47 protein-coding genes and 1 other annotated feature are annotated in these 49494 nt (G+C 38.4%); of the genes, 43 read left to right on the top strand and 4 right to left on the bottom strand.

Going from position 1 to position 49494, the window contains the following annotated elements; genetic code table 11:
- Window positions 1–199 precede the first annotated feature (199 nt).
- The 4 genes from spxA to pepF all read left to right on the top strand — a co-directional run bounded on the left by spxA (window position 200) and on the right by pepF (window position 4504).
- Entirely contained in the window at window positions 200–598 is a 399-nt protein-coding gene (spxA, locus tag IV84_RS02395; protein WP_056986056.1) for a transcriptional regulator SpxA, read from the top strand.
- Window positions 599–723: 125 nt separating this feature from the next.
- Window positions 724–1440, top strand: coding sequence for an adaptor protein MecA (locus IV84_RS02390; protein WP_056986055.1), 717 nt, complete (start codon window positions 724–726; stop codon window positions 1438–1440).
- 104 nt (window positions 1441–1544) lie between these two features.
- Window positions 1545–2657 (top strand): competence protein CoiA, encoded by a 1113-nt coding sequence (locus IV84_RS02385; protein ID WP_056986054.1) that lies wholly within the window; start codon window positions 1545–1547, stop codon window positions 2655–2657.
- A gap of 44 nt (window positions 2658–2701) precedes the next feature.
- The gene (gene pepF, locus IV84_RS02380; RefSeq protein WP_056986053.1) at window positions 2702–4504 is read left to right on the top strand and encodes an oligoendopeptidase F; all 1803 of its coding nucleotides are present in this window, start codon (window positions 2702–2704) and stop codon (window positions 4502–4504) included.
- A 77-nt stretch (window positions 4505–4581) separates the two neighbouring features.
- Here the strand turns inward: pepF and IV84_RS02375 are convergent, their stop codons facing one another.
- Complete coding sequence (locus IV84_RS02375) at window positions 4582–5196, bottom strand: DsbA family protein (protein WP_046871796.1); 615 nt, start codon at window positions 5194–5196, stop codon at window positions 4582–4584.
- A gap of 274 nt (window positions 5197–5470) precedes the next feature.
- Between IV84_RS02375 and yjbM the strand changes: the two genes are divergently transcribed.
- From yjbM to mgtE, 4 genes are read left to right on the top strand one after another with little or no spacing between them, the layout of a single operon-like run.
- On the top strand, window positions 5471–6121 hold the full coding sequence (gene yjbM, locus IV84_RS02370; RefSeq protein WP_046871797.1) for a GTP diphosphokinase: 651 nt from the start codon (window positions 5471–5473) through the stop codon (window positions 6119–6121).
- Between the two features lie 6 nt (window positions 6122–6127).
- Window positions 6128–6934 (top strand): NAD kinase, encoded by an 807-nt coding sequence (locus tag IV84_RS02365; RefSeq protein WP_046871798.1) that lies wholly within the window; start codon window positions 6128–6130, stop codon window positions 6932–6934.
- A complete protein-coding gene (locus tag IV84_RS02360; protein WP_046871799.1) occupies window positions 6924–7829 on the top strand; it encodes an RluA family pseudouridine synthase in 906 nt (301 codons plus the stop codon). Before IV84_RS02365 ends, IV84_RS02360 begins: the two co-directional genes overlap by 11 nt.
- An 18-nt stretch (window positions 7830–7847) precedes the next feature.
- Window positions 7848–9200 (top strand): magnesium transporter, encoded by a 1353-nt coding sequence (mgtE, locus tag IV84_RS02355; RefSeq protein WP_046871800.1) that lies wholly within the window; start codon window positions 7848–7850, stop codon window positions 9198–9200.
- 60 nt (window positions 9201–9260) lie between these two features.
- Here mgtE and IV84_RS02350 read toward each other — a convergent pair whose 3' ends face one another.
- Together IV84_RS02350 and IV84_RS02345 are read right to left on the bottom strand one after the other, a co-directional pair.
- The gene (locus tag IV84_RS02350) at window positions 9261–9899 is read right to left on the bottom strand and encodes a copper homeostasis protein CutC (protein WP_046871837.1); all 639 of its coding nucleotides are present in this window, start codon (window positions 9897–9899) and stop codon (window positions 9261–9263) included.
- A 33-nt stretch (window positions 9900–9932) separates the two neighbouring features.
- Window positions 9933–10958 (bottom strand): lactonase family protein, encoded by a 1026-nt coding sequence (locus tag IV84_RS02345; protein WP_056986052.1) that lies wholly within the window; start codon window positions 10956–10958, stop codon window positions 9933–9935.
- A gap of 140 nt (window positions 10959–11098) precedes the next feature.
- On the opposite strand from IV84_RS02345, the gene IV84_RS02340 reads away from it, so the two are divergent.
- From IV84_RS02340 to IV84_RS02320, 5 genes are all read left to right on the top strand, one after another.
- Window positions 11099–11458, top strand: a complete 360-nt coding sequence (locus IV84_RS02340; protein WP_046871802.1) for a PTS glucitol/sorbitol transporter subunit IIA — start codon at window positions 11099–11101, stop codon at window positions 11456–11458.
- Window positions 11459–11551: 93 nt separating this feature from the next.
- Window positions 11552–12622: an AI-2E family transporter gene (locus IV84_RS02335; protein ID WP_080945552.1), complete on the top strand. Its 1071-nt coding sequence runs from the start codon at window positions 11552–11554 to the stop codon at window positions 12620–12622.
- 149 nt (window positions 12623–12771) lie between these two features.
- Window positions 12772–13617, top strand: a complete 846-nt coding sequence (locus IV84_RS02330) for a methyltransferase domain-containing protein (RefSeq protein WP_046871804.1) — start codon at window positions 12772–12774, stop codon at window positions 13615–13617.
- Window positions 13618–13848: 231 nt separating this feature from the next.
- Window positions 13849–14361, top strand: coding sequence for a tRNA (cytidine(34)-2'-O)-methyltransferase (locus IV84_RS02325; RefSeq protein ID WP_046871805.1), 513 nt, complete (start codon window positions 13849–13851; stop codon window positions 14359–14361).
- A 38-nt stretch (window positions 14362–14399) separates the two neighbouring features.
- On the top strand, window positions 14400–16724 hold the full coding sequence (locus IV84_RS02320; RefSeq protein ID WP_414477503.1) for an FtsK/SpoIIIE family DNA translocase: 2325 nt from the start codon (window positions 14400–14402) through the stop codon (window positions 16722–16724).
- A gap of 181 nt (window positions 16725–16905) precedes the next feature.
- Here IV84_RS02320 and IV84_RS10655 read toward each other — a convergent pair whose 3' ends face one another.
- On the bottom strand, window positions 16906–17025 hold the full coding sequence (locus IV84_RS10655; RefSeq protein ID WP_081036066.1) for a DUF4044 domain-containing protein: 120 nt from the start codon (window positions 17023–17025) through the stop codon (window positions 16906–16908).
- A 338-nt stretch (window positions 17026–17363) separates the two neighbouring features.
- On the opposite strand from IV84_RS10655, the gene mraZ reads away from it, so the two are divergent.
- The 30 genes from mraZ to IV84_RS02165 all read left to right on the top strand — a co-directional run bounded on the left by mraZ (window position 17364) and on the right by IV84_RS02165 (window position 49429).
- Window positions 17364–17795: a division/cell wall cluster transcriptional repressor MraZ gene (mraZ, locus tag IV84_RS02310; protein WP_056986050.1), complete on the top strand. Its 432-nt coding sequence runs from the start codon at window positions 17364–17366 to the stop codon at window positions 17793–17795.
- 10 nt (window positions 17796–17805) lie between these two features.
- A complete protein-coding gene (gene rsmH, locus IV84_RS02305) occupies window positions 17806–18753 on the top strand; it encodes a 16S rRNA (cytosine(1402)-N(4))-methyltransferase RsmH (RefSeq protein WP_046871809.1) in 948 nt (315 codons plus the stop codon).
- A gap of 13 nt (window positions 18754–18766) precedes the next feature.
- Window positions 18767–19156 (top strand): cell division protein FtsL, encoded by a 390-nt coding sequence (gene ftsL, locus IV84_RS02300; RefSeq protein WP_046871810.1) that lies wholly within the window; start codon window positions 18767–18769, stop codon window positions 19154–19156.
- A complete protein-coding gene (locus IV84_RS02295) occupies window positions 19153–21330 on the top strand; it encodes a penicillin-binding transpeptidase domain-containing protein (RefSeq protein WP_046871811.1) in 2178 nt (725 codons plus the stop codon). The genes ftsL and IV84_RS02295 overlap by 4 nt, the downstream gene beginning before the upstream one ends.
- Before the next feature lie 18 nt (window positions 21331–21348).
- Window positions 21349–22317 carry a phospho-N-acetylmuramoyl-pentapeptide-transferase gene (gene mraY, locus IV84_RS02290; RefSeq protein WP_226996038.1) on the top strand — a complete coding sequence of 323 codons (969 nt, stop codon included), beginning with the start codon at window positions 21349–21351 and terminating at the stop codon, window positions 22315–22317.
- Window positions 22318–22343: 26 nt separating this feature from the next.
- A complete protein-coding gene (gene murD / locus IV84_RS02285; RefSeq protein ID WP_056986048.1) occupies window positions 22344–23720 on the top strand; it encodes a UDP-N-acetylmuramoyl-L-alanine--D-glutamate ligase in 1377 nt (458 codons plus the stop codon).
- A 2-nt stretch (window positions 23721–23722) separates the two neighbouring features.
- Complete coding sequence (murG, locus tag IV84_RS02280) at window positions 23723–24817, top strand: undecaprenyldiphospho-muramoylpentapeptide beta-N-acetylglucosaminyltransferase (RefSeq protein ID WP_046871814.1); 1095 nt, start codon at window positions 23723–23725, stop codon at window positions 24815–24817.
- Window positions 24818–24834: 17 nt separating this feature from the next.
- Window positions 24835–25848 carry a cell division protein FtsQ/DivIB gene (locus IV84_RS02275; RefSeq protein WP_052694531.1) on the top strand — a complete coding sequence of 338 codons (1014 nt, stop codon included), beginning with the start codon at window positions 24835–24837 and terminating at the stop codon, window positions 25846–25848.
- Window positions 25849–26000: 152 nt separating this feature from the next.
- The gene (ftsA, locus tag IV84_RS02270; RefSeq protein ID WP_046871815.1) at window positions 26001–27350 is read left to right on the top strand and encodes a cell division protein FtsA; all 1350 of its coding nucleotides are present in this window, start codon (window positions 26001–26003) and stop codon (window positions 27348–27350) included.
- Between the two features lie 27 nt (window positions 27351–27377).
- Complete coding sequence (gene ftsZ, locus IV84_RS02265) at window positions 27378–28670, top strand: cell division protein FtsZ (RefSeq protein WP_046871816.1); 1293 nt, start codon at window positions 27378–27380, stop codon at window positions 28668–28670.
- A gap of 82 nt (window positions 28671–28752) precedes the next feature.
- Window positions 28753–29184, top strand: a complete 432-nt coding sequence (locus tag IV84_RS02260) for a cell division protein SepF (protein ID WP_046871817.1) — start codon at window positions 28753–28755, stop codon at window positions 29182–29184.
- 5 nt (window positions 29185–29189) lie between these two features.
- Window positions 29190–29453, top strand: coding sequence for a YggT family protein (locus IV84_RS02255; protein WP_371861586.1), 264 nt, complete (start codon window positions 29190–29192; stop codon window positions 29451–29453).
- A 71-nt stretch (window positions 29454–29524) separates the two neighbouring features.
- Complete coding sequence (locus IV84_RS02250; RefSeq protein WP_046871818.1) at window positions 29525–30316, top strand: YlmH family RNA-binding protein; 792 nt, start codon at window positions 29525–29527, stop codon at window positions 30314–30316.
- Window positions 30317–30329: 13 nt separating this feature from the next.
- Window positions 30330–31154 (top strand): DivIVA domain-containing protein, encoded by an 825-nt coding sequence (locus tag IV84_RS02245; protein ID WP_046871819.1) that lies wholly within the window; start codon window positions 30330–30332, stop codon window positions 31152–31154.
- Window positions 31153–31365, top strand: a binding site (T-box leader). (Overlaps the previous gene by 2 nt.)
- A 44-nt stretch (window positions 31366–31409) precedes the next feature.
- Entirely contained in the window at window positions 31410–34205 is a 2796-nt protein-coding gene (ileS, locus tag IV84_RS02240; protein WP_046871820.1) for an isoleucine--tRNA ligase, read from the top strand.
- A gap of 172 nt (window positions 34206–34377) precedes the next feature.
- Window positions 34378–34602 carry a cold-shock protein gene (locus IV84_RS02235; RefSeq protein WP_046871821.1) on the top strand — a complete coding sequence of 75 codons (225 nt, stop codon included), beginning with the start codon at window positions 34378–34380 and terminating at the stop codon, window positions 34600–34602.
- Between the two features lie 23 nt (window positions 34603–34625).
- Window positions 34626–35165 carry an NUDIX hydrolase gene (locus IV84_RS02230; protein ID WP_046871822.1) on the top strand — a complete coding sequence of 180 codons (540 nt, stop codon included), beginning with the start codon at window positions 34626–34628 and terminating at the stop codon, window positions 35163–35165.
- Between the two features lie 9 nt (window positions 35166–35174).
- Window positions 35175–35462, top strand: a complete 288-nt coding sequence (locus IV84_RS02225; RefSeq protein ID WP_052694532.1) for a hypothetical protein — start codon at window positions 35175–35177, stop codon at window positions 35460–35462.
- Between the two features lie 9 nt (window positions 35463–35471).
- Window positions 35472–36158: a 5'-methylthioadenosine/adenosylhomocysteine nucleosidase gene (locus IV84_RS02220; protein WP_046871824.1), complete on the top strand. Its 687-nt coding sequence runs from the start codon at window positions 35472–35474 to the stop codon at window positions 36156–36158.
- 54 nt (window positions 36159–36212) lie between these two features.
- Complete coding sequence (locus tag IV84_RS02215; protein ID WP_046871825.1) at window positions 36213–37376, top strand: cysteine desulfurase family protein; 1164 nt, start codon at window positions 36213–36215, stop codon at window positions 37374–37376.
- Window positions 37376–37717 (top strand): DUF1831 domain-containing protein, encoded by a 342-nt coding sequence (locus IV84_RS02210; protein ID WP_046871826.1) that lies wholly within the window; start codon window positions 37376–37378, stop codon window positions 37715–37717. Before IV84_RS02215 ends, IV84_RS02210 begins: the two co-directional genes overlap by 1 nt.
- Before the next feature lie 189 nt (window positions 37718–37906).
- The gene (mnmA, locus tag IV84_RS02205) at window positions 37907–39034 is read left to right on the top strand and encodes a tRNA 2-thiouridine(34) synthase MnmA (RefSeq protein WP_056986047.1); all 1128 of its coding nucleotides are present in this window, start codon (window positions 37907–37909) and stop codon (window positions 39032–39034) included.
- 540 nt (window positions 39035–39574) lie between these two features.
- The gene (locus tag IV84_RS02200; RefSeq protein ID WP_046871828.1) at window positions 39575–40249 is read left to right on the top strand and encodes a histidine phosphatase family protein; all 675 of its coding nucleotides are present in this window, start codon (window positions 39575–39577) and stop codon (window positions 40247–40249) included.
- 8 nt (window positions 40250–40257) lie between these two features.
- Entirely contained in the window at window positions 40258–40947 is a 690-nt protein-coding gene (locus tag IV84_RS02195; RefSeq protein WP_056986046.1) for a tetratricopeptide repeat protein, read from the top strand.
- The gene (recD2, locus tag IV84_RS02190) at window positions 40947–43439 is read left to right on the top strand and encodes an SF1B family DNA helicase RecD2 (RefSeq protein WP_056986045.1); all 2493 of its coding nucleotides are present in this window, start codon (window positions 40947–40949) and stop codon (window positions 43437–43439) included. Before IV84_RS02195 ends, recD2 begins: the two co-directional genes overlap by 1 nt.
- 73 nt (window positions 43440–43512) lie before the next feature.
- Window positions 43513–44493, top strand: a complete 981-nt coding sequence (locus IV84_RS02185; RefSeq protein WP_056986044.1) for a ribose-phosphate diphosphokinase — start codon at window positions 43513–43515, stop codon at window positions 44491–44493.
- 187 nt (window positions 44494–44680) lie between these two features.
- Complete coding sequence (locus tag IV84_RS02180; RefSeq protein WP_046871832.1) at window positions 44681–45736, top strand: AI-2E family transporter; 1056 nt, start codon at window positions 44681–44683, stop codon at window positions 45734–45736.
- A 67-nt stretch (window positions 45737–45803) separates the two neighbouring features.
- Complete coding sequence (locus IV84_RS02175; protein WP_056986043.1) at window positions 45804–46565, top strand: DeoR/GlpR family DNA-binding transcription regulator; 762 nt, start codon at window positions 45804–45806, stop codon at window positions 46563–46565.
- Window positions 46562–47473: a 1-phosphofructokinase gene (pfkB, locus tag IV84_RS02170; RefSeq protein ID WP_046871834.1), complete on the top strand. Its 912-nt coding sequence runs from the start codon at window positions 46562–46564 to the stop codon at window positions 47471–47473. Before IV84_RS02175 ends, pfkB begins: the two co-directional genes overlap by 4 nt.
- A 15-nt stretch (window positions 47474–47488) precedes the next feature.
- The gene (locus IV84_RS02165) at window positions 47489–49429 is read left to right on the top strand and encodes a PTS fructose transporter subunit IIABC (RefSeq protein WP_056986042.1); all 1941 of its coding nucleotides are present in this window, start codon (window positions 47489–47491) and stop codon (window positions 49427–49429) included.
- Window positions 49430–49494: the final 65 nt, after the last annotated feature.

Below are 49494 nucleotides of genomic sequence, written 5' to 3'. Positions count from 1 at the left end.
GCATTTACACAAGATATTTTACGCTCTCTATATTAGACACAAAATAAAATAGTGTATTATAAATATTTACAAAAAGTAAGAAAAAAATTTGCAAAAACTATGGCTTTAACAAGCGTTACGGGTTATAATAGTCATTGTAAAGAGATCGAACTTGCTTATTAAAAGCTTAATTTGGTTTGATTTGTTAAGGAGGAAAAATATGGTTACTTTATATACTTCACCGAGTTGTACATCTTGTAGAAAAGCGCGTGCATGGCTCAAAGAAAATAATATTCCTTTTAAGGAACGTAACATTTTTTCCGAACCATTAACAATGGATGAAATTAAATCCATTCTAAGAATGACAGAAAATGGAACGGAAGAAATTATTTCAAAACGTTCTAAAGTATATCAAAAACTAAACGTAAATCTTGATGAATTACCATTACAAAAACTTTTCGAATTAATTCAAAAGAATCCTGGCTTGCTTAGAAGACCGATTATTCTGGATGAAAAGCGTCTCCAGGTTGGGTACAATGAAGATGAAATTCGTCGATTCTTACCACGCGATGTTCGTGCTTATGAACTTCGGGAGGCACAACGTTTGGCTGATCTTTAGAATAAAAGGCAGGTTAATTGCAAAAAGCTAGATTTGTGGGATAATATCCATGAATCTATTTTTTTAGTTAGAATCTGTTGTGACTCACAGCAGATAAAAGTAACGAGAGGTTGGGGGTGCGACCCATGGAAATGGAACGAATAAATGATGATACAATTCGAGTTGTGATCGGTAATGATGATTTAAGTGAACGTGGCATTACTGTCCTTGATTTGTTAGGAAGTCATAAACAAATAGAAGATTTTTTCTATAGTATTTTACAAGAGGTTGATACGGATCATCAATTTCAGGAAAATGATGCCGTTACTTTCCAGGTATTACCTAACCAAAATGGATTAGAACTTTTTATTAGTAAAAATTCTGATATGAAGGGTAATTCAAAAGTGAATGCGGATAATAATACTTTTAACATGAATAATGAAGATGATGTTTCTGAATTTATCAAACACCAGTTGGTCCAGCATGATGATGATGGTAAAAAGAAGAAGCAGGAGCCAAAGAAAGATGCTAGTCCAGCTGATTTAGATCCTTATCTTAATGATCCGGACACAAATACTCAAGAGTTTGTCCTGAAATTACCAAATTTTGAGAGTATGCCGGAGATTGCTCGGGTTTTACATCTTGAAAGTGCAGCGTCTAACCTATTCAAATATCGAGACAATTACTATTTAGATTTAATCTTCTTCGTTGATGAGTCTAGTCCGGAGACAGTCAAAAATGAACTTGCAGTTGCTTATGAATATGCGGATGCATCGGATGTAACTGCTGATGTTTTGCATGAACATGGAAAAGAGATTATGAGCCAAAGCGCTCTTGAATTAACGAGACACTATTTTAAATAGAACATTTACAAAATGGTTTTGGCTTTTTAGCTAAGATCATTTTTTATTCTTTGGAAAAACAACTATCTTTCTGCGTATTTTTAATTATGGAGGGAGATGGTACGATGTTTGTTGCAAACAAAGATGATCATAGTGTTTTGGCAATAGACGCTACCCGTGAGAGCAAATATACTTGTCCTGGATGTGGTCAGTTTGTCATTTTGAGACACGGTCAAACGCGGTTATCTCATTTTGCACATCATGCGGGTGCCGATTGTGAAGTTTTTAGTGAAGGCGAAACACAAGCTCATTTGACTGGAAAAACGAGGATTTTCAATTGGTGCCGGAAAAATCATTTAGCCGTAAAACTAGAGGCGTATTTGCCAGAGTTACATCAGCGACCGGATATCTTAGTGAATTGGCATCATCATTGGACTGCAATTGAGTTTCAATGTAGTCCCATATCGTTAGAAAAGCTTTCTGAAAGGACACGTGGGTATTATGAACACGGATATAAGGTTTGGTGGATTCTGGGGCCAACTTATTTGGCTAGAAAATTAACGCTAGAAAAGCTCTCTAAATTCTCGTATTTTCAAAAATCACTTAATCTATTTATTTCTTTTTATAATCCCACAAATGATCAATTTTTAGTAAAACATCACCTTACACAAGATTTATTTGGAAAAATAAGGTGGGTAGATTATAATTTTGTCCCCGATAAAAAAGCGTTTAATGAGCTATTTCGCCAAGATAATCAATATGATGTCTTGAAAAGTTATCATGCATATCGAGAGGCTCTTGAGTTGCAAAGGCGGTTGTTGGGCAGGTATACGGATCCACGTTTGCGTAAAGTACAAAATTTTTTTTACTTACATCATTTAAATTTGGCTGGTTGCCCGTGGTTGATACATGGACGGTTGTTTGAGTTCCCGACAGGAGTGACGACACCTTTGGAAATCAAAGTTCGTTTTTTAGTTAAACTCACACAAGTTAGTTCAAAACGGTCATTTTCGTATCAAGAATTCTTTGCCTGGTTTGAATATATAAGTGGCAGTTCAATGCTAAAGTTCCCAAATGTTGCTCGTCAGAAAATTAATGTGGAAATGAATTTCCAGCAATTTTTAGCAGAGTTACTTTCAAATGAGGTTGTTCAACTTGATCATGAGTGTTACCGAATAAACAAGTTACCTTGTTGGTACAGAGATCTAACTCAAAAACTTAATTTTTTTCCGGCCTAGTTATGTTACAGTAAAACTAATTTAACAGCATGGAGGAAAAATAAATGGCAGAGATCAAGCAATTACCTAAACGTAGCGAAGTTCCAGTTGCATTGACATGGGATCTTTCAACAATTTTCAAAGATGAATCAGCGCTAAAAAAAGCGATCGCACAATTGTCTCCACAAGTCGATGCTTTACTGGAATCGTCTGGAAATTTAGCAAACAACGGAGCGACTTTGTTAACAGCAATACAAAGTGAGCTTAAAATTGAAAATCAATTGGAACGTATTTATGTTTATGCGGAGTTAAAGAATGATCAAGACACGTCAAATAATCAGAATCAGGCGCTTAAAGATCAAGTAAATGATTTAGTGGCCAAGGTATCTGCAAAGCTAGCGTGGTTAGAACCTGAAATTTTAGCGATTCCTAAGGCTACATTGGCAAATTTTCAAAATAATAATGCTGATTTTAAGCCCTATAAGCATTATTTCGACGTTCTTAATTTAAAAAGAAAGCACGTTCTTTCTACCAAAGAGGAAGCAATTTTGGCTGGTGCGAGTTCCATTTTCGAGACATCTGAGAATGCATTTGGAATTTTGGACAATTCAGATCTTAAATTTCCATTTGTGAAAAATACAGCTGGAGAAACCGTTCAGCTGTCTCAGGGAATGTATTCCACACTTTTACAATCTACTCATCAATCTGTGCGTAAACAAGCTTTCGAACAGCTCTATGCGGTGTATGAACAATTTAAAAATACTTTCGCAACGACATTAGCTGGAGAGGTTAAGGTTCATAATTTTAATGCGCAAATCAGAGGTTATGAGAGTGCACGTCAGGCGGCAATGAGCGAAAGCGCGATTCCTGAAACAGTTTATACGAATTTGGTAACTGAGGTAAATCAGCATTTAGATTTGCTGCATCGCTATGTTGGATTGAGAAAGAAAATTCTTAATTTAAAAGAATTACATATGTATGATTTATATACACCAATTACTGGAAAATCGCCCCTCAATTACACATATTTGGAAGCTCAAGAAGAAGCAAAGGCTGCCCTTCAAATCATGGGTGATGATTATGTAAGTCATGTTGATGAAGCTTTCAAGAATCGCTGGATCGACGTTGTTGAAAACCAAGGGAAACGAAGTGGGGCGTATTCTTCTGGTGTCTATGGAACAAATCCATTTATGTTGTTGAATTGGCAAGATGATTTGGACAATTTATTCACATTGGTTCATGAAATGGGGCATAGTATGCACAGCTATTACACGACGCATAATCAACCCTATCAATATGGTGATTATCCAATTTTTGTTGCTGAAATTGCATCGACAACTAATGAAAATATTTTAACTCAATATTTATTGGATAAATATGATGATCCTCAAATTAAACTGTTTGTTTTGAATCATTATTTGGATGATTTCAAGGGGACCGTTTATCGACAAACACAATTCGCTGAATTTGAACAATTTATTCATGAAGCAGACGCCCGTGGGGAAGCCTTGACTGCAGAAATGATGTCCGACTACTACGGAAAATTAAACCATCGATATTACGGTGACGATGTTGTTAATGATTCCCAAATAAAGTCAGAATGGACTAGGATTCCTCATTTTTATTACAATTTTTATGTGTATCAATACGCAACAGGTTTTGCAGCGGCTTCGGCCTTGGCTAAGGGCATTACAACTCATCAACCACATGCAAAAGATAACTATTTGACGTATTTGAAATCAGGAAGCTCAGATTTTCCCTTAGATGTGATGAAGAGGGCAGGAGTCGATATGTCACAGAAGCAATATTTAGAGGATGCTTTTGATGTATTTGAACAGCGTTTAAACGAATTTGAAAATTTATTGTAAAAAATAAAGAGTTTCTTAGCAAGAACGATAAGTATCGCGATTGTTAAGAAGCTCTTTATTTAGTATTGCGAATAAAATTATAACACATGTGGAAATGAAACTGATGGGTGTGAAAAACTAATAGCAGAAGAGAGCGGACATGCATCATCTTGGCAAATTTGCTGTAATGTTTTGTCATCAAAATCCTCTACAAGAATACCACAATCGTCACCATCATCGTTAAAGATGACTGCTGCTGGGGAAATGGCAACGTTCATTTCAGAAGCGGTTCTTTGATCAGCTTTGAATGCGTCTCTTGCTAATTTTGAACGTCGATCATTTTCAAACATTTCTAGGTCTAGTTTTGCTCTTTCGGCAATTTCAGAGCCGAGTTGTTTAGAATACGGTAAGTGATTACTGTTAATTTCTTGTTGAATTAATTTTAAGAAATTGCGGCCGTGACGTTTACATTGAAAAAGGGCCGCCTTGTAATCTAAAATCATATTGTACATATCTTCTGATAGACGATTATAAGAGTCATAAGACTTGTTTTTAGTGTTATGCAAATAGCTCTGAATGATTTGCATGTTTAGCATGGGAATGATTTGAAAACTCACTTTTTGATCCACATTCTGGACAAAATCTATCATGACTTTTTCAGATTGGATGCATTGCTCATCCCATGGTGTCACGAATAAATAGACATCAAGCATTAAACTCTCCTCCATTAAAATTGCAAAAATTAATTTTATTTTTAAGTTACCCTTAATAAGACAACAGTATAAACTTTACCAAATTTTCAAAAAATATCAAATAAATTGTTTTATTAATTTCAAGTTCAGCTGTATCTTAGCTCATTTGATTGTTTAAGGTAAAGAAAAGCGAATCAAAAATGGGATCGAATAACCAGAATAGCATTTGAGAAGATTAAACGCCGGTTTTATGCTAAAATTGACGGTAGTGTTTTAAAAAAGTGAGGCAAATTACGTGATTGACAATTGGGAACAATTTTTATTACCATACAAACAAACCGTTGATGAATTAAAAATAAAATTACGAGGGATTCGAAAACAATTTCAAAATGATGATCAACAAAGTCCAATTGAATTTGTAACAGGCCGGGTTAAGCCTGTCTCTAGTATTAAAGAAAAAATGGTTCGCCGCCAAGTTCGTGAAGATCGACTTGAGCAAGATATGCAAGATATTGCTGGTGTGCGTGTTATGTGCCAGTTTGTCGAAGATATTTATCAAGTTGTTGACCTTCTTCGAAAGCGAACCGACTTAACAATTATTGAAGAACGCGATTACATTAATAATGAAAAGCCAAGTGGCTATCGTTCTTATCACATTGTGGTGGAGTATCCAGTTCAGTTAATTTCTGGAGAAAAAAAGATCTTGGCAGAAATTCAAATTCGGACCTTGGCGATGAATTTTTGGGCTACAATTGAGCATTCTTTGAATTACAAGTACCAAGGTGAATTTCCAAAAGAATTAAGTGATCGGCTTCAAAGAGCGGCAGAAGCGGCTTTTTCACTGGATGAAGAGATGTCAGAAATTCGAGAAGAAATTCAAGAAGCCCAAAAATTATTTTCCAGAGATCGTTCGGATCATAATATTTATGGCTCACATAAGGACTGATAGTAAATGAAAGTAGCGGTTTATAGCACGCAAGCAAATAATGCCGAAAATGTTGGCAAGCAATTAGTTAGTAAATTAAAAGAAGCGCAAATTACTGTCGACAATGAGCAACCAGACATTGTGGTCACAGTTGGCGGCGATGGTACGCTCTTGTCTGCTTTTCAACATTATAGAACCCAATTGGCTCATGTGCGTTTTATTGGAGTTCATACGGGTCACCTGGGGTTTTATACTGATTGGCAGGATTATGAGCTAGATGATCTCGTTAAGGCGATCCAAGCAGACACTGGTGAATCGGTGGGATATCCAATTTTAGATATCGATGTCACGCTAGTTGGAGAAAAAAAGCCGATTCGTTATCAAGCTGTCAATGAATCTACAATTAAAAAAATTTCCTCAACGTTGGTTGCCGATGTTTATATTAAGGATCAATTATTTGAACGTTTTCGTGGGGATGGACTTTGTATCTCAACGCCAACAGGATCAACGGCTTACAATCGGTCCATTGGTGGGGCTGTTATTCATCCGCATCTTGAAGTTCTTCAAATGGCTGAAATTGCTTCTATTAACAATCGGGTATTTCGAACTTTGGGAGCATCCGTTATTATGGCCCCAGATGAGTGGGTGACCATTCGACCGGCTCATGGAGGCAATTTTAATTTTACCGCTGATCAAGTCGATGTCGTGAATTCGCCCATTGAACAAATCGAGTATCGAATTGGTAAACAAAAAATCAATTTTGCTAAATATCGTCATATTGGATTCTGGAATCGTGTTCATAATGCATTTATCGGTGACGGAAATGAAGATTAGTTGGCGAGTTGAAGTCGAAAGTCCGGAGAAGATCCGAACTTTTTTGTATCAAAAAGGGGTTTCAAGAACTTTATTGAAAGATATTAAATTTCACGGTGGTAACATTGATCTTAATCGCAATTCGGTTCGGGCATCAGAAGAGGTTGTGACTGGTGATGAATTAACGATTACGCTGCCACCTGAGATTGCGAACGATAATGTTGCTGTTTCAAATGAACCAATCGAAATTTGTTATGAAGATGAACATTTTTTAGTCGTTAATAAACCGGCATACATGGCAACCGTGCCATCACGCGTGTATTCGAATGATACCCTTGTAAATCGCGTGAAGGGGTATTATCAGCGGCAAGGCTATGAGAGTCAGGTTACGCATGTTGTAACAAGACTCGATCGCGATACTTCTGGTTTAGTTATCTTTGCCAAACATCATTTTGCTCATTCGGTGTTAGACAGAGAATTGAAAGAACATAAAATTAAAAAACTTTACACGGCAGTTGTGATGGGACATCTTCAACAAAAGCATGGCCTAATTGATTTACCAATTGTGCGTGAACCAGGATCCTTTATTCGACGCGAGGTTCCGGCTGATTCAAAGGGGCGGCGGTCAATTACAGAGTATTGGGTAATTAAGTCCTTACGTGATGCCACTTTACTACGAGTGCAATTACATACTGGCAGAACTCACCAGATTCGGGTTCATTTTTCAACCCTTGATCATCCATTAGTTGGTGATGTGTTATATGGAGGAAGTTGCAGTGGCTATATGCAACGCCAAGCTTTGCACTGTTCTTCAATTTCTTTTTTTAATCCATTTAAAGATCAACAAATTGAAGTAATGGCACCTTTGCCAAAAGATATGGCGGCATATTTGGAACAAGAATCCCGAAAGCTATGATGCTGAGGAGAGCTAGTTATGGCAGAAGAATTAGAAGAACTAAAAAAGCAGTTATCTGGAACGTTAAATAAAAAAAATCGAAAAGGTTTTCGCAAAATTTTTCTAGGCCTTCATGGGTATGAACAAAGCCAATTGTTTTCTGCGTTTGATTTTGAACAAAGGAAATTGGTTTACACGTTTATATCTCCTGAAGAGCTTGCCAATGTTTTTGATGATACTGAAGAGGATCCCGGAGAAATGGGCAAGTATCTGGATGAAATGTCTGATTCATATGTGTCGCGGTTATTAACTGAGATGTATACGGATAATGTGGTAGACATTTTCACAAATATTCGTCCAATTAAGCGCAAAAAGTATTTGGGCTTGTTGCATACTGATGAAGCTAATCAGGTTCGGAAATTGATTCATTATGAAGATGAAACGGCCGGTTCCTTAATGACTACCGAGTTTATCGCGGTTAATGAAGATCAAACCATAGGAACGGCTATGCAACACGTGAAGCGAGAGGCTCAGTATGCGGAGATTATTGCCTACATTTACGTCACAGATGACGTAAACAAATTAGTAGGCGTATTGTCTGTTCGAGATTTGATTACGCATCCGGATGATGTGAAAGTAACTGATATTATGGCTACCCGTGTGTTAGCTGTAGATGTTAATGAGGATCAAGAGGCCATTGCTGAACAGGTCCGTGATTATAATTTTGTTGCGATCCCAGTTGTGGATGAAACTGAAAAAATTGTTGGGATTATCACAGTTGATGATATTATTGATGTTATTGATGAAGAGTCTGCTGAAGATTACTCTCATTTAGCTGGTGTGGATACTGAAACCATTTCGCACAACCCCTTTCAAACTGCTTTAAAACGGTTGCCGTGGTTAATTACCTTGTTATTTCTAGGGATGCTAACTGCAACGCTGATTAACCATTTTGAGGGATTACTTTCCCAAGTAAGTGTGCTTGCCATTTTTATTTCCTTAATTACAGGAACTGCCGGGAATGCAGGGACTCAGAGCTTAGCCGTCGCGGTTCGTCGTTTGGCTACCAACAGTCATTTAAAAATTGCCCGTTTGATTTTAAACGAGGTGGCTACAGGAATTATTATTGGTATTGTAACCGGACTGTGTGTGTTTGTTATGGTTGGTGTATGGAAACAAAACTTTCTTCTTGGGGCAGTTGTTGGGACTGCGATGGCTGGCGCAATTTTTGTGGCCAACTTAGCCGGAAGTTTAATTCCAATTGGAATGGAAAAAATAGGGGTTGATCCAGCGGTAGCAAGTGGACCGTTTATTTCGACCCTCAGTGATCTAACTAGTGTTCTGATCTATTTCAATATTGCTCAATATTTTTTACAATTATTTATGAAATAAATTAAATAGCGGAATAGCTCAACCAATTGGTTGCAAGCTATTCCGCTATTTTGGTGTTTTTTAAAGTTGTCCAACAATGCGAGTACCATGAGCTTCGGAAACTCCTAACTCATCAGTAACTTCGGCTAAATTACGCGAAGTGATGCCACCACCTGGTAATATGATTAATCGTTGGTGAGCATCCTTAATTATTTGTTTGAGATCGGCATAATGAGTTGTAATTGGAGTATCTAAATCACCGCCATGTGTCAAAATACGGTCAATTCCAGCTTCAGCAAGCCAATCGATTGATTCAGACTGTTTTGCTTTTGGAATCGCGTCAAATGCCATATGGAAAGTGATTTGCATTCCGCCTGCAGCCGCAATTAACATTTCAAGAGCATCCGTATCCAAAGTACCGTTTTTGTGTAAAGCACCAAAAACAACCCCGTCTATGCCAAGTTCTTGTGCTTGAAAAACATCAGCTTCCATAATTTTTAATTCAGTATCTGTATAAACAAAGTTGCCACCGCGTGGTCGGATCATGGCCATGACGGGGATATGGTGGTCATTGGCATACTTTTGAGTTTCTGCCATAACCCCTTTGCTGACAGTTGTTCCGCCAACGGCAAGATTGTCACAGAGCTCAATTCGGTTGGCACCAGCACGAATGGCTTTCGGCACATTTGTAAAATTTTCTAAAGCTACTTCTTTAATTATCATTTGTGGCTCCTGTCCGTTATTAAATTCTAGTTATTCAAACAAAACACAAACGCCTTCAGGTAATGGAATGTCCTTTTCTAATAAAGTAAGTTTTCCGTTTTCCTTTGAACGAGAGAATAACGTTAAGTTATCTGTATTTTGATTGGCACACACAATGAAACTTTCCGTGGGGTCTAAGGCAAAATCACGAGGGAAATCTCCTTCTACAGAAATATTTTGAATTAGTTTTAAGGAACCATCGGAACTGGTTGCAAAAACAGCTAAAGAATTATATCCACGATTAGAAACGTAAAGGAATTTATCATCCTGACTCAGTTTAATCGCAGCTGCTCCGTTATGTGCATGCCAAGTTGAAGGAATTGTACTAATTGTCTGCAAATGGGTAAACTCACCATTTTGTTCATCATAATTTAAAACTTCTACTGCACTACCAAGTTCACCAGCTAAGTAAGCTGTTGAACCATTTTTTGTAAATACAATGTGACGGGGCCCGAAACCGGCCTTGGTTTTATAACGGGTCACTTCTGTGAGCTTTCCGTCATCTGAAACATCATAGGTATAAACTTCATCGGTTCCTAAATCACAAACGACCAAACGATTGTCTGGTGTCAAATCGCTAAAATGGACATGAGCACCATCTGCTTGTTCAGGTTTAGGACCTTTTCCAGAATGTGCAACAACATCTGTTTGACTAAGACGGCCATCTTCGCCAATTTTGTAAACAGTTACGGTTGCTAAATGATAATTAGAACTATAAAGAAGTTGACGTTGTTCATCAACTGCAACATAAGCAGGTGAATTACCAGGAGTTACAGCATGTTGGATAATTTTAGCAGGGGTCGTATTGAGATCAACGACTGCCACGCCACCATCAGCACCCTTTTGATCAACGGTGTAAAGAAAATTACGCTTGGATTTGGCGACATAAGTAGGATTACCAATTTTTGCCACTAATTCGGCCTTGCTCAGTGTGTTTGTTTCAGTGTCTAAGGTTAGTTTATAAACGCCTTGGCTAGTTTTTTTTGTATACGTACCAACAAAAAATGATTCTTTCAAAATAAAAACCTCCTTGTATTCTCTAATACAAAAGTATAGCACAAAATTAAGAATTGCTGGGCACGCTTCCATTTTCTTTATTTGATGAAGATGACTATGCTACAATAAAAATAAGAATTTATTTGAGAAGAGGGTATTTTATGACGATTACGTCCAAAATTATAGAAATAGGTCCTAATGCCATTGTAGAAAGTGATCCAATTGCGATTTTATTTGGCCCAGAAGCGACTAGTAACCTTAAAAGTGTGGCAGTTATTCAAGACTTTGAAGACGATCATCCTAAATTTAATTTAAAACGGGGATCGCAAATTAAGATTCATGACACAACTTACACAATTACTTTTTGTGGTGAATTAGTGAATGCAAACTTGCAAGGAGTAGGTCACGTAACGCTGTGCTTTACACCAATTCCAGAAACACCTCTGGAAAGTGCAATTTATCTTTCTCCGGAAAAGTTCCCTAAGTTTTCGGTTGATGATAAAATAACCTATATATTTTAATGATTGTGTGGTGATTCTTTGAAAACGGAAAAAGATACTTGGCGTTCATGGTTTACAAAGCTCGTTTTAAATAATCGAATTATCGTCAATTTAATGATTGTTTTATTATGTTTACTAATAATCTTTGTATTTTCAAAAGTCACCTGGTTTTTTAAACCAATTAATGACTTTGTTGATATTGTGGGATTTCCTGTTATCCTTGCTGGCGTATTATTTTACTTATTTAATCCAGTTGTTGATTGGTTAGAGAACAAGTTTCATGTTAAGAGAGTATGGACAATTATTGGACTATTTGTAGTTGTGATTGCACTTTTAGTTTTGGGCGTCGTGTCTTTAATTCCGGTCATCCGAAGTCAGGCGACCGACTTTTTGAAGAATTGGCCTGATTATTGGAATCATTTGACTAATCAGTTGGATACCTGGTTGAATGATCCGCGGTTTGGTCAGTTCCAAAAGGAATTTCAAAAGGTTAGTGATTCTGCTACGAGCTCACTTTCTAGTTGGGTAAGCAATGCAGCTAATCATACCTTTACATCAGTAGGAGGCGTAATTAGTTCAGTTACAAAAATTGTGGTGGGCTTGATTACAATGCCGTTTATCCTTTTTTATTTATTAAAAGATGGTCATCAATTACCTAAATATTTGGCGCATTTCTTACCAACTAAGAAACGTGCAGGGTTTGTGTCAATTCTTGATGAAGTTAACGGAAAGGTGAGTGGCTATATTCGAGGTCAATTAATTGTTGCCTTTTGTGTAGCAATTATGTTCTTTGTTGGGTATTTAATCATTGGGCTGAAATTTGCTTTAACCTTGGGAATTGCAGCTGGTATTCTAAATTTGATTCCCTATCTGGGGTCCTTCTTGGCGATGGTTCCTTCGCTTGTATTAGCGGCTTTCATATCGCCATGGATGGTAGTTAAGGTTTTGATTGTATTCGCAATTGAACAGACTATTGAAGGCCGAATCCTTTCACCATTAATTCTTGGAACGAATTTAGCCATTCATCCAGTTACAATTCTGATTGTCTTGTTGGCGTCAGGACGGATGTTTGGAGTATTGGGCGTTATCTTTGGGATCCCGGTCTATGCTGTTTCTAAAGTGCTTTTAACGCATCTATTTCATTGGTATAAAAAACAAAATGGTGGTTATGAGACACCTGATTGATAATAAAATATTCTATCCTAAATTTACTAACGTTTTTCTTTAGTAAATTTAGGATTTTTTGTTTTTCAAATACTTCAGTAAACGTGTCCATGTTATGCTTAAAAGGTTAGTTATTTGATAATTTTAATTAAAATGAGGATGAACAGAAAATGAAAAAAAGAGAAAAGGGTATTCAATTTATTCAAAACAATTTATCGCTGTTTCGTTGCCCCGTGTGTCACGATACTTATGATCGTGTTGAATCTGGTAGCATTATCTGCCCAAATCAGCACGCCATCGATATTTCAAAAAAGGGAACTCTCTACTTTTTAAATCACGCCGTTACTAGTGAATATGATGATGCGATGCTGGCCTCCAGACGAAGGATATTAACAGCCGGTTTGTTTGATCCGATTTGCCAGGAGTTTGCGAAAAACATAGATAAAGATGAAGTTATTTTGGATGTAGGCTCTGGTGAAGGCACACCCCTAAAGAAAACTCTTTCAATGACTGAGGGAGCAACAGCAGTTGGTTTTGATATCTCAACGGCGGGAATTAACTTGGCGACTCAATTAAATTCGAGTGCATTTTTCTGTATTGCAGATTTAGCTAATTTGCCTTTCACCAATGATAAATTTACAACTATTCTGGATTTATTCTCACCTTCAGCATATGCAGAATTTCAACGAGTCCTAAAGCCAGGTGGGCAAGTTTTGAAAATTGTGCCTAATTCAAATTATTTAGGTGAATTGCGTCAGTTGTTGTATGAAAAGGATAGTCAACATGCTGATTACCAAAATGATCAGGTTGTGAGCCTTTTTGAAAAACATTTTCCGCATGCCCAAACCAAGCAGCTTACTTATACGTTTAAATTTGAGGATGACTTATTGTCCGACTTGATTCAAATGACCCCCTTACATTGGGGAGCAACCCCCGAAATGATTCAAAATGCGCAAGCTTCGCAATTGAATCATATTACTGTGGATGTGACTTTATTAAAGGGAACGATCGCTTAAACACTGGGTCTGAGAAGGTTGCACATCTTGAATTATGGTGTTAGGATTTAGTTAAGAAATCGGTTGTTAATTGACATCGGGAAATCGTTGGCGATTAGCAAGTTGTACTTCATTTAACGTAGAAGCTCGCCGTGCCTACACCGAGTGTCTACGCTTTTTTTGTTGTTGGAAGAAATTTATAGCAGTATGATAGCCTTTAGATAACTATTAATTATGAGAGAGAGAATAAAAATGACAAACCATATTGTGCTTTTTGAACCCTTGATGCCAGCCAACACGGGGAACATTGCCCGAACATGTGCTGGAACTGACACGGTCCTTCATTTAATTAAACCACTTGGATTTTCTGTTGATGATAAACATCTTAAACGGGCCGGATTAGATTACTGGAAAGATGTTGATCTTGTTTACCATGAAAATCTACCCGAGTTTATTGATTCTGTACCAGATCTAAATTATTTATACTTAGTTTCTAAATTTGCGGACCATGATTATACTGATGTGGACTATACTGCTGATGATAAAGATCATTACTTCTTGTTTGGCAAAGAAACGACGGGATTGCCGGAACCATTTATGCGGCAATATCCTGAAAAAGCGATTCGAATTCCTCAAGATGATGATCATATTCGGGCCTTGAATTTGTCTAATAGTGTGGCGATTGTTATCTACGAAGCGCTGCGTCAACAGGCATTTCCAGGTCTTCAAAGAGTTCACCACTATGAGAATGACAAGTTAAAATAAGCTATTTCAAAATTGCAAACTTGGCGAAAGGAGGGCAAATATTGGCGGCTAAAAGGAAAAGAACAACGACGAAGCGAAAACGAAAGCGTTCAAGAAAGAGCAATTGGCAACAATTTCTCCAATCTAAACATTTTTTAGGCGGAATTTTCGTTTTATTGGCATTATTAGGTTATTTTTCGTTAGGTTATATTGGAGTTCTTTTTGCGAATGTTTTTCGTTTATTTGTTGGTGATGCCTTTCAAGTTTTGATTTTGTTGTTCGGATTGTATGGGGCTGTTTTATTATTTACCGGCCAAGAGCCAAAGCTAAAGGGGCGTTTTCGATTTGTGTTTGGAATTGCGTTAGTTTATATTGGCGCAATTCTAATAATTACCACTCGATTTTTTGAACAAATGAATCAACATAATCATTTTATTTCGACGACATGGCATTCACTTTCGGATGCATTTAAGTATGCTTCGATTGGAGAACCAGTTGGTGGGGGAATGATTGGCAGTATTTTGTATACAGCCACTGAATTTTGTTTTTCTGAAATTGGTAGTCTTATTTTAGGTTGGTTAGTAGTTGCGTTGGGCGTTGCAATTTTCTTTGGAATTCCTATGGATAAGGTACTTCAAACGATAGCGGTAACGTTTAGAAGGCTAATTATTTCAGGCAAAACGTTGACACAGAACCTGGTACAGGCAATTAAAATAAGGAGCCAACAAAGTGTAAAAAATACTCGAACAGCAAAGCCACAACAGTCGGAAAAGAAGCACGATACGCCATTAGTTTCCGGTAAGGACTTAATGGATGAGCAGACTAAAAAAACAACCCCAGCAAATGGGCAACCGGCAATTAGAATCGCTTCAGAACATGAACAACCGCAGACTAAAAAACAGATTGAAAAAGATACAAAACCGGAATCGGCTTTCCAAAATACAGAAGAGTTAGAGAATCCTAATTATCAGTTACCATCCACAGATCTTTTAACAACGATTCCCAAAACAGATCAAAGCCAAGAATATAAAACGATTCAAAAAAACACTAAAATTCTCCAGCAAACATTGACCAGTTTTGGCGTTAAAGCTACGGTTAAAAGTGTGAATTTGGGACCATCAGTAACTGAATACGAATTGCATCCAGATATTGGTGTGAAAGTAAGCAAAATTGTGGGCCTTTCTGATGATATTGCCTTAGCTTTGGCAGCCAAGGATATTCGAATTGAGGCGCCAATTCCTGGAAAATCACTGATTGGAATTGAAGTTCCCAATACGGAGGTCTCCACAGTATCATTTCGGGATGTGGTCGAATCTCAACCTCCACATCCAGATTCAATTCTGCAAGTTCCGATTGGAAGGGATGTTTCTGGAAACTTGGTTTTAGCAGATTTAGTTAAGATGCAACATTTACTGATTGCGGGGGCAACTGGTAGTGGTAAGTCCGTGATGATTAACGTGATCATTACGAGTTTGCTAATGAACGCTAGACCAGATCAAGTGAAATTTATTCTAATTGATCCGAAAAAAGTGGAATTAGGAGTTTATAAGGATATTCCTCATCTTTTAACACCGGTTGTGACAGAGCCCAAAAAAGCAGCACGGGCGTTGCATAAAGTTGTTGCAGAAATGCAGCATCGTTATGACTTGTTTGCTGAAACTAATCAACGAAATATTAAAACCTACAATGAATACATTAGTGAAGAAAATAAAAAAGATGGGAAGAACCGACCTCATCTGCCTTATATTGTTGTGGTGGTCGATGAATTGGCCGACTTAATGATGGTTGCTCAAAATGCGGTGGAGGATGCAATTATCAGGCTTGCTCAGTTAGCCCGAGCGGCCGGAATTCATATGATCATTGCCACGCAACGGCCGTCTGTAGATGTGGTTACTGGTCTAATTAAAGCCAATGTTCCTTCACGAATTGCGTTTGCTGTGGCAAGTGGTACGGATTCACGGACCATTATTGATTCAAATGGAGCCGAGAAACTTTTGGGACGCGGCGATATGCTGTATTATCCAATGGGGAAAAGCAAACCGGAAAGAGTTCAAGGAGCTTTTATCTCGGATAAGGATGTAAAAACTATTGTTGAATATGTAAAAGGCCAGCAGAAAGTTTCGTATGACGAATCTTTGATTGTGACTGACGAAGAAGCAGCATCCGAGGATCAAGCTAAGCATGATGAAAAAGATGAATTATATGATCAGGCAGTAGCTTTAGTGACAGATATGCAAAAAGCGAGCACGTCAATGTTACAGCGTCGATTTAGAATTGGTTACAATCGAGCAGCTAGGATTGTGGATCAATTAGAAGCAAATGGTGTGGTTGGTCCTCAAGAAGGAAGCAAACCGCGGCAAGTATTTACAAAAAAAGATGAATGAAATAAAAATAAAAATAGCTATGATGAAAGTGAAATGTATTTTCACAAAAATCATAGCTATTTTTTTGTCAGATTCTTTGAAATCTTTGTAGTGATATCAGGGAATAAGATGCTGCGATAGACATATAAGCCATAATTAATCACAAAAAAAGAAACGCCACTTAAAATTGGAGTTTCTTTTTTTAACCCAATAGGTTTAATGATGATAAAGCTGTTAAAACTACTGAACCAACCATTGTAATAATCATGACCCAAACAACAACCATTGTGACTTTTTGGAATGTACTTTTCTTCTTTTTCATACGACACCACTTTCTAAAATGTTATTAACCATTCTAACGTGTAATTTTTAACAATTCAAATTTTTTTGATTAACTCTTAAAATTGTTTATTTTTTTGCTTAAATGCCCAAAACTAGATAATTATTCCCCACCAGCCACCACATTTTAGTATAAATGGACGTGATTGCTGCTATAATAGGATTTGTAAACAACTTTAGTCTAAATAAAAAAGGATCAAATTATCACTTTTATAATAATTTGTAAGCATTTTAAAAATGTTTTGTAAATTGGTGGTAGGTAGTGGTACAAAGTGGTAAACTGAATTTGTGATTGAGAAGGAAAAGAAAGGGGCAATTAGTATGTTCATGGGCGAATATCAACATTCACTTGATACCAAGGGACGACTAATTGTTCCGGCTAAGTTTAGAGAAGATTTAGGATCTGATTTTGTGATTACTCGTGGATTAGATGGCTGTCTGTTTGGCTATCCACTTGAAGAATGGCAAAGGATTCAAGGTAAATTAAAAGCATTACCGCTAAATAAACGAAATAATCGAGCATTTGTCCGATTTTTGTTTGCAGATGCGACACAATGTAATTTTGATAAACAAGGGCGAATTAATATTCCGAAACAATTGCGTGAACATGCAAAACTTACTAAGAAATGTGTGTTAGTTGGGGTATCAAACCGATTTGAAATTTGGGATGAAGCACAATGGAATGCAGTTACGGCAGATACTGAAGAAAACTTTGATGATATTGCCGAAAATTTAATTGATTTTGGCCTATAGGAGTGGAAAAATGAGTGAATTTCAACACACAACTGTTTTACTGAACCAGGCGGTTGCTGAATTAAATCTTAATCCAGATGGCATTTATGTCGATTGCACGCTTGGCGGCGGTGGCCATAGTCAGTTAATTTTGAGTCAGTTGAGTCAAAAGGGTCATTTATATGCGTTTGATCAAGATATTGCAGCTATTGAATATAATCAAACTCATTTAAAAAAGTATTTAGACAGCAAGCAAGTTACTTTCATTGAGGATAATTTTAAAAATATAACAAAAGATTTAGCAGAATTTGGGGTTCAAAAAGTTGATGGCATTGTTTACGATTTGGGAGTTTCTTCACCGCAATTGGATGATGCTAAACGGGGATTCAGTTATCAGCATGATGCACCATTAGATATGCGAATGGATCAGTCTGCGGAGCTCACAGCCAAAACGGTTGTTAACGAATGGTCATATGAGGCCTTAGTAAAAATCTTCTTCCGTTATGGAGAAGAGCGCTATTCAAAGCAAGTTGCTCGTGAAATTGAACGTGAACGGGCTGTGGCACCTATCCAAACAACTGGTCAATTAGTTGATATTATCAAAAAAGCAATTCCAGCAGCTGCTCGACGGACTGGTGGTCATCCTGCTAAACGGGTTTTTCAAGCGGTTCGAATTGCCGTCAATAATGAATTAGGCGTTCTAGAAACTTCTTTAGAACAGGCGCTAGATTTATTAAAAGTCGGTGGGCGAATTAGCGTAATTACATTTCAATCGTTAGAAGACCGCTTAGTTAAAAATATTTTTAAGGAAAATGCAAATTTACCAGATCTTCCTCAAGGATTACCCGTTATTCCTAAAGAACTTGAACCACATTTTAAATTGGCGACCCGAAAACCCATTTTACCTAGTAAAGACGAATTAGAACAAAATCATCGTGCTCATAGTGCGAGACTTCGAGTTATTGAAAAAATAAAATAGGGACTGATTTATAATGGCACAAAATAATTTAGCAGAAGCATTTCCGGCTCATAAGCCGATAAAACGGCACGTACCGGACTTAAAAGAGGGCACTTTACATAAGGCAAAAGCGGTCGTTATTCCGAAATCTTTACCATTTTCAAAATTTGAGAAAATTTTAATGACATTCTGCGGTATAATTTTGACAGGCTTAATGATTTTTGTGATTTCTGGTAAAATATCATTATCAGGTGCTGAACACGAGTTATCTAGTTCGCAAGAACAGGTAACCAAAGTAACTTCTAATAATAGTAATTTGAAACAGGAAGTGAATCAGCTTTCTAGTCGTTCACGCTTGAATAAAATTGCAAAGCAATATGGTTTAAGCCTAACAACTCAGAATATAAGGAATGTTAATAAATGAACAACAAAGAAAAACGTTTAAAAAAGAACAACCATAACAAATCAAGCCAAAATCGAAGATCGTTCGGTCAATGGCTTTTTTTCATAGCGATTGCATTGTTCGTAATTTTAATTCTACGTTTTTCCTATATCGCAATTGGCGGGACTGTAGAACACATCAATTTGAGTTCACAGGCCCGTCGTTTGTATACGGATAATAAAGTTTTAAAGGCTCAGCGAGGATCTATTTTGGATGCTTCGGGTCAACCAATTGCGGAAGATACAAGTACGTATTCTGTTTATGCAGTTTTGAACAAAAATCAGGTTGGCGCAAATAAAAAGCCACTTTATGTAACTGACAAAAAAAAGACGGCCAAAGTACTGGCAAAGTATTTACCAATTAGTGAAAAAAAGGCGCTTGCAGCCTTAAATCCAACTAATGAAAATACGTTTCAAGTCGAATTTGGAACAGCAGGAAAAAACATTTCTGTTGCCACCAAAGAAAAAATTGAATCCTATAAGCTAACCGGAATTAATTTTATCCAGTCAGAAGCTCGTTTATATCCAAATGGAACTTTTGCATCTAATCTAATTGGCATTACATCACAGGCTACAAAAAAAGATTCTGACATCACACAACTAAAGGGTGTGATGGGAATTGAGAGCGCATTTAATAATAAGCTAACTGGAACAGATGGACAACGTTCCATTCAAAAAGATAAATTCGGCTATCAACTGCCATCGTCTCAAGAAGAAAAATCAGCGGTTAATGGGCAAAATATCTATACCACGTTAGATACCCGTCTTCAAACTTTGCTGGAATCGGAAATGACAAAGGTTCAAGACCAGGTGCATGCAAAGTCGATGACTGCCACACTTATGAATGCCAAAACGGGTGCCATTTTGGCGACCTCACAGCGACCAACATTTAATCCCACCACCAAGAGTGGCATTAATAAGGCTTGGAGTAATTCTTTAGTTCAAGATACTTTTGAACCCGGCTCCACCATGAAGGTATTTACAGCTGCTGCAGCAATCGATAGTGGCCACTTTAATGCGAAGGAAAAATACAAGTCAGGGACTTATACCATTGGTAATCAAGTGGTGCCTGACTGGCAAACTTCCGGTTGGGGGTTAATTACCTACGAAGAAGGATTTGCGCGTTCTAGTAACGTGTCAATGGCTCATTTGGAGCGCAAAATGGGTGCCAAAACGTGGAAAAAATATATCAATCGATTTAACTTTTTAAAGAGTACAGATTCGGGCCTTGCTGGAGAAGCCAGTGGAAGTATGCAATTTACATACCCAATTGACCAGGCCGATACGGCATTTGGTCAAGGAATTGATGTAACGGATATGCAGATGCTGCAGGGTTTTACGGCAATTGCTAATAATGGCAAAATGGTCAAACCGCAATATATTAAAAAAGTTGTAGATACCGATACAGGTAAAGTAACCGACGAGATGAAAACAGAGAACCTTGGCAAACCAGTCAAAAGCTCAACGGCTAAAAAAGTGCGAAAGCTGATGGAGGATGTTGTTTATAAGAGTTATGGAATTGGTCAAGATTTTAAAATTCCAGGGTATAAAGTAGCTGCTAAAACTGGGACCGCACAAGTGGTTGGCTCTGGTGGGACTTACTTAAATGGCAATGATAGTTACCTTTACTCGGTTGTCGGAATGGTACCAGCATCAAATCCAAAATATATTATGTATATCACGATGAAACAACCAACGCTGCCTGCAACAAAGACAGCAACTCAACTTTTAAATGAAATTTTTAGTCCAGTTATGAAACAAGCACTTGGTGAAAATAATTCAACTGCCAAGAATCAAGTTTCTGGGAAAGTAAAAATTGCCAATATGGTTGGTGAAGCGTCTGATACAGCTGTTAAAGATTTGGGCAAGCAAAATATTGCCGCAACGGTGATGGGTACAGGTAGTACAGTCACACAACAGTCGCCTGTGACAGGTACGGAAATGTTAGCGGGGCAACGCGTGATTCTTTTGACGAGTGGACAAATGAAAATGCCTAATTTGTCTGGGTGGTCGCGTAATGACGTACTTAAACTAACTGATTTAGTTGGTTTGGAAGCTAAATTCTCAGGGACTGGTTTTGTGAAATCTCAATCAATCAAGAGTGGGACAATTGTTCAAAATGGGCAAACACTCACAGTTAAATTAAAACAAAAGTAAAAAAGAATGGAGTTTATTATGAATTGGATAGCGCAGATTGGAACGCCAGTTGTCAGTTTTTTAATTACTGTAGTTGCCATGCCGTCATTTATTAGTTATTTTCGGAATCGTAATGAAGGGCAAATGATTCGTGAAGAGGGTCCAAAATGGCATGAAAAAAAATCGGGTACACCAACGATGGGTGGCTTGATTTTTATCATTGCAATTAGTTTAAGCAGCCTTTTATTTGATTTAATTACTCATCAGATGAATGCGACCGGCTTAATTCTAGTTTTTATTCTAATCATGTATGGGCTGCTGGGCTTTTGGGATGATAGCATTAAGCTCATGAAAAAGCAGAATGAAGGATTGAAAGCTTGGCAAAAATTTCTTGGACAAGTTGTCGGAGCAGTTATTTTCTTTTTTGTTTATCACAATGAGGGATTCTCTCAATCATTAAATGTGCCGTTCTTCGGTTCTTGGCACATGGGTGCTTGGTTCGTTGTTTTTGTAGCTTTTTGGTTAGTTGGTTTTTCCAATGCCGTTAATTTGTCTGACGGATTAGATGGTTTGGTAAGTGGATTGGCAATCATTGCATTCGGTGCGTATGCCATCATTGCTGGCGTTCAGCACCAATTTGATGTTTTGATCTTTTGCTTAGCAATTATTGGAGCTTTAGTTGGATTCTTTATTTTTAACCATAAGCCTGCTAAAATTTTTATGGGTGACATGGGTTCCTTGGCTTTGGGTGGTGCACTAGCTGCTGTTTCAATTTTAGTGCATCATGAGATCGCATTATTGTTAATTGGAATTGTGTTTGTCTGTGAAACTGCGAGTGTTATTTTGCAAGTTTTATCATTTAAACTAACTGGTCATCGAATCTTTAAAATGAGTCCAATTCATCACCATTTTGAAATGTTGGGATGGAGTGAATGGAAAGTTGATATTGTGTTTTGGATTGTTGGCTTAATCGGAGCAGTAATTGCTTTGATTGGTATTTTAGGTTAATTAAATTTAAGGTGAAAGGAAAAATCATGAAGGATATTAAGGATTATCAGGATAAAAAGGTATTAGTACTTGGTTTAGCAAAAAGTGGTGTAAGCGCCGCAAAATTGTTACAAAAGTTAGGGGCACTGGTAACAGTTAATGACGCGAAACCATTTGATGAGAATCCAGATGCCCAGGAATTATTAGAAAATGGTATCAAAGTTGTTACGGGTGGTCATCCATTGACACTCTTAGATGAAGGCTTTGAATTAATTGTAAAAAATCCTGGAATTCCTTATTCTAATCCAATTGTGAAGGGCGCACTCGAAAAGAATATTCCAATTATTTCAGAACCAGAATTAGCTTATCAGGTCTTGGATGGTGAAATGATTGGAATTACTGGCAGTAATGGAAAAACCACAACCACAACCTTGATTCAATTGATGTTGGATCGAGATCGCAAAGCAGGACATGCTTATCTGGCCGGCAACATTGGCATTCCAGCTACGACAGTTGTTCAAAAACTTCATAAAGAAGACACAATGGTAACTGAGTTATCTAGTTTTATGTTGGCAAGTGTCACCACCCTAAAGCCTCATATTGCCGTAATTACAAATATTTTTTCTAACCATTTAGATTGGCATGGTACTCGAGCCAACTATGTTCGCGATAAAATGCATATTACTAAAAATCAAACGGCAGAGGACTATTTTGTCATTAATTGGGATAATCCTGAATGGCAACAATTAAGTCAACAAACGAAGGCACAAGTTGTACCATTTTCACGAAAAGATTTGAGTGAAAATGGTGCCTATCAACGCGGTGAGTTTCTTTACTTCCGTAATGAAAAAATTATGGCTGCTGACGATATCAAAGTACCAGGTGTACAAAATATTGAAAATGCTTTAGCGGCCATCGCAGTTGCCAAGCTAAGTGGCTGTTCTACCGAAGCAATTGTCGACGTGCTGAAAACTTTCTCAGGTGTTAAACATCGTGTACAATATGTTACGACCTTTAAAAAGAGAATTTTTTATAATGATTCAAAAGCAACAGATATTGAAGCAACTCAAGTAGCTTTACGATCTTTTAAGCAACCAATCGTTTTGATTGCTGGTGGATTAGACAGAGGTTACACATTTGAAAAATTAGTGCCAGATTTTAAAAATCATGTAAAAGCGATTGTCCTTATTGGTGAAACCAGTCATTTATTGGCAGATGCAGCCAAAAAAGCGGGTGTTCCAGTAATTAAATTTGCGGATAAAGTTGCCGACACAGTACCGCTTGCTTATCAGTTAAGTGAGCCAAATGACATTGTGTTACTATCTCCGGCCAATGCAAGCTGGGATCAATACAAGAATTTCGAAATTCGCGGCGATGAATTTATTACTGCTGTTAACGATCTTCAAAACGAAAAGAGGAATTAGGCATGCGTTTAATGATTTCAGGTGGCGGTACAGGTGGCCATATTTATCCAGCTTTAGCACTCATTGAAGCTTTAAGAAAACGTGAGCCTGATTCGGAAATCTTGTATGTTGGAACGGAAAAAGGGCTGGAAAGCCGGATTGTCCCTGAACAAAACATTCCGTTTAAGACAATTAAGATTCAAGGATTTAAACGGTCGCTTTCTTTAGAAAATGTCAAAACCATTGGCCTTTTTTTAAAAAGTGTTGGTGATGCTCATAAAATGATCAAAGAATTTCATCCGGATGTTGTTGTGGGAACGGGTGGTTATGTAAGTGGTGCAGTGGTGTTTGCAGCTAGCCTCCAGCATATTCCAACCGTTATTCACGAACAAAATAGTGTCGTGGGTGTTACTAATAAATTTTTAAGCCATTTTGTGACAAAAATTGGGATTTCATTTGAGGATGCGCGAAAAGATTTTCCGGCTAAAAAAGTTGTTTTTACAGGTAATCCAAGGGCAACCCAAGTTTCCCGTATAAAGCCTAATGACGCCCTTACAGAATATGGATTGCAAAGTGATGTACCAACGTTATTAATTTTTGGTGGAAGTCGTGGTGCAGAAAAAATTAATTCAGCCACGGTTGAAGCTTTACCACAACTTAAGCAAAGAAATTATCAAGTTTTATTTGTAACAGGAAGTGTCCACTATAAAAAAATCATGGCACAGATTGATCCTAACGCACTCGGCAAAAATTGTGTCGTACGCTCTTATATTGCAGAAATGCCTCAACTTTTACCAGACTTAGAGGCAATCCTGGGGCGTGCAGGTGCAACAAGTTTGGCAGAAATTACAGCTCTGGGGATTCCTTCAATCCTGGTGCCAAGCCCATATGTGACAAATGATCATCAAACAAAAAATGCCAATAGTTTGGTTAAGAATGGCGCGGCAGAACTGTTACCAGAGTCAAAATTGAACGGTGAAAGTTTATTGAAAGCTGCAGATGCTTTGATGACTGATGAAAATCTTAGAATTAAAATGGGTACTGCTGCTAAGAAAATGGGACGGCCACATGCAGCAGATGATCTTCTGAATGTGCTCGAATCTGTGATTAAAAAGTAGAAAATGAGGTGGCAATCGTGTTTGGAAAAAAGAAAACGAAAACTCCTCAAACCGAACGTAAGTTAACACCATGGGAGAAGGCCCAACGTGTTCAAAAAAATTCTGGAAATCAAAACCAAAAAAAGACTGAAAAGGCTCAACACCATTCCTTTAAATTCTTAAATTCACGTAAGAAACGAATTTTTGTTTTTGGGGGAACGCTGATTGTCTTAATTGTCGGTGGCTATTTAGTTTCTCCATTAAGCAAGGTAGAGACAATTAAGGTGTCTGGAAATACACATTTTTCAACTGCGCAGATAAAAGAAATTGGAAATATTCATAAAAACGATTGGATTTTTCCATATTTAATGGGTAATCGTGATAAATCTAAACAAGTGTACAAAAAACAGCCTAAATTATTAAGTTATCAGGTCCACCGTCATGGTTTTAACACTTTAAAAATTACGGTTAAAGAAAACATGGTGGCCGGATTGGTGTTTAGAAATCAGAAGTACTACACAATTTTGGATAACGGCAAAGTTATAAAGAAGTCAACAACGCAACCGTCTGGTGATTATCCAGTTTTTAAGAATTTTCACAAAACGAGTGTCCTAAATGCCTTATTAACGCAATTTAAACAGTTACCACCGGTTGTCCGCAGTGGAATTTCAGAAATCGATTATGCGCCGAGTAAGGATAATCCCAACCGACTTCATTTATATATGAATGATGGAAATGAAGTTTATGCAATCTTACCCACCTTTGCAGCTAAAATGAAGTATTATCCTCAAATGGCAGCGGACATGAAACAAAGTGGAGTTATTGATTTAGAGGTAGGCGCTTATTCTTATCCATTTAAGAATAAATCAGATGAAACAGTTAAAAATTCTTACAATAACAGTAGCACAAGTAAAAATTCTGTTTCAACCGTAAATGGAAGTTCTTCAACGAGCGGTTCTAGCTCGTCCAATAGTGGTTATGAAACATCAAATAGTTCTAGTTCTGGAAATACTTCCAGCAGTTCGACGAGTACGGTACAAGCAACAAATTGAGAAAAATGAATAAATAATTGAATTTAAGTCACTTTTTAGCTTATTTTCTCATTTTTTTAAAAGGATACACTATTTAAATGCATTGAAGTTATGGTAAACTTGAGAGTATATACAAAAGTCTAAAATAGGTATGTTTAGGAGGTTCCTTTATTATGGATAATTCAGGGATTTATGTTGGACTTGATATAGGAACCACCTCAATAAAAGTCATTGTTGCTGAATACGTAAATGGGCAAATGAGTGTTATTGGAGTGGGAAGCGAACGCTCTGATGGAATGAACCGTGGCGTGATTGTCGATATTGACAAGGCGTCAGCAGCTATCAAGAGAGCAATATCAGTTGCAGAAAATAAAGCAAATTTAAAGATTCACGAAGTAGTAGCTGGAATTCCAGCAAATTTATTAAAAATTGAGCCTTGTCGTGGTATGATTGCGATTGCAGAGACGTCCAGAGAAATCACGAATGAAGATGTGGTTAATGTGGCGAACGCGGCTTCTGTGCACAGTTTACCTCCAGAACAAGAAGTGATTGATGTATTACCCGATGAATTTGTGGTTGATGGCTTTGATGGCATTAAAGATCCTCGTGGAATGGTTGGTGTTCGTTTAGAGATGAACGGAACCGTTTTAACAGGACCCAAGACTATTATTCATAATACAAAACGGGCAATTCAGCAGGCCGGATTACACTTAACAGACCTTGTTTTAAATCCATTAGCTTTAGGAAGAACTGTCTTAAACGATGGTGAGCAGGATTTTGGAACGATCTTAATTGACATGGGGGCTGGACAAACAACAACGTCAATCATTCATGATCATCATTTGAAGTATACATACGTTGATCAAGAAGGCGGTCAGTTTGTTACAAAAGATATTTCAGTTGTTTTAAATACATCATTAAGTAATGCTGAAAAGTTAAAGCGTGAGTATGGTTACGCGTTTGCTGAAGGAGCCAGTGATGATGCCTTTCCTGTGGAAGTTGTGGGACAGTCAGCACCTAGTCAGGTTACAGAGAAATATTTAGCCGAGATTATCGAGGCTAGACTAGAACAAATCTTAAACAACGCTTATAATCATCTTGAGAACATTGATGCCTTGAATATGCCGGGTGGAGTTGTCATTACCGGTGGTGCAGCTGCCATTCCTGGAATCCAGAGCTTAGCAGCTGATATCTTTAACACGAATGTGAAGATATATGTTCCTGAACCAATGGGCTTGAGACATCCAGCCTTCGCACAAGCGTTTGCTTTACTAAATTATGAAGCTTCGTTGAGTGAGGTTGATTTCTTAGCAAAAAGTGCAATGGTCGCGGGTACAAAATCTGTTCCTGAACAGCAGACATTTGATGATTCAACGGATACTGATGAAGAAACAGAGACAGAACCCAATACACAAACGACTCCTAGACGAGCTAAAAAAACCAAACCTCAAAAAGAATCATCATTTTCTTTTAGTGGAATGGTTGCTAGTATAAAACGCTGGTTCAGCGAATTCTTTGATTAACTTTTAAAAATACTGGAGGAAAAAGGGATGGAATTTACAATGGATGATAAACAAAATGCTGGTGCAAATATCAAAGTAATTGGTGTTGGTGGCGGTGGTAGTAATGCCGTTAATCGCATGATTGCTGAAGGTGTAAAGGGCGTTGAATTTATCGTCGCTAACACTGATGTACAAGCTTTGAAACAATCTAAAGCAGAAACAAAAATTCAATTAGGACCGAAATTGACTAAAGGTTTGGGTGCTGGTTCAACTCCTGAAGTCGGGAGCAAAGCGGCTCAAGAAAGTGAACAAACTATTTCTTCTGCACTTGAAGGCGCAGATATGGTGTTTGTAACTGCCGGAATGGGTGGCGGTACAGGTACTGGTGCTGCTCCTTTGGTTTCTAAGCTAGCTAAAGCAACAGGTGCTTTAACGGTTGGTGTTGTGACACGACCATTTAGTTTTGAAGGACCTAAGCGAGCTCGTTTTGCTGCTGAAGGTGTTGCACAGATGAAAGAGCAAGTGGATACTTTAATCATCATTGCTAATAATCGCTTATTAGAAATGGTCGATAAAAAGACACCAATGATGGAAGCATTTGGCGAAGCTGATAATGTGCTCCGTCAAGGCGTTCAAGGTATTTCTGATTTAATTACTTCTCCAGGCTATGTCAACCTTGATTTTGCTGATGTTAAAACAGTGATGTCTAACCAAGGCTCAGCACTTATGGGAATTGGTTCTGCAAACGGTGAAAATCGTACTGAGGAAGCAACTAAAAAAGCAATTTCATCACCATTATTAGAAGTTTCAATTGATGGTGCAGAACAAGTTCTGTTAAATATTACCGGTGGCCCTGATCTTTCACTTTTTGAAGCACAAGCTGCTTCAGAGATTGTTGCAAAAGCTGCTACAGATGATGTTAATATCATCTTTGGTACGTCTATTGATGAGAATATGAAAGATGAAGTTCGAGTTACGATTATTGCAACTGGAATTGATAAAAAGAAGAATGACCATTCTCTTCATCGAGCAACAGCAAGAACAAGTTTTGATGCACCTTCAAACACAAATTCGTCTGTAACATCAAAACCATCATTTAGTGAACCATCTGCTAATAGTGAGGCACCAAAACAAGAGAAAAAAGCAACAAAAAAAGATGATCCGTTTGGTGACTGGCAATTACGTCAGAATAATACAAATGGTGTTCGTCCAACATCAGTTGAAGACGATGATGAATTTAAAGATATTGAAAAGAAAGATTTCAAGGTTTTTAATGATTCTGACAATGATTCCGACAAGGGCGTAGATACACCACCATTCTTTAAGCGTCGTCGTAAATAATTAAATAGCAATTTAAAACTGGGAACAAGACTACCGTTTTGTCCCAGTTATTTGATACAGCGTCAATTAGGAGGCGTTCTGTATGGCATTAAGCGATCGATTCAACAAGTTATTCGGCATAGATGATGAAACTGATCAGACAGCATCGGATCATGATTCTATAAGTAATGCGGATACAACGACAGATAATAGGGTGAATACCATGGACGATATTTCGGGTTCTAAAAGTCAAATTGCGTTATTTGAACCGCGTATTTTTAGTGATGCCAAGGAGGCAGCTAAGCAATTAATTTCGGGGCAAGCCGTAATTCTAAATTTTGAACGGATTGATGATAATCAAACGAAACGAATTGTTGATTTTCTTTCGGGTACATTATTTGCCATCGATGGCTCAATCGAAGAGGTGGGTACACAGATATTTTTATGTACCCCAAATAGTTTTGAAATAAATGGTAGTCTGTATTCAAACATTCAAAATGGAGATCTAAGCAACAATGATCTAAATAAGGAGTAAAACATTTGATCTTTATATTTATACTTTCGATTCTAAGTAAACTTATTCAGTTATATATGCTGTTAATTTTTGTCTTCGTTTTAATGTCATGGTTCCCAGGAGCCTATCAAACAAAACTAGGGCAATGGCTGGCAAAAATGTGTTTGCCATATTTAAAGTTATTCCAGTTTATTCCCACATTTTTGGGGTTGGATTTTTCACCAGTTGTGGCAATATTGGTGCTGGAAATGGCTCAATACGGCCTTGTTGCACTTAGCAGATTCTTTTAGGACTGAACATTTATTACCTAAAAGATAAAGATGTTTAATAGGTATTGAATGCTTTCAAGAGGTAAGTAAAAATGGACAATATTATGCAACATTTTCGTCCTGAGGAAGCCCCATTTGTGGAAGAGGCCGCAGGATGGATCCAAGAAGTTCGCGATCAGTATCGGTCCATCCTAACCAATTTTCTTAATCCGAGAGAACAATTTATTTTGACCACTTTAGTAAATCGGTTGGATGAAATAAAAGTTCAAAGTTATGGCGGATATCCGGGTGCAGAAATGAGTCGATCACTCATTTTTCCGGATTATTTTGTTCCCAAATTACAGGACTTCAATGTGACCCTATTGGAGATTCAGTATCCAACCAAGTTTGCGGTGATTCACCATCGCAATGTGCTTGGGACACTTGCCAATATGGGTGTCGAAAGGAATACATTCGGGGATATTATTTCTAATGGTGAAGATTGGCAATTCTTTGTAAAATCAGAAATGAGTGACTTTTTTCTATCTGAAGTTGGTAAGATCGGAAATATTAAAGTTCGATTGGTTGAGAAAACATTGGATGAGGTCATCAAACCGGAAAATGATTGGGAATCTGGCAGTACAACGGTTGCATCGGTTCGAGTAGATGCGGTGGTTGCAGAAGGCTTTCATATTTCACGAAATCATGCCAAAGAGCTTATTGAAGAACGAAAAGTTACGTTAAATTGGAAACCACATCAACGTCCTGATTTTGAATTAGTTGCAAATGATTTATTATCGGTTCGTGGCTATGGTCGAATTCGACTTGACAGTATTGAAGGTAAAACAAAAAAGAGTAAAATTCGAGTCTTACTTTCAGTTATAAGAAGTAAAAAGAAAAAATAATGGAGGAACTAGTATGTCTTTAGATCCGGTTGATATTCAGAATAAACAATTTTCGAATAAAATGCGCGGATATAATCCCACCGAAGTGGATAGCTTCATCCAACAAGTTGCCATTGAATATCGCCAGGCTTTAGACAAAATTTCGGCTTTAGAAAAAGAAGTTGAAAATGCCCAAACTAAGCTTGAGTATTTTGATGATATGAAAGAAGCACTTAACAAATCAATTTTAGTAGCTCAAGATGCTGCCGATAAAGTTAAAAGTAGTTCGAAGCGTGAAGCCGAATTAACCATGGAAGAATCCCAAAAGAAAGCGGATGGGGTTGTCCAAAAGGCGAAGGTTAGCGCTGAGGCTGTTATTGATGAGCAGGCCGAAAAAGCGAAAAAATTAATTTTAGCAACTAATGAATTAAGAAAGAATGCACGTTTATATCGACAAAGAGTCCAAGTACTAGTTGATTCACAACTGCAGATGATCAATGGTAGTGAGTGGGATAGTATTCTAAAGGAAGACCAAGATGTGCAAGTTAGCGACCTGAAAGAAGCAATGTTGCATACAGGAACCCTTGACAAGATTAAAGCTCCAAGTGTAAACTCAAGCAATGAGGAAGATGCGGGAGATATTACGCCTGCCATAGACCCAACTAGCGAAAGTAGACCTGCTGGTGGGGATGGAGCAGAAATTATCGAACCTCATGAAAAGGAAGTATCTGTTGAACCTGATGAGAGACCGGATGTTAAGGATACTACTCAACAAGAAACTATGGTGGTTTTCCCTGATGATAAGGTTACAACTTCTCATCAGGATTCAGGATTACATGTCAACGCAAAAAATAAATAATTTTTCTTTGAAGAGAATACGTCTAAAATGGACAACTGGCAGCGAGTTAGCAAATTGGTGAGAGGCTAATCAGAAAACATTTTATGATATCATCTCTGAGGCATCAAATCGATTTTTAGTAGATTTGATCGGCTAAAAGGCCGTTATTGAATTAAGAAAAACTGTTAAAGTTTTTAAAATTGGGTGGTACCACGAAGACTTCGTCCCTTGTGACGAGGTCTTTTTATATTCAAAAAAATAGAGGAGTGACAAGTTATGCGTATAAAAGAAACCCTTAATTTGGGAAAAACCAAGTTTAAAATGCGGGGCAATTTACCTGTTAATGAAGCTAAACGCGAACAAGTTTGGGAAGAAAATAAGGTTTATGAAAAGCGTCAGAAATTAAATGAAGGCAAACCATCATTTGTTTTACATGATGGGCCTCCATATGCAAATGGAAATATTCATATGGGCCATGCCATGAATAAGATTTCTAAGGATATCATTGTTCGTTACAAGTCAATGTCAGGATATCGAGCACCTTATGTACCTGGTTGGGATACCCATGGTCTACCCATTGAACAACAATTAAAAAAGGCTGGCTATGACCGGAAAAAATTAACAACGAGTGAATTTCGTAAGCTCTGTCGTGAATATGCCCTAAAGCAAGTTAATATGCAAAGAGAAGACTTTAAACGTTTAGGTGTGGCCGCCGAATGGAATAATCCTTATTTGACGTTAGATCCAGAATTTGAAGCCCAAGAAATTCGAACCTTTGGAAAAATGGCTGAAAAGGGTCTGATCTTTAAAGGTAAGAAACCCGTATTTTGGTCATGGTCTTCCGAATCAGCAATGGCCGAGGCAGAAGTTGAGTATCATGACGTTACGTCACCATCAGCTTTCTTTGCAGAACAGGTAGTTGATGGCAAGGGAGTTTTGGATACCGATACGTATTTGGTCGTGTGGACGACAACCCCATGGACAATTCCAGCTTCTGAAGGTGTAACGATTGATGCTACTTTTGATTATGCGGTTGTTCAACCAGACGGTGAAAAACGTAAATTCGTGATTGCGGCTGAACTAGTTGATAATGTTTCTGAAAAGTTTGGCTGGGAAAACGTTAAAATTCTTAAAACGGTTAAGGGTAAAGATTTAGATCGAGTGCTCACGCAACATCCTTTTTATCCTGATCGTAAATTAGTGGTCATGTTAGGGGATTTTGTAACGTTAGATACTGGTACTGGATTAGTGCATACGGCACCTGGGTTCGGGGAAGATGATTTCCGAGTTGGTAAGCAATATGGATTAGATATTTTAGTGCCGGTAAACGATCAAGGTTACATGACTGAAGAGGCCGGAAAAGATTTCGAAGGTGTTTTCTATGAAGATGCTAATAAAATTGCATTGGATAAACTTAAGGATGCAAACCTTTTACTAGATTACATGCCGTACAAACATAGTTATCCATTTGATTGGCGGACAAAAAAGCCAGTTATTTTCCGTGCAACACCACAGTGGTTTGCATCAGTAGATAAAATTCGCGATCAGATTTTAAGTGCGATTGATGATGTGAAATTTTCACCAGATTGGGGTAAAAAACGTCTCTACAACATGATTCGTGATCGTGGCGATTGGGTCATTTCACGTCAGCGGGTTTGGGGTGTTCCATTGCCAATTTTCTATGGCGAAGATGGTGAAGCAATTATGACGAAGGAAAGCATTGGTCATGTTGCTGATCTGTTTGAAAAACATGGCTCTGACATCTGGTTTGAATGGGATGCTAAAGACTTACTTCCAGATGGTTTCACTAGTGAACATTCACCAAACGGCAAGTTTACTAAAGAAACTGATATTATGGATGTTTGGTTTGATTCTGGGTCTTCCCATCAAGGCGTACTGGAAGAGCGTGACTACCTGACTTATCCGGCAGATCTGTATTTGGAAGGTTCTGATCAGTATCGTGGTTGGTTTAATTCTAGTTTGATTACTAGTGTGGCTGTTTCAGGGCATGCGCCTTATAAACAAGTGGTTTCACAAGGATTTACTCTTGATGGCCAAGGTCATAAGATGAGCAAATCACTTGGTAATACAATCGTGCCAAGTGAAGTTATTAAACGAATGGGTGCAGAGATTGTTCGTTGGTGGGTTGCATCTGTAGATTCTTCATCAGATGTGCGCGTCTCAATGGATAATTTTACTAAGACTTCCGATAGTTACAAGAAGTTGCGAAACACGTTACGTTACTTACTTGCTAATACGACTGACTATGATCCAAAGACGGATAAAGTAGCCTTTGCAGATTTGGAATCAGCTGATCAATATATGTTAATTAAGTATAATAAATTGGTTCAAACTTTGCTTGATGATTATGAAGCATATGATTCTTTAAATATTTACAAACGCGTGATGAATTTTGTGATTACCGATCTGTCTGCGTTCTATCTTGATTTTGCTAAGGATGTTGTATATATTGATCCTGAAAAGAGTCAGACCAGACGCTCAATGCAGACTGTCTTTTATGAAATTCTAGTTGGTTTAACGAAACTCTTAACCCCAATTCTGCCTCACACTATGGAAGAGATTTGGGAGTACTTGAAAGAGCCTGAAGAATTTGTTCAATTATCAGAGATGCCTGCTGTTCAGAAATTTGATAATCAAGATCACATCTTTGAAAATTGGGAACAATTCAAGGATATTCGTTCTAATGTGCTAAAGGCGTTAGAAGAAGCCCGTGATAGCAAGATGATTGGTAAATCAATGGAAGCTCAGGTTAACCTGTACGTCGATAGTGATACCAAGCAACTTTTGAACGATTTGAATACGAATGTTCGTTTGATTCTGATCGTGTCAAAATTGGAAATTCACGATTTAAAAGATGCTCCTGATGATGCTGAACAATTCAAAGGAATGGCAGTTAAGGTACTTGTTGCGCAAGGTTCTGTTTGTTCACGATGCCGAATGACAAAGACCGATGTTGGGTCTGATGATGCTTATCCAGCACTTTGTGCACGCTGTGCTAAGATTGTTCGAGAAAATTATCCTGAAAGTGTTGAAACTGGTTTAGAACCTTAAATTTTCAAAATCCGATCGAAATTTTGTTTAAGCGTTATTCTGACAAAATTTGGGATCGGATTTTTTGTTCAGTTTTAGTAAATTTGTACGGTAATTAATTTACTTTTTTAAAAATAATCAGTATGATGATAGAAGAAGTAGAACGTAGCCTAGACTAATAGGGGGTTCTGGTATGGAACACGGCACAGTCAAAAGTTTCGATAAAGACAAAGGATTCGGGTTCATTAATTTAGATGATGGAACAGAAGTTTTTGTGCACTATTCAGCCATTGAAGGTGAAGGGTTCCGTTACTTGCATGAAGGCGATGAAGTTAGCTTGTTAGTTGTCCAGGGTGCCAAGGGATTACAGGCGGTTAAAGTTAGCGTGTTGCCTGATGATAGTGAACCAGAAGCCTAATTAAGCGAAAGAGAAGATATTTTATGAATTTTGAAGAGAAAGTTGTCAAAAACGAGTCGCGGTATAAGGGTGCAATTATTGATGTTTATCAACAAACAGTTAAACTGCCAAACGGTGATTTAGCAAATCGAGACGTGGTTTTACATCAAAATGCGATTGCGGTTTTGGCAATTACAAAGGATAATAAAGCTATTTTTGAAAAACAGTGGCGAGCACCAATTAAAAAGGTTACAATCGAAATTCCAGCTGGTAAGGTAGAGGATGGAGAAACGGCAGAAACGACCGCGGTTCGGGAATTAAATGAAGAAACCCGTTACCAAGCCGGAGAGCTTAAACGTATTTCTGGGTTTTATTCAACTCCCGGATTTGCAAATGAATATATGACTCTTTACATGGCAACTGATTTGCATCCGGTAGCAACCGAGTTACCCCAAGATAAAGATGAACATTTACAGCTGTTTGAACTTTCATTAAGTGAGGCTCTGGCGGGCATTGCTGATGGTTCTATTGAAGACGCAAAAACAGTTTTGGCCATTTATTACTGGCAAAGTTTAAATAAGTAGGTGAAATCTGTGAAGGATGACAAGCAACAAGATAATCTCACTCGTGAGGATTATCAACGAATAAAGCAGGCTGAGGCGGATCAGTTTACCCAACGGGACCGAAAACGGGTGCAGGTTGAAAAAGATTATGCGCGAACGCATGATGAATATTTACAGCCAGATTCAACCGAAGAACCAAATATTCGCAGTACGGCGGAACGAAAGAGTCGTAACCTTGGAAAACGTTTAAATTGGGTTATTTTAGGATTAATCGTGGCAATTGTGATCGTCTATTTAATATTATTTTTCGTGAAATGAGGATGAAACATGAAGTATGGTGTAATTTGTGCAATGGAAGAAGAAATTAAGAGCTTGCACAGTGCTTTAGATATCAAAAAAGAAACAGAAATTAATGGCATTACTTTTTACGAGGGAACTATCCAAGACACTGAAGTCGTTTTAGTGCGTTCCGGAATTGGTAAGGTTGAAGCTGGGATTACAGCCGCTTTATTAGTTACTAATTTTAAAGTAGATGCTTTAATTCATTCTGGTTCAGCTGGTGGAATTGGAAGTGGCCTATCTGTAGGGGATGTTGTTATCTCTACACAAACCCTTTACCATGATGTGGACGCAAGAGCGTTTGGTTATGTGTTAGGGCAATTACCAGGCCAACCTGCACGTTTCGATGCAGATAAAGACTTGATTAATGAAGTTGCAGTAGCCGGTGAAAAAACTGGTTTGAATATCAAAAAAGGGCTTATTGTTACAGGTGATCAATTCATCAGTAGTTCCGAAAAAATTCAAGAAATTTTGAAGAATTTTCCGGATGCTCTCTGTTGTGAAATGGAAGGCAGCGCAATTGGCCAGGTAGCACATCAGTTTAAGGTGCCGTTTGTAGTGATTCGAGCGATGTCTGATGTTGGCGATGAAAATGCAGGGGTTTCATTCGATGATTTTATTATCGATGCTGGTAAGCGATCTGCAAAGATGTTACTAGCCTTGTTCAATAAATAAGAGTGACTGGCGCGACCAATGAGTAGGCGCGTCTTAAAGGAGAGTAGGATTACCATGAAGCAAGTTTATTTTGATAATGCCGCAACGACGCCAATGGCTCCCGAAGTGGTTGAAAAAATGACTGAAGAAATGAGTCATAACTTTGGCAATGCCTCAAGTACGCATTCATTTGGACGCAAGGCGCGGATGACGTTAGATCAAAGTCGACAAATTATTGCCGATAGTATCAATGCCAATGAAGATGAAATTATTTTTACCAGTGGCGGTACAGAAAGTGATAATACCGCAATTATGCAAACCGCAATTGCCCGAAAAAAACTTGGCAAGCATATTATTACAACCGCGATTGAACATCCGGCCGTTTTAAAAACACTGGCTTATTTAGAAACACTTGGGTATGAAGTGACTTATTTACCAGTTGATAAAAATGGATTAATTGATTTAGATGAGTTTAAGGCTGCTTTGCGGGATGACACCATTTTAGTAACCATTATGATGGGGAACAATGAAGTTGGTAGTCATATGCCCATTCATGAGATTGGCGAGATTTTAAAGGACCATCAGGCTTGGTTTCATACAGATGCTGTGCAAACTTATGGTTTGTTGGATATCGATGTTAAACGTGATCATATTGATATGTTATCAACCTCTGCCCACAAGCTGAATGGACCCAAGTTTCTTGGCTTCTTGTATAAACGCGATGGCGTGAATTTTCCAAGTTTTCTGAGGGGCGGCGAGCAGGAAGATAAACGGCGTGCCGGAACCGAAAATGTGCCAGGAATTGCTGGATTTGCGAAGGCTGTTTCGTTATTAACGCCAGAAGTTAAAACAGGTATGCAGAAGAAGTACATGGGTTTTAAACAGCAAATTATTAAAGGTCTAAACGATGCTGACATTGATTTTGAAATCAACGGGTCGCTTGATCCTAATAATTTACAGCATGTTTTCAATCTTTGGATTAAGGGTGTTTCTACCTATGTTATGCAGACCAATCTGGATCTAAATGGGATTGCGATTTCGGGTGGTTCTGCTTGTACAGCAGGGAGTTTGGAACCTTCCCATGTTTTGATTGCGATGTTTGGCAAAGACTCACCCCGAATCTCGGAATCCATTCGAATTAGTTTTGGAAAATATAATACGAGTGATGACGTTGATTATTTGGTTAGTAACTTAGTTCAGATTATTCAGCGTTTAAAATCAAAGGAGACTGTAAAATAATGGCATTTTTAACAAAAGTAAAAGTTGACGGTGATAAAGATACTTATCAAATGAGCCCTCAGGTGAAGAAGTACACGTTACGTGACGTTGGGTTTACGGTATCAAATGGCGGGAACTTTGTGTATGAACGGACGTTAGATCCAACTTCACCATACAAACAAGGTAATAAGTTAAGAGTGGTTTTTGCTAAAGATCTAAGTGGTTTTAAAATGTCAGTTACAACAGCTAACGGATTAAAACGGGTTAATATTTTCACAAAGGAAAATGACAAGCCACTAGTAGAACAATATCATTATATTTTAGACGATATGGTTAAACGCGAAATTTTTATTAAGGCTTAATATTGAATCAATAGGGGCAGTAGTTCACAAGTTGAATTACTGCTTTTTTATATTTTCAGAAATAAAAAAATTGACCCGCTGGCTAAATGCTTGCTCAATTTGCTTACTTTGTTATAATAAGCGTTACTGGATGTTGCGACCTTCAATCGTAGATTCTCCAGAATCTGATAGAAATGATGGTGATTTTTGATGACAGACAATAGCAAGACTCGTGTCGTTGTTGGCATGAGTGGTGGTGTTGATTCATCAGTAGTAGCTTATTTGCTCAAGCAACAGGGCTACGATGTCGTTGGTGTGTTCATGAAGAACTGGGATGACACTGACGAAAATGGTTTTTGTACGGCAACTGAGGATTATAAGGATGTGGCGAAAGTCGCTTCAAAAATTGGAATTCCTTATTATTCAGTTAATTTTGAAAAAGAGTACTGGGATCGTGTATTTACGTACTTTTTGGATGAATATAAAAAAGGTCGGACACCCAATCCAGATGTAATTTGCAATAATGAAATTAAATTTAAGGCCTTTTTAGATTATGCGATTAGTTTAGGTGCCGATTATGTTGCCACTGGTCATTACGCAAAATTAAAGCGTGACGCACAAGGCAATCAGCATTTATTGCGTTCAGAGGATATGAACAAGGACCAAACATACTTCTTGAACCAATTGACTCATAAGCAATTAGATCATGTCATGTTCCCATTAGGTGGCATGGTAAAAGCTAAGGTTCGTAAGATTGCTGAAAAGGCTGGGTTAGCCGTTGCAAATAAGAAAGATTCTGTTGGGATCTGTTTTATTGGCGAGAAGAACTTCAAAGAGTTTCTTGGCAACTACTTACCTGCAAAGGCTGGTAAAATGATGACGATCGATGGTGAAGTTAAGGGCGATCATGCCGGTTTAATGTATTACACCATTGGACAACGCCGAGGTCTCGGAATTGGCGGTGGCAGTCAGAATAATGATCCTTGGTTTGTCATTGGTAAGGATTTGAAGAAAAACATTTTATACGTTGGCCAGGGTTACCATAACGAGCATTTATATGCGGACCGTTTAGTTGCATCTGATTTGCATTTCGTAAATGATATTTCTGATCGTGGTGATTCATTCCGTTGCACAGCTAAGTTCCGTTACCGTGCGATGGATGTAGATGTTACAGTTCACTTCAATGCGGATCGAACACAAATGACCGTTGATTTTGATGATCCCGCTCGCGCAATCACACCAGGCCAAGCCGTTGTTTTGTATGACGGTGAGGAGTGCTTAGGCGGCGGAATTATTGATGCTGCTTACAGTAAGGACCGCGAGTTACAATATATCTAAAATTGAATTTTAATGGGCGTTAGTTATCCAAGTGCTTTTTGGGTGACTGATGCCTTTTTATTTTTGTTGATTTTAGGGTAGCTGGTTAAGATGATTTTCCCCTTGGATGCAACTTTTGAGGACAGCTTCATGAGACAATCTTTAAAATATAGGAATGTTTCCACCGGGATTGCGATCCCGGTCCCACCATCCTTATATTTTAAAGCTTACCCGTCTCATTGCACTCACTATTTTGAGGACAGCTTCATGAGACAACCTTTAAAATATAAGAATGTTTCCACCGGGATTGCGATCCCGGCTCCACCATCCTTATATTTTAAAGCTTAATCGTCTCATTGCACTCACTGTTTTTAGGACAGTTTCTTAAGACAAACTCAAAAAATAAGAACATTTCTGGCGGGATGCGATCCCGCTTCCAATGCTCTTATTTTTTAGAGCTTAAACGTCTTAATCCGCTCACTAATTGCTCACTATTTTTTGAATTTTTCTCCAGACACTGGCATAATAGTTTTAGCTATAGAGATGAGAAGGAAGATAAACGTGACCAAATTATATTTTATTCGCCATGGAAAAACACAGTGGAATCTAGAAGGACGTTATCAAGGCGCAAGAGGCGATTCGCCATTACTTAAAGAAAGTTATGTGGAAATTGATGCGTTGGCTCATCACCTGAGTCCCACCACGTTTCAACATCTATATGTGAGTCCCGTTCGCCGAGCAAGAGTGACTGGAAGTACTTTGCAGCACGATTTAGATGAACTTCAAGGGCATTCCACACCATTAACCATTGCGAGTCGATTGCGAGAGTTTAATTTAGGAAAAATGGAAGGCATGAAGTTTACGGATGTTCAAAAACGATATCCACGCGAATTTGATGACTTTAGAAATCATCCTGATCAGTATGATCCGCAACCAATTCAGGGAGAATCTTTTCCACAGCTAATTCAGCGGATGACGCCTACCATAAAACGCATTACCGATATTTATCAAAAGTCAACTGACAATATCTTAATCGTGAGCCACGGAGCTGCTTTGAATGCGCTAGTTAATACGCTTTTGGGAGCTAATCTGCATGACTTGCGGAAACGCGGTGGGTTGTCTAATACAAGTACAACAATTTTAGAAACCAAAGATGCTGGAAAGACTTTTTCATTAATAAAATGGAATGATACGAGTTATATTAAACGTAAACCAGATGCCACAGATATGATTTGAGGGAAAACATGACTGAAAATGAGGATTCAAAACAAGAACAAGCAAAACAAGATGCGCAAAAAACAGCCTCTGCCTTGGTAAAAGCCATTGATGATAACTCTGACGATTATCATCAGTATTATAATCTTGGCGTTTTCTTAACAACTTCCAAGAGTTTTGAGCAGGCTGAAGAGCTGTATATGAAGTCATTAGGTCTTTTTCAGAAAGATGATAAAGCTGAAAGCTTATTACACTATGGATTAGGAAATACGTATTATGAAGCGGGTGAGTTTCAAAAAGCCTTTGCTCAATTTAAAGTTGTTCAAGATTCAGAATTAAAAAGTTCGGCTTATTTGATGATTGCCCAGACTTATATGGCTCAGGATGATTATAAAAATGCGCTGGTATTCGCGATCACGGCGCAGGATAAACATAAGCAAGATCCGACAATTAACGGACTAATTGGTGAAATATTTTTGGCGATGGGTGATTTTACCCATGCAGCGACTTATTATGACGATGCCTTAAAGGCTGATCCTAAAAATGGTCAATATCAGTTTGAGCGGGGAATTATTGCCCTCGTTTTGGATGAGGAAGAAACCGAATATTTTAAACAGGCAAAAAAATTAGATCCTGCCTATTTTGAAAAAGGTCAGAAACGATTAGTGGATATCGAGAAATACATTAAAACTCGTGATGAGTCAAAGGATGAGAAGTAATGCAAAATGAGTCACTCAACTTATTTGATGAAGATTCCAAGGCTACAGGGAAACCAACAGAACAATTTGTTGTGGGGAAAGTCTCCGCAATTTTTTTTGAGAGCCCAGACAGTTTTTACAAAGTTGTTTTAATTAAAATTAGTGAAACAAATATTGACTGGCATGAAGATGAAATTGTGGTTACTGGTAGTTTTGGAGATATCAAAGAAGAGCAGGCCTATCGGTTTGTTGGAAAATCGGTGACCCATCCTAAATACGGTATGCAGTTTCAGGCAACTAATTATGAAAATGCTACACCAACTACGAAAGAGGGACTGGTGGCCTATTTATCTGGTTCTGATTTTAAAGGCGTAGGGAAAAAGACCGCCGAACGAATTGTGGCGCTGCTTGGAACGGATGCGATTAATAAAATCATCCGTGACCCGAAAGTGCTGGCGCCACTCAAACTAAAAGACACATTGCAAACTGAATTAGTAAATAAGCTTAATGAAAATAATGGCATGGAACAAATCATTATTGGCCTTAATGGCTATGGATTTGGAAGTCAACTAGCAGCTAGTATTTACAATCGTTATCGGGAACAAACGTTAGACATTATTCATAAAAATCCTTATCAACTCATTGAAGATATCGATGGCATTGGGTTTAAAAAGGCCGATCAAATTGCGGAGGCAACTGGTATCGAGTTTGATGCGCCAGCAAGGATTGATGGGGCTGTTTTAACTTCTTTAAGTGACCTGAGTAATTCTAATGGAGATACATATACTGATGCCCAATCATTGCTAAAAGCTTCCTTGTCGCTGTTGGAACACAGTCGTAATCAGGCAGTTGATCCGCAAAAAGTTGCTGATGAGCTGTTAAGTCTGGCGAAAGACAACAAAATTGTGGGGGATGAAAATCGCATATACTTGCGGACTTTATATGAAGCTGAATGGCAAATTGCTGAGCATCTTAAACGGCTGCAGGATGCAAAGGAAAACCATCATTTTGAAACTTCAGAAATTGATGGTGTCATCGATTTAGCTCAGAAGCAATTTAAGATTACGTATGATGACTCACAGCGTCAGGCTTTAAGAGAGGCCATGCAAGCGAAGACGTTTTTGCTGACCGGTGGACCTGGAACAGGAAAAACAACCATTATCAATGGGATCGTCAAGACGTATGCCACGTTGAATGAAGTTTCGTTAGATGTTAATGAGTATCATGATACCCCATTTCCGGTTTTATTGGCGGCACCAACTGGCCGAGCTGCTAAACGGATGAGTGAAGTAACCGGATTGCCTGCTAGCACCATTCATCGTTTGTTGGGATTAACGGGACGCGAAGATGATCCGGATAAGGAGACCAAGGACCTGGAAGGTGGCCTTTTGATTGTGGACGAAATGTCCATGGTAGATACGAGTTTGTTTAGAACCCTTGTCCGTGCAATTCCGAATAGTATGAAAGTGATTTTGGTAGGTGATAAAGATCAGTTACCATCCGTTGGGGCCGGTCAAATTTTTAATGATTTATTGCAAAGTCAGGAGATTCCAAAAATTGAATTGTCTAAGATCTATCGTCAAGATGATCAATCCTCAATTATTCCGCTGGCTCATGCCATCAAAGAGGGTCATTTACCAGCTGACTTCAGTCAAAATCAAAAGGATCGTTCCTTTATTCCATGTCCGACCAACCAAGTTGATAGTGTGATTACGCAAGTAGTGAAAAAAGCTGAACAAAAAGGATTTACCGCCCAAGATATCCAGGTTCTAGCACCCATGTATCGGGGAATTGCGGGAATTGACCGGCTAAATAGTTCTTTACAGCAGATTTTAAATCCGAAGAAAAACGAACGGACCAAGGAAGTTGAATTTCGCGGGCAACTTTTCCGCATTGGCGACAAGGTTTTGCAATTAGTGAACGTCCCTGAGAATAACGTTTTTAATGGTGATATGGGGATTATCAAAGGAATTATTCTTGCAAAGGATAAGGGTAATACTGATAAGCAAGATAAACTTGTAATTGATTTTGATGAAACGGAAGTTACTTATGGGCGCAAGGATTGGATCCAAATCACATTGGCTTACTGTACATCAATCCATAAATCACAGGGTAGTGAGTTTAAAATGGTGATTTTACCAATGGTTCAGCAGTATTCACGGATGCTGCAACGAAACTTGTTATATACCGCAGTTTCGCGGGCAGAATCACTTTTAATTCTTTTGGGGGATGAAAGAGCTTTTGAAAGATGTGTTCAAAACTTGGCCGTAAATCGGCAAACAACGTTAAAAAAACGGTTAATCACTGTTTTCGAGGGTAAACAAGCTGGAGAAAAGCCAGTTGCAGAAACAAATCCGATAACAGCCGATTCTGACCAAAAAGGAGTAACAAAGCCTAAGAAAAAAGCTTCTGAATCAGAAACAGTTTTGACGTTAGCCAAGGCCCAAAGCCAAGAAGTGGACCCCATGATTGGGATGAATGGAATTACTCCACAAAGTTTTATGAAGGCTTAAGGTATTGCGCTTTTAAACGAGGACTGCAATAATAGGAATGAGATAAATTTGATAGTTTTTAATGGAGGATGTCATGACAGCAGAAACTGCTAAGCAACGAATGAAGATTTTTGCGTTAAATTCGAACCGCCCTTTAGCCGAAAAAATTGCGCACGAAGTAGGCGTTCCTTTAGGCAAGGCAACCGTTAACCATTTTAGCGACGGTGAAATTCAGGTGAATATTGATGAAAGTATTCGTGGCGCCAAGGTATACGTCATTCAGTCAATTTCAGAACCTGTAAATGACATGTTGATGGAATTAATGATTATGGTGGATGCACTCCGGCGTGCGAGTGCCAGTGAAATTAACGTGGTCATTCCTTATTATGGATATTCACGTCAAGATCGGAAGGCCCGTTCGCGAGAGCCCATTACTGCAAAACTAATTGCAGACTTGTTGGAAATGGATAAGATTACCCGGGTACTTACAATTGATCTTCATGCCGCTCAAATTCAAGGATTCTTTGATGTGCCGGTTGACCATTTGGTAGCAGCCCCGTTACTGGCAAGTTATTTTACAGATCATAAAATTACAGAGAATCTTGTGGTTGTCTCACCTGATCATGCCGGGGTTTCCCGAGCACGCACAATGGCAGATTTACTTGGGGCGCCGATTGCCATTATTGATAATCGTAACGTTGAATCAAGTGAATCATTAGATGAAATTCCAACTGAAATTATTGGTAAAGTAGCGGGCAAGACTTGTGTGGTTGTCGATGATATGATTGATACGGGAACACGGATCACCATTTCTGCCGAAGCTTTGAAAAATGCGGGAGCTACAAAAGTGTATGGATGTGCAACCCACGCCATTTTCTCCAAACAAGCGCCTAAAATTTTGCAAAGCTCTCAATTAGAAAAAGTTGTTGTGACCGATACAATTCGAATCGGCAAAGAAAAGCAATTTGATAAATTAGTCGAAATGTCAGTGGGCCCATTAGTGGGGAATGCTATTAAGATGATCTTTAATAACGAGCCTTTAGAGCCATTATTTAGAAGCTCCATTAAAAAATAACTAGTGACTGGAAATATATATAAATTTTAAGCATCTCTTTTGCAACTCGTGTATGGTTACGTGGGTAAGTTGCAGCTGAGATGCTTTTTGTATGACCTTTTTTTATTGTTAAGTCATACGAACTATGGTTTTATTCTATGTAATTTAATGATATGTTAATAGCAAACAGTGGTTGGAGGGATTATATTTGGAACACATTATTAAATTTTTTAAAAGTGAGGATGTTGAGTTATACAGTACTTTGGTAGGTGTGATCATTGTCCTTTTTTTGTTAAAACCGTTTCTTTCTTTAATTTTATTTGTGATCATTTTTTCATTTCTTGGGCACGTGGGGACCAAAAATTTACGAAAACTATTGCCAATTAATCAACCGATTGCAACAATTTTACTTTATGTGTTGGTAATTGGTTTGTTTGTGACAATTGTAGGAGTGGCTGCACCAGTATTGGCAGATCAATTTAGTGGATTGCCAAAATTAATTGAGAAAACAATTGATCGGCATCCAGTTTTTGATCAGCAAATGTATACTTGGGCTCAAAAAGCCATTCATAATTCTTCAGTTTTGAAACATAGTTCAGATCTTGCCCTCACTGGATTGATTAAACTAGGGCACGTCGGACGCGGAATTGAACATGTCATTATGGGTGTCTTTTTGAGTTTTATTTTTAATTTGACCTATAATCATTTGTGTCATTTTGGGCAGGCCTTTTTAAATAGTCGCCACAAACATTTATTTAATAATATCTATAAATTAGCAGCAATGTTTGTTCATATTTTTGGCACAGTAATTGAAACGCAATTAATCATTTGTTCAATTAACACAATCTTAATGACCATCGGCCTATGGATTATTGGAATGCCAAGTCTTCTGGTTTTGGGGTTGATGGTGTTTGTACTCGGTTTGATTCCAGTAGCTGGTGTTTTAATTTCGCTAATTCCATTATCAGTCATTGGCTTTTCAGTAAACGGTTTTGTGACTGTTTTTGAGGTTCTTATTTTGGTAGTAATTGTGCACATATTTGAGTCTTATTTCTTACATCCAAAACTGATGGCAAACGCAACAGCTCTACCAATTTTTGTGACTTTTGTGACCTTAATTGTGAGTGGCGAGTTGTTTGGAACCTGGGGATTAATTGTCGGGATTCCGATTGTGGCATTCTTTATTGAATTACTTGGGGTAAACGTCCGCAAACAGCGGCCTAAGAATCTGAAACAGAGTATTGATTCGGAAATCGAACAATAATTTAAAAAAATGAGCTTTTATGGTTGAGCTTGAATGATTTTGGTGGTATTCTATCAAAGGTGGAGTGATGAAAGTGCTTACAGAAGAGAGACAAACAATTATATTAGCGCAGTTAGCCAAAAACGGGGTTGTGAAACTACAGGATTTAGTCCAGGAATTAGACAGCTCTACCTCAACAGTTAGACGTGATCTACAAGAATTAGAAGATCAGGGTAAACTAGTGCGAGTGCATGGTGGGGCCAAAGAAATTACCACACTGCAATCCGAACCCGGCATCATAGAAAAATCAACCAAAAACGTTCATGCAAAACGGCAAATTGCGAAATTGGCGGTTCAGCAGATCCAAGTAAATGAGGTTGTGTACTTGGATGCCGGAACGTCTACAGAAGCAATGATTCCGTTTATGGACAATCTAGATTCGGTTTTGGTTGTGACTAACGGGGTCCAACTTGCTTCTGAATTGGCAGATATCAATGTGAAAACGTATTTAGTTGGTGGTGAGTTGAAAAACACAACGAAAGCCATTGTGGGTGCTGATGTGGTTGAAACAATTAAGAACTTCAGGTTTAACCGTGTTTTTATGGGTGTAAATGGTGTTCATCCCAAGTTTGGATTTACCACTCCAGATCCAAATGAGGCGGCCGTTAAACGCGCAGTTTTAGCACAAAGTGAAGTTGGGTACTTTTTAGCAGATACCAGCAAACTAAACGAGGTTTCGTTTGCTAAGATAGCTGATTTAGAAAATGGCGTTCTTTTAACAGATGAAACTGATCAAACTATTTTACAGGATTTTGATCAGGTAAAACAAATTATGGAGGCTGAAAAATGATTTATACAGTGACCTTGAATCCTTCGATTGATTATGTGGTTCAACTTCCACAATTGACATTAGGTGAAGTTAATCGCTTAAAAACAACATATAAGTTTCCTGGTGGCAAGGGAATTAATGTCTCACGAATCTTACGTGAATTAGGGTATGCCAATCAGGCCTGGGGATTTTTGGGCGGTTTTACAGGCAAATTTGTAAGCCAAAGTTTACAAGAGTTAGGCTTGGATGCCCATTTTACGGAAATTGGGGATGCTACACGAATTAACGTTAAGCTAAAAGCAGACCAAGAAACTGAACTAAATGCGCCAGGTCCAAAAATCACAGAGACTGAAAAACAAACGTTTGTGGCTCAATTTGATGAGCTAAAAGCCGGAGATATGGTGATTTTTTCAGGGAGTGTGCCAAGTAGTTTACCAGAAACCTTTTACTTTGACTTGATTCAAAAAGTGAAGGCCCAAAAGGCAGAGTATGCTGTGGATACAACGGGTGAAGCACTCAAAAAGACTTTGGCAACGCATCCAGTTGTTGTCAAACCTAACAATCATGAATTGGCCGACTTGTTTGGCGTTGAGTTAACCAGTTTGGAAGAGATTAAACATTACGGACGGGAGCTTATCAAAATGGGTGCCCAAAATGTGATGATTTCGATGGCTGGTGACGGGGGCATGTTAGTGACGCAAGATGATTGTTATCGAAGTGCAGCTCCCAAAGGTACCGTCCAAAATTCAGTTGGAGCAGGTGATTCAATGTTAGCTGGATTTACAGGAACATTTGATGCCACTCATGATCCAGTGAAAAGTTTCCGGTACGGGTTAGCGTCGGGGAGTGCGACGGCATTTTCGGCCGACATTGCCACGAAAGAAAAAATTGATGAAATTCTGCCACAGATAAAAATAGAGAAGTTTTAGAAGGGAAGTACTAGCATGGACATTCGTGAACTGCTACTTAAAGACGTCATGATCATGGATTTAAAAGCGAAAAATAAAAATGACGCCATTGATGAAATGGTACATAAGTATTTTGAGCAGGGTGTGATTGATGATGAATCGCTTTACAAAGCAGATATTTTAAAAAGAGAACAAGAATCAACGACCGGAATTGGTGATGGGATCGCGATGCCCCATGCCAAAGACAAGGCGGTCAAGCGGGCAACCGTTTTGTTCGCTAAAAGTGAACAGGGACTTGATTTTGATGCTCTCGATGGCAAACCGGTTCAGTTATTCTTCATGATTGCAGCTCCAGAAGGTGCTAATAATACTCATTTACAAGCTTTAGCAGCTTTGTCGAGTTTGTTGATTAATCCAGATTTGGTAGCTAAGTTGAAACAGACAAAAACCCCAGATGAAGTACAGCAATTATTTGGCGATGCGCAGTCTGCTAAAGAGGCTCAGGATGCGGCTGATGAAAAGGCTGAGGCCGCTAAAAAAGCCACTGATGTTCAAACAGCGGAGAAACGTCCATATATTGTAGCTGTTTCGGCTTGTCCTAATGGAATTGCCCATACGTATATGGCCGAGGCTGCGTTGATCAAATCAGCCAAAGAGAAAAATATTGAAATTAAAGTTGAAACGAACGGTTCTGAAGGTGTCAAACATCGGTTAACCTCAGCGGATATCGCGCGCGCTGATGGGGTCGTCATCACGGCTGACAAGAAAGTTGACATGGGCCGTTTCAATGGTAAAAAGCTTTTAAATCGGCCCGTGATTGATGGTATTAATAAATCGGATGACTTATTGGACAAGATTACGGCTGGTAATGCTTCCGTTTATCATGCGGCAGCCGGGGATGAGCCAACTTCTGACGATGATGGTCAAAAAGGTGGGCTTTGGAACGAGATTTATAAAGATTTGATGAATGGCGTTTCTCACATGTTACCTTTCGTTGTGGGTGGCGGAATCATCATGGCGTTCTCGTTTATTTTGGAACGCTTTGTGGGTTCTGGCAGCATCTACTTCACTTTCTTTAATCAGTTAGGAAACTATGCTTTTGCATTCTTGGTACCCATGTTAGCTGGTTATATTGCTGAATCGATTGGAGATTTACCAGCTCTAATGCCCGGAGTTGTTGGTGGATTTATGGCCAACACGGCGGCTGCTAATATTGTAAAAACGACAAGTGTTTCTGGATTTATTGGTGGTTTATTGGCCGGCTTCTTAGCCGGAATTGTGGTCAATTGGCTTAAAAAAGTCTTCAAAAACATGCCTAAGAGTCTGGAAGGACTGAAACCCATGTTACTTTATCCAATTTTGAGTTTGCTCATTGTTGGTGTGGCAATGTTCTTCATCATTAATCCTATTTTTGCAGCTGTTAATGCTTGGATTACCCATGTTCTGAACGGGATGGGAACCGGAAATGAGGTATTGCTAGGGACGATTGTTGGCGGCATGATGGCAATTGATGTGGGAGGTCCTTTCAACAAGGCTGCTTATACCTTTGCCATTGCGGCATATACGTCAACTGGAAGTGGAAAATTAATGGCAGCTGTCATGGTTGGCGGAATGGTTCCACCATTAGCAACCGCCATTGCCACAACTTTTTGGCCAAAGAAGTTTACGGAACAAGAGCGACAGGCCGGTATTTCCAACTGGGTGCTTGGAATTTCGTTTATTACTGAAGGAGCAATTCCATTTGCCACAGCTGATCCACTGCATGTGATTGTTTCTAGTGTCATTGGTGCCGCAATCGGTGGTGGTTTAACACAGTTCTGGCATGTTAGTGTTCCAGCTCCCCATGGTGGTCTATGGGTGACACCACTGGCTTCACATTGGTACTTCTACATTCTGGCAGTTGTGATTGGTGCGGTTGTCGCTGGTGTGATTCTAGGAATTTGGCGACCAGCCAAGAAACAAACAGAAAAAGCATAATTTACACAAAAAATATGGTACTAGGAATTTAATCCGGGTCTCTGTCAAATCGTATTGGTGGAGAT

Source organism: Pediococcus damnosus, from assembly GCF_001437255.1.
Lineage (GTDB): Bacteria > Bacillota > Bacilli > Lactobacillales > Lactobacillaceae > Pediococcus > Pediococcus damnosus.
The sequence above is the reverse complement of the archived record's forward strand: the minus strand, read 5'-3'. Positions and strand labels throughout refer to the sequence as shown.

Excerpts from the sequence above, each read along its gene's own strand:
- pfkB (WP_046871834.1), top strand. The coding sequence starts at position 46,562 with ATGATTTATACAGTGACCTTGAATCCTTCGATTGATTATGTGGTTCAA.
- IV84_RS02210 (WP_046871826.1), top strand. The coding sequence starts at position 37,376 with ATGGCATTTTTAACAAAAGTAAAAGTTGACGGTGATAAAGATACTTAT.
- mnmA (WP_056986047.1), top strand. The coding sequence starts at position 37,907 with ATGACAGACAATAGCAAGACTCGTGTCGTTGTTGGCATGAGTGGTGGT.
- IV84_RS02175 (WP_056986043.1), top strand. The coding sequence starts at position 45,804 with ATGAAAGTGCTTACAGAAGAGAGACAAACAATTATATTAGCGCAGTTA.
- mraZ (WP_056986050.1), top strand. The coding sequence starts at position 17,364 with ATGTTCATGGGCGAATATCAACATTCACTTGATACCAAGGGACGACTA.
- pepF (WP_056986053.1), top strand. The coding sequence starts at position 2,702 with ATGGCAGAGATCAAGCAATTACCTAAACGTAGCGAAGTTCCAGTTGCA.
- IV84_RS02325 (WP_046871805.1), top strand. The coding sequence starts at position 13,849 with ATGACAAACCATATTGTGCTTTTTGAACCCTTGATGCCAGCCAACACG.
- ftsZ (WP_046871816.1), top strand. The coding sequence starts at position 27,378 with ATGGAATTTACAATGGATGATAAACAAAATGCTGGTGCAAATATCAAA.
- murD (WP_056986048.1), top strand. The coding sequence starts at position 22,344 with ATGAAGGATATTAAGGATTATCAGGATAAAAAGGTATTAGTACTTGGT.
- IV84_RS02260 (WP_046871817.1), top strand. The coding sequence starts at position 28,753 with ATGGCATTAAGCGATCGATTCAACAAGTTATTCGGCATAGATGATGAA.
- ftsL (WP_046871810.1), top strand. The coding sequence starts at position 18,767 with ATGGCACAAAATAATTTAGCAGAAGCATTTCCGGCTCATAAGCCGATA.
- ileS (WP_046871820.1), top strand. The coding sequence starts at position 31,410 with ATGCGTATAAAAGAAACCCTTAATTTGGGAAAAACCAAGTTTAAAATG.
- mgtE (WP_046871800.1), top strand. The coding sequence starts at position 7,848 with ATGGCAGAAGAATTAGAAGAACTAAAAAAGCAGTTATCTGGAACGTTA.
- IV84_RS02220 (WP_046871824.1), top strand. The coding sequence starts at position 35,472 with ATGAAGTATGGTGTAATTTGTGCAATGGAAGAAGAAATTAAGAGCTTG.
- IV84_RS02295 (WP_046871811.1), top strand. The coding sequence starts at position 19,153 with ATGAACAACAAAGAAAAACGTTTAAAAAAGAACAACCATAACAAATCA.
- rsmH (WP_046871809.1), top strand. The coding sequence starts at position 17,806 with ATGAGTGAATTTCAACACACAACTGTTTTACTGAACCAGGCGGTTGCT.
- IV84_RS02250 (WP_046871818.1), top strand. The coding sequence starts at position 29,525 with ATGGACAATATTATGCAACATTTTCGTCCTGAGGAAGCCCCATTTGTG.
- IV84_RS02330 (WP_046871804.1), top strand. The coding sequence starts at position 12,772 with ATGAAAAAAAGAGAAAAGGGTATTCAATTTATTCAAAACAATTTATCG.
- IV84_RS02245 (WP_046871819.1), top strand. The coding sequence starts at position 30,330 with ATGTCTTTAGATCCGGTTGATATTCAGAATAAACAATTTTCGAATAAA.
- IV84_RS02165 (WP_056986042.1), top strand. The coding sequence starts at position 47,489 with ATGGACATTCGTGAACTGCTACTTAAAGACGTCATGATCATGGATTTA.
- IV84_RS02335 (WP_080945552.1), top strand. The coding sequence starts at position 11,552 with ATGATTGTTTTATTATGTTTACTAATAATCTTTGTATTTTCAAAAGTC.
- IV84_RS02390 (WP_056986055.1), top strand. The coding sequence starts at position 724 with ATGGAAATGGAACGAATAAATGATGATACAATTCGAGTTGTGATCGGT.
- IV84_RS02340 (WP_046871802.1), top strand. The coding sequence starts at position 11,099 with ATGACGATTACGTCCAAAATTATAGAAATAGGTCCTAATGCCATTGTA.
- ftsA (WP_046871815.1), top strand. The coding sequence starts at position 26,001 with ATGGATAATTCAGGGATTTATGTTGGACTTGATATAGGAACCACCTCA.
- IV84_RS02235 (WP_046871821.1), top strand. The coding sequence starts at position 34,378 with ATGGAACACGGCACAGTCAAAAGTTTCGATAAAGACAAAGGATTCGGG.
- IV84_RS02230 (WP_046871822.1), top strand. The coding sequence starts at position 34,626 with ATGAATTTTGAAGAGAAAGTTGTCAAAAACGAGTCGCGGTATAAGGGT.
- murG (WP_046871814.1), top strand. The coding sequence starts at position 23,723 with ATGCGTTTAATGATTTCAGGTGGCGGTACAGGTGGCCATATTTATCCA.
- IV84_RS02215 (WP_046871825.1), top strand. The coding sequence starts at position 36,213 with ATGAAGCAAGTTTATTTTGATAATGCCGCAACGACGCCAATGGCTCCC.
- recD2 (WP_056986045.1), top strand. The coding sequence starts at position 40,947 with ATGCAAAATGAGTCACTCAACTTATTTGATGAAGATTCCAAGGCTACA.
- IV84_RS02375 (WP_046871796.1), bottom strand. The coding sequence starts at position 5,196 with ATGCTTGATGTCTATTTATTCGTGACACCATGGGATGAGCAATGCATC.
- mraY (WP_226996038.1), top strand. The coding sequence starts at position 21,349 with ATGAATTGGATAGCGCAGATTGGAACGCCAGTTGTCAGTTTTTTAATT.
- spxA (WP_056986056.1), top strand. The coding sequence starts at position 200 with ATGGTTACTTTATATACTTCACCGAGTTGTACATCTTGTAGAAAAGCG.
- IV84_RS02365 (WP_046871798.1), top strand. The coding sequence starts at position 6,128 with ATGAAAGTAGCGGTTTATAGCACGCAAGCAAATAATGCCGAAAATGTT.
- IV84_RS02195 (WP_056986046.1), top strand. The coding sequence starts at position 40,258 with ATGACTGAAAATGAGGATTCAAAACAAGAACAAGCAAAACAAGATGCG.
- IV84_RS10655 (WP_081036066.1), bottom strand. The coding sequence starts at position 17,025 with ATGAAAAAGAAGAAAAGTACATTCCAAAAAGTCACAATGGTTGTTGTT.
- IV84_RS02185 (WP_056986044.1), top strand. The coding sequence starts at position 43,513 with ATGACAGCAGAAACTGCTAAGCAACGAATGAAGATTTTTGCGTTAAAT.
- IV84_RS02385 (WP_056986054.1), top strand. The coding sequence starts at position 1,545 with ATGTTTGTTGCAAACAAAGATGATCATAGTGTTTTGGCAATAGACGCT.
- IV84_RS02360 (WP_046871799.1), top strand. The coding sequence starts at position 6,924 with ATGAAGATTAGTTGGCGAGTTGAAGTCGAAAGTCCGGAGAAGATCCGA.